The organism is Mycobacteriales bacterium (genome assembly GCA_035533475.1).
In the GTDB taxonomy this organism is placed as follows: Bacteria; Actinomycetota; Actinomycetes; order DATLTS01; family DATLTS01; genus DATLTS01.
Window position 1 is genome coordinate 1 of record DATLTS010000022.1, and the last position, 53,151, is coordinate 53,151.

48 protein-coding genes and 1 pseudogene are annotated in these 53,151 nt (G+C 67.8%); 34 read left to right on the top strand and 15 right to left on the bottom strand.

Going from position 1 to position 53,151, the window contains the following annotated elements; genetic code table 11:
* Window positions 1–270: 270 nt before the first annotated feature.
* Window positions 271–597: a helix-turn-helix transcriptional regulator gene (locus tag VNG13_04560; GenBank protein ID HVA59792.1), complete on the top strand. Its 327-nt coding sequence runs from the start codon at window positions 271–273 to the stop codon at window positions 595–597.
* A 374-nt stretch (window positions 598–971) separates the two neighbouring features.
* Entirely contained in the window at window positions 972–2,273 is a 1,302-nt protein-coding gene (locus VNG13_04565; GenBank protein ID HVA59793.1) for a DUF4143 domain-containing protein, read from the top strand.
* Between the two features lie 493 nt (window positions 2,274–2,766).
* On the opposite strand, the gene VNG13_04570 is transcribed toward VNG13_04565, so the two are convergent.
* Window positions 2,767–4,419 (bottom strand): AarF/UbiB family protein, encoded by a 1,653-nt coding sequence (locus VNG13_04570; GenBank protein HVA59794.1) that lies wholly within the window; start codon window positions 4,417–4,419, stop codon window positions 2,767–2,769.
* 42 nt (window positions 4,420–4,461) lie between these two features.
* On the opposite strand from VNG13_04570, the gene VNG13_04575 reads away from it, so the two are divergent.
* From VNG13_04575 to VNG13_04595, 5 genes are all read left to right on the top strand, one after another.
* Window positions 4,462–5,583 carry a glycosyltransferase gene (locus VNG13_04575; GenBank protein ID HVA59795.1) on the top strand — a complete coding sequence of 374 codons (1,122 nt, stop codon included), beginning with the start codon at window positions 4,462–4,464 and terminating at the stop codon, window positions 5,581–5,583.
* A 4-nt stretch (window positions 5,584–5,587) separates the two neighbouring features.
* A complete protein-coding gene (locus tag VNG13_04580) occupies window positions 5,588–6,718 on the top strand; it encodes a glycosyltransferase (GenBank protein HVA59796.1) in 1,131 nt (376 codons plus the stop codon).
* 75 nt (window positions 6,719–6,793) lie between these two features.
* On the top strand, window positions 6,794–7,042 hold the full coding sequence (locus VNG13_04585) for a hypothetical protein (GenBank protein HVA59797.1): 249 nt from the start codon (window positions 6,794–6,796) through the stop codon (window positions 7,040–7,042).
* Window positions 7,043–7,142: 100 nt separating this feature from the next.
* On the top strand, window positions 7,143–8,147 hold the full coding sequence (locus VNG13_04590; protein ID HVA59798.1) for a GDP-mannose 4,6-dehydratase: 1,005 nt from the start codon (window positions 7,143–7,145) through the stop codon (window positions 8,145–8,147).
* 13 nt (window positions 8,148–8,160) lie between these two features.
* Entirely contained in the window at window positions 8,161–10,203 is a 2,043-nt protein-coding gene (locus tag VNG13_04595) for a glycosyltransferase (GenBank protein HVA59799.1), read from the top strand.
* Here VNG13_04595 and VNG13_04600 read toward each other — a convergent pair.
* Both VNG13_04600 and VNG13_04605 read right to left on the bottom strand, forming a co-directional pair.
* Window positions 10,184–11,155, bottom strand: coding sequence for a glycosyltransferase (locus VNG13_04600; GenBank protein HVA59800.1), 972 nt, complete (start codon window positions 11,153–11,155; stop codon window positions 10,184–10,186). The genes VNG13_04595 and VNG13_04600 overlap by 20 nt on opposite strands.
* Entirely contained in the window at window positions 11,155–11,961 is an 807-nt protein-coding gene (locus tag VNG13_04605; protein ID HVA59801.1) for a WecB/TagA/CpsF family glycosyltransferase, read from the bottom strand. The genes VNG13_04600 and VNG13_04605 overlap by 1 nt, the downstream gene beginning before the upstream one ends.
* Window positions 11,962–12,120: 159 nt before the next feature.
* Here VNG13_04605 and wecB point away from each other — a divergent pair, with 159 nt between their 5' ends.
* From wecB to VNG13_04620, 3 genes are read left to right on the top strand one after another with little or no spacing between them, the layout of a single operon-like run.
* Window positions 12,121–13,245 (top strand): UDP-N-acetylglucosamine 2-epimerase (non-hydrolyzing), encoded by a 1,125-nt coding sequence (wecB, locus tag VNG13_04610; GenBank protein ID HVA59802.1) that lies wholly within the window; start codon window positions 12,121–12,123, stop codon window positions 13,243–13,245.
* Window positions 13,246–13,280: 35 nt separating this feature from the next.
* Complete coding sequence (gene cysC / locus VNG13_04615) at window positions 13,281–14,549, top strand: adenylyl-sulfate kinase (GenBank protein HVA59803.1); 1,269 nt, start codon at window positions 13,281–13,283, stop codon at window positions 14,547–14,549.
* A 2-nt stretch (window positions 14,550–14,551) separates the two neighbouring features.
* Complete coding sequence (locus VNG13_04620) at window positions 14,552–14,974, top strand: peptidoglycan-binding domain-containing protein (GenBank protein HVA59804.1); 423 nt, start codon at window positions 14,552–14,554, stop codon at window positions 14,972–14,974.
* Here the strand turns inward: VNG13_04620 and VNG13_04625 are convergent.
* On the bottom strand, window positions 14,971–16,434 hold the full coding sequence (locus VNG13_04625; GenBank protein HVA59805.1) for a sugar transferase: 1,464 nt from the start codon (window positions 16,432–16,434) through the stop codon (window positions 14,971–14,973). The two genes, VNG13_04620 and VNG13_04625, sit on opposite strands and share 4 nt — an antisense overlap.
* Before the next feature lie 136 nt (window positions 16,435–16,570).
* Between VNG13_04625 and VNG13_04630 the strand changes: the two genes are divergently transcribed.
* From VNG13_04630 to VNG13_04645, 4 genes and pseudogenes are all read left to right on the top strand, one after another.
* Window positions 16,571–16,948, top strand: a complete 378-nt coding sequence (locus VNG13_04630) for a DUF202 domain-containing protein (GenBank protein HVA59806.1) — start codon at window positions 16,571–16,573, stop codon at window positions 16,946–16,948.
* A 34-nt stretch (window positions 16,949–16,982) separates the two neighbouring features.
* Entirely contained in the window at window positions 16,983–17,282 is a 300-nt protein-coding gene (locus VNG13_04635; GenBank protein ID HVA59807.1) for a hypothetical protein, read from the top strand.
* A 234-nt stretch (window positions 17,283–17,516) separates the two neighbouring features.
* A pseudogene (locus VNG13_04640) lies at window positions 17,517–17,732 on the top strand (type II toxin-antitoxin system Phd/YefM family antitoxin).
* Between the two features lie 173 nt (window positions 17,733–17,905).
* Window positions 17,906–18,100 carry a type II toxin-antitoxin system RelE/ParE family toxin gene (locus tag VNG13_04645; protein HVA59808.1) on the top strand — a complete coding sequence of 65 codons (195 nt, stop codon included), beginning with the start codon at window positions 17,906–17,908 and terminating at the stop codon, window positions 18,098–18,100.
* A 115-nt stretch (window positions 18,101–18,215) separates the two neighbouring features.
* Here VNG13_04645 and VNG13_04650 read toward each other — a convergent pair whose 3' ends face one another.
* Both VNG13_04650 and VNG13_04655 read right to left on the bottom strand, forming a co-directional pair.
* Window positions 18,216–20,423, bottom strand: coding sequence for a PKD domain-containing protein (locus VNG13_04650; GenBank protein HVA59809.1), 2,208 nt, complete (start codon window positions 20,421–20,423; stop codon window positions 18,216–18,218).
* Entirely contained in the window at window positions 20,420–22,090 is a 1,671-nt protein-coding gene (locus tag VNG13_04655; GenBank protein HVA59810.1) for a hypothetical protein, read from the bottom strand. Before VNG13_04655 ends, VNG13_04650 begins: the two co-directional genes overlap by 4 nt.
* Before the next feature lie 51 nt (window positions 22,091–22,141).
* Here VNG13_04655 and VNG13_04660 point away from each other — a divergent pair, with 51 nt between their 5' ends.
* Window positions 22,142–23,626, top strand: a complete 1,485-nt coding sequence (locus VNG13_04660; GenBank protein HVA59811.1) for a helix-turn-helix domain-containing protein — start codon at window positions 22,142–22,144, stop codon at window positions 23,624–23,626.
* A 175-nt stretch (window positions 23,627–23,801) separates the two neighbouring features.
* Here the strand turns inward: VNG13_04660 and VNG13_04665 are convergent, their stop codons facing one another.
* Window positions 23,802–24,533: an enoyl-CoA hydratase-related protein gene (locus VNG13_04665; protein ID HVA59812.1), complete on the bottom strand. Its 732-nt coding sequence runs from the start codon at window positions 24,531–24,533 to the stop codon at window positions 23,802–23,804.
* A gap of 150 nt (window positions 24,534–24,683) precedes the next feature.
* Here VNG13_04665 and VNG13_04670 point away from each other — a divergent pair, with 150 nt between their 5' ends.
* From VNG13_04670 to VNG13_04685, 4 genes are read left to right on the top strand one after another with little or no spacing between them, the layout of a single operon-like run.
* Window positions 24,684–25,898: a phenylacetate--CoA ligase family protein gene (locus VNG13_04670; protein HVA59813.1), complete on the top strand. Its 1,215-nt coding sequence runs from the start codon at window positions 24,684–24,686 to the stop codon at window positions 25,896–25,898.
* Window positions 25,898–26,761 carry an ABC transporter ATP-binding protein gene (locus VNG13_04675; GenBank protein HVA59814.1) on the top strand — a complete coding sequence of 288 codons (864 nt, stop codon included), beginning with the start codon at window positions 25,898–25,900 and terminating at the stop codon, window positions 26,759–26,761. Before VNG13_04670 ends, VNG13_04675 begins: the two co-directional genes overlap by 1 nt.
* Complete coding sequence (locus VNG13_04680) at window positions 26,758–28,725, top strand: AMP-binding protein (protein ID HVA59815.1); 1,968 nt, start codon at window positions 26,758–26,760, stop codon at window positions 28,723–28,725. The genes VNG13_04675 and VNG13_04680 overlap by 4 nt, the downstream gene beginning before the upstream one ends.
* Window positions 28,722–29,567 carry an ABC transporter ATP-binding protein gene (locus VNG13_04685; GenBank protein HVA59816.1) on the top strand — a complete coding sequence of 282 codons (846 nt, stop codon included), beginning with the start codon at window positions 28,722–28,724 and terminating at the stop codon, window positions 29,565–29,567. Before VNG13_04680 ends, VNG13_04685 begins: the two co-directional genes overlap by 4 nt.
* On the opposite strand, the gene VNG13_04690 is transcribed toward VNG13_04685, so the two are convergent.
* Window positions 29,537–30,235 carry a TetR/AcrR family transcriptional regulator gene (locus tag VNG13_04690; GenBank protein HVA59817.1) on the bottom strand — a complete coding sequence of 233 codons (699 nt, stop codon included), beginning with the start codon at window positions 30,233–30,235 and terminating at the stop codon, window positions 29,537–29,539. The two genes, VNG13_04685 and VNG13_04690, sit on opposite strands and share 31 nt — an antisense overlap.
* A gap of 117 nt (window positions 30,236–30,352) precedes the next feature.
* Between VNG13_04690 and VNG13_04695 the strand changes: the two genes are divergently transcribed.
* The 3 genes from VNG13_04695 to VNG13_04705 all read left to right on the top strand — a co-directional run bounded on the left by VNG13_04695 (window position 30,353) and on the right by VNG13_04705 (window position 33,604).
* Entirely contained in the window at window positions 30,353–31,237 is an 885-nt protein-coding gene (locus tag VNG13_04695; protein ID HVA59818.1) for a branched-chain amino acid ABC transporter permease, read from the top strand.
* Window positions 31,234–32,319 (top strand): branched-chain amino acid ABC transporter permease, encoded by a 1,086-nt coding sequence (locus VNG13_04700; protein ID HVA59819.1) that lies wholly within the window; start codon window positions 31,234–31,236, stop codon window positions 32,317–32,319. The genes VNG13_04695 and VNG13_04700 overlap by 4 nt, the downstream gene beginning before the upstream one ends.
* A gap of 79 nt (window positions 32,320–32,398) precedes the next feature.
* A complete protein-coding gene (locus VNG13_04705; protein ID HVA59820.1) occupies window positions 32,399–33,604 on the top strand; it encodes an ABC transporter substrate-binding protein in 1,206 nt (401 codons plus the stop codon).
* Between the two features lie 156 nt (window positions 33,605–33,760).
* Here the strand turns inward: VNG13_04705 and VNG13_04710 are convergent, their stop codons facing one another.
* On the bottom strand, window positions 33,761–34,330 hold the full coding sequence (locus VNG13_04710; protein ID HVA59821.1) for a DUF2889 domain-containing protein: 570 nt from the start codon (window positions 34,328–34,330) through the stop codon (window positions 33,761–33,763).
* A 10-nt stretch (window positions 34,331–34,340) separates the two neighbouring features.
* Window positions 34,341–35,210 (bottom strand): cyclase family protein, encoded by an 870-nt coding sequence (locus VNG13_04715; protein ID HVA59822.1) that lies wholly within the window; start codon window positions 35,208–35,210, stop codon window positions 34,341–34,343.
* 162 nt (window positions 35,211–35,372) lie between these two features.
* On the opposite strand from VNG13_04715, the gene VNG13_04720 reads away from it, so the two are divergent.
* The 10 genes from VNG13_04720 to VNG13_04765 all read left to right on the top strand — a co-directional run bounded on the left by VNG13_04720 (window position 35,373) and on the right by VNG13_04765 (window position 45,542).
* Window positions 35,373–36,620, top strand: a complete 1,248-nt coding sequence (locus tag VNG13_04720; GenBank protein ID HVA59823.1) for a cytochrome P450 — start codon at window positions 35,373–35,375, stop codon at window positions 36,618–36,620.
* Between the two features lie 32 nt (window positions 36,621–36,652).
* Window positions 36,653–36,844, top strand: a complete 192-nt coding sequence (locus VNG13_04725; GenBank protein ID HVA59824.1) for a ferredoxin — start codon at window positions 36,653–36,655, stop codon at window positions 36,842–36,844.
* A 59-nt stretch (window positions 36,845–36,903) separates the two neighbouring features.
* Window positions 36,904–37,902 (top strand): MBL fold metallo-hydrolase, encoded by a 999-nt coding sequence (locus VNG13_04730; GenBank protein HVA59825.1) that lies wholly within the window; start codon window positions 36,904–36,906, stop codon window positions 37,900–37,902.
* Entirely contained in the window at window positions 37,899–39,011 is a 1,113-nt protein-coding gene (locus tag VNG13_04735) for an acyl-CoA dehydrogenase family protein (GenBank protein HVA59826.1), read from the top strand. Before VNG13_04730 ends, VNG13_04735 begins: the two co-directional genes overlap by 4 nt.
* Window positions 39,008–40,084 (top strand): acyl-CoA dehydrogenase family protein, encoded by a 1,077-nt coding sequence (locus tag VNG13_04740; protein ID HVA59827.1) that lies wholly within the window; start codon window positions 39,008–39,010, stop codon window positions 40,082–40,084. Before VNG13_04735 ends, VNG13_04740 begins: the two co-directional genes overlap by 4 nt.
* A 38-nt stretch (window positions 40,085–40,122) precedes the next feature.
* Window positions 40,123–41,151, top strand: coding sequence for a hypothetical protein (locus VNG13_04745; protein HVA59828.1), 1,029 nt, complete (start codon window positions 40,123–40,125; stop codon window positions 41,149–41,151).
* Between the two features lie 57 nt (window positions 41,152–41,208).
* Window positions 41,209–41,691, top strand: a complete 483-nt coding sequence (locus VNG13_04750) for a zinc ribbon domain-containing protein (GenBank protein HVA59829.1) — start codon at window positions 41,209–41,211, stop codon at window positions 41,689–41,691.
* Window positions 41,692–41,717: 26 nt separating this feature from the next.
* Complete coding sequence (locus tag VNG13_04755) at window positions 41,718–42,437, top strand: SDR family NAD(P)-dependent oxidoreductase (GenBank protein HVA59830.1); 720 nt, start codon at window positions 41,718–41,720, stop codon at window positions 42,435–42,437.
* A 47-nt stretch (window positions 42,438–42,484) separates the two neighbouring features.
* The gene (locus VNG13_04760) at window positions 42,485–43,657 is read left to right on the top strand and encodes a thiolase family protein (protein ID HVA59831.1); all 1,173 of its coding nucleotides are present in this window, start codon (window positions 42,485–42,487) and stop codon (window positions 43,655–43,657) included.
* A gap of 97 nt (window positions 43,658–43,754) precedes the next feature.
* Window positions 43,755–45,542, top strand: coding sequence for an NAD(P)/FAD-dependent oxidoreductase (locus VNG13_04765; GenBank protein HVA59832.1), 1,788 nt, complete (start codon window positions 43,755–43,757; stop codon window positions 45,540–45,542).
* A 38-nt stretch (window positions 45,543–45,580) separates the two neighbouring features.
* Here VNG13_04765 and VNG13_04770 read toward each other — a convergent pair whose 3' ends face one another.
* From VNG13_04770 to VNG13_04785, 4 genes are read right to left on the bottom strand one after another with little or no spacing between them, the layout of a single operon-like run.
* A complete protein-coding gene (locus VNG13_04770) occupies window positions 45,581–47,236 on the bottom strand; it encodes an AMP-binding protein (protein ID HVA59833.1) in 1,656 nt (551 codons plus the stop codon).
* 42 nt (window positions 47,237–47,278) lie between these two features.
* Window positions 47,279–48,478 carry a CaiB/BaiF CoA-transferase family protein gene (locus VNG13_04775; protein ID HVA59834.1) on the bottom strand — a complete coding sequence of 400 codons (1,200 nt, stop codon included), beginning with the start codon at window positions 48,476–48,478 and terminating at the stop codon, window positions 47,279–47,281.
* Window positions 48,475–49,233 (bottom strand): enoyl-CoA hydratase/isomerase family protein, encoded by a 759-nt coding sequence (locus tag VNG13_04780; GenBank protein ID HVA59835.1) that lies wholly within the window; start codon window positions 49,231–49,233, stop codon window positions 48,475–48,477. The genes VNG13_04775 and VNG13_04780 overlap by 4 nt, the downstream gene beginning before the upstream one ends.
* Window positions 49,233–50,216 carry a hypothetical protein gene (locus VNG13_04785; GenBank protein HVA59836.1) on the bottom strand — a complete coding sequence of 328 codons (984 nt, stop codon included), beginning with the start codon at window positions 50,214–50,216 and terminating at the stop codon, window positions 49,233–49,235. The genes VNG13_04780 and VNG13_04785 overlap by 1 nt, the downstream gene beginning before the upstream one ends.
* Window positions 50,217–50,384: 168 nt before the next feature.
* Here VNG13_04785 and VNG13_04790 point away from each other — a divergent pair, with 168 nt between their 5' ends.
* On the top strand, window positions 50,385–51,554 hold the full coding sequence (locus VNG13_04790; GenBank protein HVA59837.1) for an acyl-CoA dehydrogenase family protein: 1,170 nt from the start codon (window positions 50,385–50,387) through the stop codon (window positions 51,552–51,554).
* Window positions 51,555–51,602: 48 nt separating this feature from the next.
* Here VNG13_04790 and VNG13_04795 read toward each other — a convergent pair whose 3' ends face one another.
* Complete coding sequence (locus VNG13_04795; GenBank protein ID HVA59838.1) at window positions 51,603–51,992, bottom strand: enoyl-CoA hydratase-related protein; 390 nt, start codon at window positions 51,990–51,992, stop codon at window positions 51,603–51,605.
* 161 nt (window positions 51,993–52,153) lie between these two features.
* Here VNG13_04795 and VNG13_04800 point away from each other — a divergent pair, with 161 nt between their 5' ends.
* On the top strand, window positions 52,154–53,014 hold the full coding sequence (locus VNG13_04800; GenBank protein HVA59839.1) for an AMP-binding protein: 861 nt from the start codon (window positions 52,154–52,156) through the stop codon (window positions 53,012–53,014).
* Window positions 53,015–53,151: the final 137 nt, after the last annotated feature.

A 53,151-nucleotide genomic window follows, 5' to 3' on the forward strand; every position in this document is an offset into this window, starting at 1 on the left:
TCCCGGGAAAGCAGGGCGCGGTGGCGGTGGGGATTCCACGGTTGGTTGCGACTGAAGCCGTCCCGGATGGCCCGTCGCGTTGGGGGTGTTGACCCGGCCGTAGCGCCTGCGATCGGCACCAGGGAGGTCCGCGACACCGGACGGGACGTTTCGCCCGCTCTATAACGGCGCGCTCTCGTGCACCGACAGCTTGATCCACTCAGAGTGCCGGCGTGATTATCCGGCGCTCGCGTTCGATAGCGAATGCGCTATCATACAGTCGTGGCGGAGATGGGTCCCAGCCGGCTGGAGGCGAGTCAGCGGTTAGCCGGCAACTTGCTGCGGCTGGCCCGGCTGCGCCGCGGATTGACCCAGCGGCAGCTCGCGGATCTCGCCAGCGTGCCGCAGTCCACGATCGGGCGGATCGAGACCTACCGGCAGCAGCCGACCCTGCCGTTGCTGGCCAAGTTGTTGGCGGCGGCGGATCTGGAGTTGCGGACCCGGATCGAGGACTACGACCGCCACGACGACGTGTTGGACGCGGAGCTGGCCCGGATGAGCGAGGCGCAGCGTCGTCGGCTGCGTCGGGCGCAGGACCGGTTCGCCGCGGCCCGGTAGTGGTCAACGAGTTGGATCCGGAGCGGCTGCTCGCGGTCTTGGTCGACGAGGGAGTCGAGTTTGTGTTCGTGGGCGGCTACGCCGCGCTGGTGCATGGGTCGAGCCAGCCGACTCAGGACGTCGACATCACGCCGTCCAGCACGGCGAACAATCTGAGCCGGCTCACGCGGGGCTGCTCCACACGGTGCCGACCCAGGCGGAGCCCGACACCGTGCTACCGCTAACCGCTAATGGTAGCGTTGAGATACCGCTCACTGGAGCTTTAGCTATCCGCTATCAGTAGCGTACTATTCCCTTGAAACGTAGCGTCCAGGGGTCCATGCCTGATTGCTGGGGCTTGCGCCCTGGCCTGACCGCGATGAAGGAGCTCCCCGGTGACCCACCCGCAGCTGCCTCCAGCTGATTTCACCTCCGGGTACGTGCCCCGCGTTATCGACGACGAGCTGGACGAGCTGCTCCCGCAGCTGCCTGCAGTACTCCTCGACGGGCCCAAGGCCGTGGGCAAGACCGCCACCGCGTCCCAACGTGCTCGCACCGTCTGGCGGCTGGACCGGCCGGAGGAACGCGAGATCGCCGAGGCAGACAGTGAACTGGTCTTGACGGGCGACCGACCCGTGCTCATCGACGAGTGGCAACGGGTGCCCGCGGTCTGGGAGGCGGTCAGGCGCGCGGTCGACGCGTCCCCGCTCGGTGGGCAGTACCTCCTCACCGGTTCCGCTCCGTCCGGCGGCACGCACTCTGGCGCCGGGCGGATCAGCGCACTGCGACTCCGCCCGCTCACGCTCCCCGAGCGCGGTGTGGTGCGACCGTCGGTGAGCTTGCGGACGCTGCTCGCCGGTGAGGTCGCCGAGGTAGCCGGCGCCTCGGCCGTGCGCGTGGCGAACTACACAGACCTCATACTCGGCTCGGGCTTTCCCGGCTTCCAGGGCCTGGCCGGTCGGGCGCTGACAGCGCAGCTCGACGGCTACGTGGACCGCATCGTGGATACGGACTTGGAGGAGGCCGGACTGAAGGTTCGCCGGCCCACCACCGTCCGGGCATGGCTGCGTGCCTACGCCGCCGCGACCGCGACCACCAGCTCATGGGAGACGATCCGCAACGCGGCAACCGGTGGGATGCACGACAAGCCCGCGAGAACGACGACGCTTCCGTATATCGACGCGTTGACCCGGCTTCGCATCCTCGACGAGGTGGACCCGTGGCTGCCCGGGAACAACCGCTTCAAGCGCTTGGCGCAGGCGGCCAAGCACCACCTCGCCGACCCTGCGCTTGCCTGCCGGCTCGCGGACGTCAGCCGAGCCGACTTGCTCCGCGGGCGGGGCGGGGCAGTCGCGATCCCGCGGAACGGAACGTTCCTTGGCGCCTTGTTCGAGTCGCTGACCGCCCTGTCGGTGCGGGTCTTCGCCCAGGCAGCAGATGCTCGCGTCGCGCACCTGCGGACCCGCGACGGTGATCACGAGGTAGACCTGATCGTCGAACGCAACGACGGCCGGGTGCTAGCCATCGAGACGAAGCTGTCCGCGACGGTGAGCGACCGGGACGTCCGACACCTCCGCTGGCTCCGAAACGTCATCGGTGACCAACTCCTCGACGCCGCAGTCGTCACGACGGGCTCGCACGCCTACCGCCGCTCCGACGGGATAGCGGTCCTGCCCCTCGGCGTGCTCGGCCCCTGACAACCCTGCCGGCAGGGCCAACGTCCCTGCGGGTCCACCTCGCCCGCCGGCGCTACCTCCCGCACTCCCGATACGACGACGCCCCCAGGTGGGGCGGATTCGGCAAGGAGCAGCACCGCAGAAGTGGGGGGCCAAAACGTGATCGTCTTTGCGGGTCTGCTCGAAAGCTACCTTCAAGATCACATAACGCTCAGCCGGCCTCCGGTTCGAGGATGCTGTCGACCCGGGGAGCGCTCCGATCAACGGCGCGGTCGTTTACTCACACCTGCCGTTCCCAAGCTGGCGGATGGGCCGACACCCCCGGACCCGCCCCTCCCCGTGCCCCCTTCCGCGCGGTGAGTGGGCGTTCGTGCCGGGGCAAACCGCCCACTCGGAGCCTGGGCGATCAGCCGATTCGCCCACTCGGCGTCCGGCGTCCGCCCCACTCGGCGTCCGGCGTCCGCCCCGCCCCGCCCGGCCCGGCCCAGCCCGGCCCGACCCGGGGACTGCCCCCTCAACGCCGCCGACTCGGCCGCACGTTGCGGCTGGAGAGCACGACCCGGGCGATCAGCGCCAGCCCGCACAACGCGGCCCCGATGAACACGCCGAGCGCGATGCTCGAGGTCCGCCCGCCGGTGGTCCGGGCGAGCACCGCCGTCCCCAGGATGATCGCGGCGAGCACCAGCCCGGCGGCCGCGACGTTCGCCAGCTTGTGCAGCCCCTTGAGGAACTCGACCTCGTCGAACGCCTGCACCCGCAGCTCGAAGTGCCCGCTGCCGAGGGCGTCCATCGCCCGGTTGACCCGGCCGGGGAGGGCCTCGGCGAACTCCCGGGTCTCGAGCAGGCCGCCGAGCAGGCGGCTCGGGGTGGTCTTCATCCCCTGGGTGAGGATCTCGGCGGTGTGCTTGCGCAGCGCCACCTCCGGCGCGAAGTCCGGGTCGAGGGTGACCGCGACCTGGTCGAGGTTCAGCAGCACCTTCCCGAGCATGGACAGCTCCGGGGCCGGTCGCAACCCGGCCTCCGCGGAGGCCCGGGCCAGCTCGAGGACCGCGGTGCCGGCCGGAAGCGACGGGCCCCCGGACACGGCGACGCGCGCCACGATGTCCGCAACCGCCCGGCCGAACGCCGCCTCGTCGTAGTCGTCCAGCTCGGTGCCGAGCTGCGCGAGCATCCGGGCCACCTCGTCGGAGCGGCCGTCGGCGAGCCCGACGAACATCTTGACCAGCCGCTCCCGCAGCCCGGGGGCGATCCGCGCCACCTGCCCGAGGTCGATGAGGGCGAGCCGGCCGTCGGTGGTGACCAGCACGTTCCCGGGGTGCGGGTCGGCATGGAAGACGCCCGCGGCGAGCACCTGGGTGAGGTACCCGCGAAACAGCGCATCCGCGAGCCCGGCGCCGTCGAGGTCGAGCCGGCCGAGCGGGGAGATGTCGGTGACCTTCCGGCCGTCGATGTAGTCCATCGTCAGCACCCGTCCGGTCGACAGGTCGTCGTAGGAGCGCGGCACGACGAGCCGGGGATGCTCGGCGAGGATCTCGCCGATCGAGGCGAGGTTCGCCGCCTCCCGCCGGTAGTCCAGCTCCCCGAGCATCGCCACCCGGAAGTGGGTGACCAGTTCGGCAAGGGCATAACGTCGACCGCGGTCGGTGTGCTCGTCGAGGAAAGTCGCGATCTGCTCCACCGCTTCGAGATCTTCAACGACCTGGCGGCGGATCCCGGGGCGCTGCACCTTCACCGCGACCAGCCGGTTCCCGCGCAGCGTCGCGCGGTGCACCTGACCGAGGGAGGCCGCCGCCAGCGGCTGCGGGTCGAAGTCCTCGAAGACCCGGGACAGCCGGACCGCGAGCTCCGTCTCGATGATCTCCTCGACCTCGGCGAAGCCGAACGGGGCGACGTCGTCCTGGAGCCGGGCCAGCGCATCGATGTAGGTGCCCGGCAGCAGGTCGACCCGGGACGCGAGCAGCTGCCCGAGCTTGACGAAGGTCGGCCCCATCGCCTCCAGCTCGTTGGCGAGCGCCTCCGCGTCGGCCTGCTGCCCCGGCGCGTCGGTCTCGTCGAGGATCTGGTCGAGACCCTGCGCGCGGACCAGTCCAGGACGGGCGTGGCGGAGCAGCAGCCCGGCGATCTGCCGGTAGCGGCGCAGGTGGGCGGGGTGCAAAGCGAGGGCCATGCTCGGTCTATGCCCCGCCCGGCGGCAGGCTACCGTCGCCGGGTGAACGACCGGCTCGATGTCGTCGTCCTGCACGGGGCGATCTGGGCGGAGCTGGAGACGGCCGCACTGCGCTGGCGGTTCGTCGCCCCCCGCCTGCTTTCGCTCGGCCTCGCCGAGCGGGTCACCGTCGTCGACTTCCCGCACTTCCGGCGCCGGGCGATGCTCGACCCGAGGTTCCCGCTGGTCCGGGAGCTGGGTCGGGACGCCACCGGGTTCCGGGTGCTCGACGCCACCGTCCCGGGTGGCGACCGGCCCAGGCCGGTCGATCGGGTCGGCTGGGCGAGGGTCGGCCGAGCCATCGCCGCGGCGCTCGGCCCGGCGGCGGGTCGGCGGATCGCCATCTCGGCGAGCCCGCTGTGGGTGCCGGTGCTGGCCCATCTCGACGTCGACCGGCGCGGCTTCGACGCCGAAGACGACTGGCGCTGCTACGACGGGGTGGCCCACCTGGCCGGCCGGGTCGGCGACGGTTACCGGCGGGCCGCCGGCCTCGATGCGGTGACCGCGAACTCGGGAGAGCTGGTCGCGCGGCTGTGGGCCGACTTCGGCCTGGCCGTCACCCACGTCGGCAACGGGGTCGACCGCGGCGCGTTCGCCCACCCCGGCCCGCCCCCCGCCGGGCTGCCGGACCGCCCGTTCGCGGTCTACGTCGGAACGATCCAGTCCCGGGTCGATCTGGGGATGCTGGAGGCCGCCGCCCGCCGGCTCGGCGCGGAGCTGCCGGTCGTGCTCGCCGGTCCGGCCGGACCGGAGTTCACCGCCCGGCTCGACGCCGGACCGTGGACCTGGCTGGGCCCGGTGCCGCACGAGCAGGTCCCCGGACTGCTCGCCGCCGCCGCGGTCGGGTTGCTCCCGCACCGGCGGAACGCGTTCACCGACAGCATGGAGCCGCTCAAGCTGCTCGAGTACCTGGCCGCCGGCCTGCCGGTGGTGGCTTCCCGGGTGGCCGGCGTGAACGGATGGGGGCCGGCGGTGACCGTCGTCGACAGCGGCACGGAGATGGCCGACGCGGTGCGCGCCGCGGCGCAGGCCCCGCCCGACCCGGCCAGGTCCCGCCAGCTGGTCGCGGACCGCGATTGGGACGACGTCACCCGCCGGCTGCTCGCCCGGCACGCGGGGGGATGACCGGGTGCGGCCGGTCGTCTGGGTGACCTCCGAGGCGAGCCCCCAACCCCGCTCCGGCGGGACGATCCGCACCCAGCGGCTGCTCGCCGCGCTGGCCTCCGCGACCCCGGTCGACCTCGTCGTGATCGGCGACGAGGTCGACGCCGACGCCCTCGCCGCAGCCACCGGCGCCGCCTCGGTCCGCTGGTTCCCGACCCTGCGGGCCCCGGTCAACCGCCCGGTCGCCGCGCGACACGGCTGGCCCGTGCCGACCGCCCGCTGCTGGCACCCGGCCGCGGTCCGCCTGGTCCGCGGGCTTCAGGCCGGCCGGCTCACCGTCGTCGAGCACTCCGCGCTGGCCCCCTACCGGCCGCTGCTCGGTCCCTACGTCTTCCACCTACAGAACGCCGAGGCCGCCCGGCTGGCCAGCCTGCCGGCGCCGGCCGGCCGGTGGCGGCGGGTCGAGCGGCGCTGGGACATCGCCCGGATGCGCCGGCTCGAACGGGCCGCCGCCGGCGACCCGCGGGCCCGCACCGTCGTGGTCAGCGAGATCGACGCGGCACTGGTCGGGGCCGGGGCCGCCACGGTGATCGCGAACGGCACCGACCTTCCGGCGAACCCGCCGCCCCCGCCGCCGGGAGCGGATCCGCTGTTCGTCGGCAGCCTCGACTACCCGCCGAACCGCGACGGGCTGGCCTGGTTCGCCGAGGCGGTCTGGCCGCTGCTCGGGCCCGACCGGCGGCCGGTCACCGTCGTCGGCCGGGGCGGCCCGGCGGCCCTCGGCTCGCTGGCCCGCCATCCCGCGCTGCGGGTCGTCGGCGAGGTCCCCGACGTCGGGCCGCACCTCGCCGGCGCCGGGTGCGTCGTCGTGCCCCTGCACGCCGGTTCCGGCAGCCGGCTCAAGGTGCTCGAGGCGCTGGCCTGGGCCCGTCCGGTCGTGTCGACCACGAAGGGCGTCGAGGGGATCCCCGACGCCGAGGGGGTGCTGCTCGCCGACCGGCCGGTCGACTTCGCGGCGGCGCTGACCCGGCTGCGCGCCGACCCGGGGCTCGCCGGTGCGCTCGGCTCGGGGGGCCGGCGGGTCGCCGAACGCTACGCGTGGCCGAGCCTGGCCGCGCGCTTCGTCGGGGTGTGCGCCGAGCTGCCCGGCGGGTGACCCGCGCGCCCCGGTTGCCGATGAGTTCACCCAATGTTTGCCTGCCGCAGCCCGGGGAGCTGGTATGCCTGGGGCATGGCTACTTCCCCCCAGACCGCCCTCCGCCGCTCCAGCCGGCTCGCCCTGCGGGTCGGGGCCGCCTCCGGCGTCGCCACCATGGGCTACCTCGGGGTGGCCCTGAGCTGGGTCGAAAGCCGACGCTGGACCTGGCGCTACGCCCGCGCGACCAGCGCCGCCCCGGCCTACCCCGCGGACCCCACCCACGCCCGCCGGACGCGCGGCAAGGCGGCGGCGAACCGGGCGGCCCGGCCGACCGGGCGCTGACCCCGGCGGGCCGCTAGCGTGTCGTGACCGCCCGCGCCGTCGGGCACGGAAGACCGGGAGTCCGTCGTGTGCGGGTGTGCTGGGCCTCGGCCGGCCGCGGATGCCTAGGGCGCTGGTCACCGGGATCACCGGGCAGGACGGGCTGTACCTCGCGGAGCTCCTCGTCGCGAAGGGCTACGACGTGTTCGGCCTGGTCCGCGGGCAGGGCAACCCGAAGCTCGCGAACGTCGAGCGGCTGGTCCCGCAGGTCCGGCTCGTCGAGGGGGATCTGCGCGACCTGCCGAGCCTGATCGGCGCGATGGAGGTCGCCCAGCCCGACGAGGTGTACAACCTCGGGGCGGTGAGCTTCGTCGGAACCTCGTGGCGGCGGGCGGAGCTGATCGGCGACGTCACCGGGATGGGAGCCCTGCGGGTCCTCGAGGCGGTTCGCGTGGTCTTCGGGAACGACCCCGGCCGGGTCCGGTGCTACCAGGCGTCCAGCTCGGAGATGTTCGGGAAGGCCCGCGAAGTGCCGCAGGTCGAGACGACGCCGTTCCACCCGCGGTCCCCGTACGGGGTGGCCAAGACCTACGGGCATTACATGGCCCTGAACTACCGCGAGTCCTACGGGATGTTCGCCTCCTGCGGGATCCTGTTCAACCACGAGAGCCCGCGGCGCCCGACCGAGTTCGTCACCCGCAAGGTGAGCCGCGGGGTGGCCCGGATCGCCCTCGGTCTGGACTCGACGATCAGTCTGGGGAACCTCGACGGCCGCCGGGACTGGGGGTTCGCCGGCGACTACGTCGCCGCGATGTGGTCGATGCTCCAGCAACCCGCCCCCGGGGATTTCGTCGTGGCCACCGGTGTCACCCACTCGATCCGCGATCTCATCGACGTCGCGTTCGCCCGGGTCGGCATCGAGGACTGGGGCCCGTTCGTCCGCCAGGACCCGTGCCTGTTCCGTCCCGCCGAGGTCGAGCTGCTCGTCGGGGACGCCGGGAAGGCCCGGGCGGAGCTGGGATGGGAACCGACGGTGGCTTTCCGCGAGCTCATCGCGATGATGGTCGACGCGGACCTGGCGGCCGAGCGCGCGCTGCTCGCCACGTCGCCGCGACTCGTCGAGTAGCTGCGGAGACGTCGTGGCAGGCAGTCCCACCGGCCCGGAGCGGGCGAGCGACGGGCTGGCCGGGGTGGGCGTCGTCGTCGTCGCGTACGCCTCGGCCGCCACGCTGCCGGCCTGCCTGCGGGCGTTGCCGGTCGGCCGGTTGCACGGTGTCGTCGTCGTCGACAACGCCTCCCCCGACGACACCGCCGCGGCCGTCGCCGGGTGCGGCGGGGTGCGGGTCGTGCGGCTGGCCCGCAACGTCGGCTTCGGCGCCGGCGCGATGGCCGGCGCGGCGGCGCTGCCGGACGCCCGGCTGCTGTGCTTGCTCAACCCGGACGCCCGGATCGACGCCGCCAACCTCGAAGCGCTGGTGCGCTACCTCGACCGGCGCGACGGCACCGGGCTGGTCGCGCCCCGCCTGTTCGCCCCGGACGGGACCCCCCTGACCTCCTCCGGCGAGCGGGCCACGCTGGCCAGCGAGCTGCGTTACGCGCTGCCGCGCCGGCTGGCCCGGTTCACCCCGGACCGCCGCCACCCGCCGGGGCGGGCCGCCTCCGGTCCGGTCGGCTACGTCGAGGGGGCGTGCCTGCTCGTCCGGGCCGACGCGTTCCGCGCGGTCGGCGGCTTCGACCCGGGGTTCTTCCTGTTCTTCGAGGAGCTCGACCTGGCCGAGCGGCTGCGCGCGGCCGGGCACGGCGTCGAGCTGTGCGCCGGCGCCCGGGCGGTGCATTCGGAAGGCGCCAGCCGGGCGGCCCTGCCCGGCGCCGGTCGGGTGCACTACGTCGCCTCCACCGTCCGCTATCTGCGCCGGCACCGGGGACGGCCCGCCGCGCTCGCCTACCGGCGCATCGCCGGCGGCTGGTGGTATCTCGCCGGGCTGACCGGTCGGCTCGACCGGGCGGAGACCCGGGCCTGGCGGGCGGCGCTGCACCTCGCGCCCCCCGCCCCGGCCCGCCCTGGTCACCCCCGGGTGCTGCTCGTCGCCGTCGAAGCACCCTGGCCGGCCCGGACCGGAGCCCAGCGCCGGCTCGGCGCCCTCAGCCGCCAGCTCGCCGGACGCGCCGACCTGGCGGTGCTCGCCGCGGTGCGCGACCCCGCCGCGCTGGACCCGCCGGGCGGATTCCCGGTGTGGGCGGTCCGCCGCTCGCCGAGCCGCTGGCGCTCCGCGCTGGCGATCGCCGCGGCGCTGCCGGGGCGCCGGCCGCTGTTCGCCGGGTTCTACCGGCGACGCAACGTGCGGACCGCGCTGCGCCGGGCCCTGGCGCTGCACCAGCCGCGGGTCGTGCTCACCCACGAGATCGGCGGCACCGCGGTGTGCCGCGGCGTGGTCGGACCGGCAATGACCGTGCTCGACCTGCACAACGCCGAGCACGACCTGTTCGCCGACCTGCCCGGCCTGCGCTGGCGGGTCGACGCCGGGCGGCTGCGCGGCTGGGCCCGCCGCGAGCTGCCCGGCTACGCCGCCGCGGCGGTGGTCTCCGCGGCCGACGCGGACAGCTACCGCCGGCTCGCCCCGGCCGCCCGGCTGGTGCTCGCGCCGAACGGCGCCGACCTGCCGGAGCGCGCGCGACCGGACCCGGGGGGCGCCCGGCTGCTGCTCCTCGGGGATCTCGGCTACCCGCCGAACGCGGAGGGGCTCGCCTGGCTGCTGCGTAACGTGGTCCCGCTGCTCCGCCAGCCGGTGACGATCCGCCACGTCGGCGGCGGCAAGCCGCCGCCCGGTTCGGGTGTCGAGGCGGCCGGTGTCGTCGACGACCTCACCCCGGAGTGGGCGCAGGCGGCGATGCTGCTGGTGCCGCTGCGCACCGGGGGCGGCACCCGGCTCAAGGTGCTCGAGGCGTTCGCGGCCGGCGTGCCGGTGGTCTCGACGAGCGTCGGCGTCGCCGGGCTCGACGGCGCGGCGGCCAGGGTGGCCGACGAGCCGGCCGCTTTCGCCGCGGCCGTCGACGCCCTGCTCGACGAGCCGGGGACCCGGGCGGCGCTCGCCGACGCCGGCCGCCGGCTGGTCGAAGACCGCTACACCTGGGACCGGACGCTGCGCCCGCTGGTCGACACCGTCACCGATCTCGCCCGCTGAGCGCCGCGGTCAGCGCCGCGAGCTCCCCCGGCCAGGCAGCCAGACGTTCGGCGTGCAGCGCGGCCATCGCCGCGGACAGCTCCGCCGGCCGGCGAAGCGCCTCGGTGACCGCGGCGGCGATCCCGGCGCCGTCGGCGGTGGTGTAGACGGCGGCCGGCCCGAAGAAGTCGCGGAGCACCGCGGTGTCGCTGGTCACCAGCGGCCGGTGGCAGTCCAGCGCCTCGTAGCCGCCGCGCTGCATGGTGAGTTCCCGGGTGGTCAGGGCGACGACGACGTCGGCGCCGGCGATCTGCGCCAGGTAGTCGGGCTCGGCGAGCCAGCCGGTGAGCTCGACCAGGCCGGCGAGGGCGTCCCGCGCGGCCGGGGGCGGGGCGCCGGTGACCAGGATCCGGATCCCGTCGAGCCGCCGGGCGGCGTCGGCGAGCGCGGCGACCGGCTCGTCGTTGTTCCAGCCGGCGGCGACCACGACGGTGGGCCGGGCGTGCGCGCGCCCCGCCGGGGTCGCGGCGAGCGGCGGGTCGTGCACGGCCGACACCCGGATGCCCTGGGCCCGCAGGTGCTCGGCGAGCCGCTCGGTGGTGACCACGGTGAGCCGGGCCCGGCGGGCGACGGCCCGGACCGCCGGCCACGACCAGGTCCACTTCGGGTCGTTGACCGCCCCGGTGTGCAGGTCGAGGACCAGCGGGATCCCCCGGCGCCGGGCCAGCAGCCAGCCGGTGACCGCCGCCGGGGTCGGCGGCACCATGACGATGAGGCTGGCGGGTGCCGACCGGCGGACCGCCCGCCAGGTACGCCAGGTCGAGCGCAGGTAGCGCAGCGGGGAGCTGACCGGGCGCAGGATCGCGTCGGCGACGAACAGGATCTCGGCGTCGAGGGCGGCGGCCAGGGCGGTGCTGCGCGCGTGGCCGCGGGTCCAGCACACGAACAGCGGCCGGCCGGCCGGGCCGGGCATCAGCCGGTGCGGCGACGGACCAGGACCTCGCGGGCGGCCAGGGCGACGAACCGCGGGTTGCCGACCAGGTATCGGCCGGCCATCCGGCGCGGCTCCTGCCACAGCCGGTAGCTCCATTCCAGCCCGGCGCGTTGCATCCACACCGGGGCCCGGCGCCGCACCCCGGAGAGCACGTCGAAGGACCCGCCGACCCCAACGATGAGCGGCGCGCCGAGCGCCTCCCGCTGGCGGACGGCGAACAGCTCCTTGGTCGGGCTCGGCATGCCGAGGAACACGACGGTGGGCTCGGTCGCCGCGATCTCGGCGACCACGTCGTCGGCGTCGGCCGGCGCGAAGTAGCCGTCCCGCCAGCCGGCGACCCGCAACGCCGGGTGCCGGGCGGTCACGGTCTCGGCCAGTTGGTCCACGATGGGGGCGGTGCCGCCGAGGAAGTACACCGACCAGCCGGCGGTCTCGGCGTGGCCGAGCAGCGCCGACATGATGTCGATCCCGGCCACCCGACCGGGCACGTCGAGGCCGAGCCGGCGGGCCGTCCACACGCACGACATCCCGTCCAGGCTGCACATCGTCGCGGCCTTCAGCGCGGCCCGCAGCTCGGTGTCCTCGCGAATCATGAGCACGGTGTGCGCGTTGAGCCCGAGGTGCACATGCGAGCCGCCGGAGCGGACCAGCGTGTCGAGCCGGTCCAGCGTGTCCGGCAGGTCGAGCAGGTCAAGCGGCACGTCGAACAGCTGCGGCCGGCCGTCGAGGGTGGCGACGGCCGGGGTGACGATCGGGGAGGCGCTGACCGCTACGTAGCTCGCCATCCCACCTCCGCGGCGCCGTCCACAGTCGCCCCTCGTGTTCCCGAGACATCCGTAAGCTTCTCGCGTTTACGCTGTGTACGCGCGCCCGCCATGCGGATCCAGCCTAGCCTCCCGTCCGAACCGGACGGGATCGGACATTTCACAACGGAGGGAGCTGCCGTGCCGGCCCCCGACGTCGCCGTGGTCTTCGGTACCCGCCCGGAAATCGTCAAACTCGCCGGCATCGTGCGCCGGCTGGGCTCCCGATCGTGGACGCTGCACACCGGACAGCATTACGACGACGCCCTGGCCGGGACCTTCCTGTCCGACCTGGGTTTCGGGCGACCGTCGGTGACCTTGGGGATCGGCGGCCTGAGCCGCGGCGCGCAGATCGGCGCCGCCACCGCCGCGCTCGCCGAGCGGCTCGCCGCCGAACGGCCGGGCGCGGTCGTCGTCCAGGGCGACACGAACTCCACGCTGGCCGGGGCGCTGGCCGCCAACGCGGCCGGGGTTCCGCTGGTGCACGTCGAGGCCGGCCTGCGCAGCTTCGACCGCAGCATGCCCGAGGAGCACAACCGGCGGCTCGCGGACCATCTCGCCGACCTGTGCCTCGCCCCGTCGGAGACCGCGGTCGGCAACCTGCTCGCCGAAGGCATCCCCGCCGAGCGGGTCGTGCTCACCGGCAACACCGTCGTCGAGGTCACCACCGACCTGATGCCGAGCTCGCGGCAACGGGCCGCCCACCTGGACCGGCACGGGCTGGTCGCCGAGAACTACATCCTCGCGACCTTCCACCGCCCGGAGAACGTCGACGGGCCGACGCTGGAGATCATCCTCGACGAGCTGGCGTCGCTGCCGCTGCCGGTGGTGCTGCCGCTGCACCCGCGGACCCGGGCCCAGGTGGCCCGCCGCGGGCTGGAGGACCGGCTGCGGGCGCTGCGGGTGCTGGAGCCGCTGCCCTACCCGACATTTCTCGGCCTGGTCGCCGACGCCGCCCTGCTCGTGTCCGACTCCGGCGGCATCCAGGAGGAGGCCAGCGTGCTCGGGCGACCGGTCGTCGTCGTCCGCAACGCCACCGAGCGGCCCGAGGTCCTCGGCGGGGTGGCGACCCTCGTGCGAGCCGAGCCGGGCGCGATCGGCGGCGGCGCGCGGGCCATCCTCGACGACCTCGACGCGACCCTGGCGCGGCTGGCCAAGCTGCCCTGCCCGTACGGCGACGGGACTGCGTCGAAGCGGTCGGTCGAGGCGATCGAGCTGCTGCTGGAGGGCCGGCTGCCCGCGCCGGCAGCCCCGGCCGCCCGCTAGCGTGCTCGCCCGGACCACCCCGGCGAAGGCCACCGATGCCGGCCGCTGAGCGCCCGACGGTCGGCTGCGACGAGCGGCTCGCGGCGATCGTCGCGCTGCTCGGGGCGCGCGCCTGGGGTCCGATCGACGGTTTCCTCGCCGGACCGGACGTGGCCGCGGTGTCCGCCGGCTTCCGGCTGCGCGACGGCACGCCCTGCCCGGTGCCACCGACCTGCGAGGTCCCCGGATCACCGGGGATCACCGCCGGGGTCACCACCGAGCTGCGGGACGGCGAAGGGCGCCTGCTGGGCACCGTCGAGGTGCGCGCCGTCGAACCGCTGCCCGACGGTCGGGTCCGGATCGCGGGCCCGGTGCGCGTGCCGGGCGCCGGGCCGCCGGCCGGGCCGGGCGCCGCGCACGTCGTCGTAGTGCCCGAGGACACCGATCCCGCCGCCGCCGCGGCCACCCGGACCGGGTCGGTCGTGCAGTTCGCCATCGGGCCGGCGCCCCTCGACGACGCCCGGGCGCACCGCCGGCTGGCCACGATCCGCCGGGCCTGCGGACCGGATCGGGTGCGCGTGCTGCGCACCCCGTGGGCCGGCCGGACCCCGGCCGAGCTCGCCCACCAGGCCCTCGCCGCGCGTTCCGCCGGCGCCACCGAGGTCAGCCTGCCCCCGCACGCGGTCGCGTTCGTCGGCGAGCTCCTCCCCGACCTGCGGCTGCGACCGGCCCCCGAGCTGGACCGCCGCGGGCCGGCGGAACCGCGCCCCGGGCTCACCTTCTTCTTCACCGGACTGTCCGGATCCGGCAAGTCGACCATCGCCCGGGCGCTGGTCGACCGGCTCCTCGACGCCGGGCGGGCGGTCACCCTCCTCGACGGCGACGTGGTGCGCACGCACCTGTCGGCCGGCCTGGGCTTCACCCGCGCCGACCGGGAGACCAACATCCGCCGGGTCGGGTTCGTCGCGGCGGAGGTGACCAAGCACGGGGGGGTCGCGGTCTGCGCACTGATCGCCCCGTACGACGGGCCGCGGCGCTCGGTGCGGGCCATGGTCGAGCGGGAGGGCAGGTTCGTCCTCGTCCACGTGGCGACCACGCTGGAGGTCTGCGAGCAGCGCGACGTCAAGGGCCTCTACGCCCGGGCCCGCCGCGGCGAGCTCACCGAGTTCACCGGCGTCTCCGACCCGTTCGAGCCGCCGGCGGACGCGGACGTGGTCGTCGACGCGGGGACCGGGTCGGTCGAGGACGCAGTCGACCGGATCCTCGCCGCGGTGCCGGTCGGGCGCGGCGACCCGTTTTCGGTACCCGGGCTCGGTACCGTCTGACGGTGCCCCTCACCGGCCCGCTCGCCGTGCTGGCACTCGTCGGTGCGTCCGCCCTGGCCGGCTACTCGCTGGAGAACGCCCCGCCGCCGGTCGCGAGCACCCTCGCGGCGGAACCCGTCGTCGTATCGCCCGCCCCGTCGGCCCCGCCGCGCCCGGTCACGGTGGTCAGCCCCACCGCCACGGCGTCGCCGACGCCGGCGCCCAACCCCGCGGCGCTGGTCGCCCCCTACCGGAAGCTGATCCTCGTTCCCGGCAGCCGGGGGCCGGCCGTCTCGGTGGTCCAGCACCTGCTCGGCATCCCGGCGACCGGCGTCTTCGACGCCGCGACGGTGACCGCGGTCAAGCAGTTCCAGGGCAGTCACGGCATCGGGCGAACCGGGAACGTGGGGCCGTACACCTGGACGGCGCTGTCCCAGCTGCGCTAGTAGGCGCCGCGACCCCTGAGCACGGCGAACAGCGTCTTCCACAGGATCAGCACCTCGAGCGCTGGTGACCAGTTCTCCACGTAGTACAGGTCGAGGCGGACGCTGTCCTCCCAGGACAGGTCCGACCTTCCCGAGACCTGCCACAGCCCGGTGATCCCGGGTTTCACGAGCAGGCGGCGCCGGACGTCGTCGGCGTAGCGTTCCACCTCGCTGGCCAGCGGCGGCCGCGGCCCGACCAGGGCCATGTCGCCCTTGACCACGTTCCACAGCTGGGGCAGCTCGTCGATGGAGAACTTGCGGAGCCACCGCCCGAGGGTGGTCACCCGGGGGTCCTGGCGGATCTTGAACAGCAGCCCGTCGGCGGCCTCGTTTCGGTGTTGGAGGGACTCCAGGTCCGATTCGGCGCCGGCCGACATCGTGCGCAGCTTGAAGAGGGTGAACGCCGCCCCGTGCTGCCCGACGCGGCGCTGGCGGAACAGCGCCGGGCCGGGGCTCGTCGCCCGGATGCCCAGCGCGAGCAGGCCGAGCACCGGCGAGCACACCAGAAGAAACAGTCCGGCGGCGACCCGCTCGACGAAACGCGTCGCGGTCGGGATCGGCCCGGAGAAGTCGGGCTCCTCGACGTACAGCAGCGGCAGGCCCGCCACCGGGCGGATGCTGATCCGCGGGCCGGCGACGTCGGTGAGCCGGGGGGCGACCACCAGGCTCGTCCCGGATCCTTCGAGCTGCCAGGACAGCCGGCGCAGCTCGAGGGAGGACACGTGCGGCCCGGCGGTGACCGCCACCGTGTCGGCGTGGACCGCCGCGACGGCGGCCCGCACGTTCGCCAGCGAACCGACGATCGGAATCCCAAGGCCGTCGAGCAGGTCGGACGCGGCGTCGGGCACGCAGGCCGCCACGATCACGAACCCGGCGTAGGGCTCCCGCTGGACCTGGCGGTACAGCTCGAGGACGGAGGGCGGATCGCCGACCGCCACGACCCGGTGCACGCACCGGCCGACCGCCCGGTAGCGGTGCAGCACCCGCCGCGCGAGGTAGCGGTCGAGGAGGAGCAGCAGGACACCCAGCGGTAGCGCGTAGGCCAGGTAGCCGCGGGCGATGTAGAACTTGAGGGCGAACGCGACCCCGGCGATCAGGGCCACCATCCGCACCGAGGCGTTGATCACCCGCTTGAACTCGACCGACCCGGTCCCGAGGTGGCGCACGTCGTAGGCGCCGCTCAGCGCCAGCATGGCCACCCACACCGGAGCGAGCGCGCAGGACACCCCGAGGTAGGGGATGCCTTTCACCGAAACGTGAGCCTGCAGCCCGAACCGGGCCCCGATAGCGACGGCCGCAGCCGCGAGCACCACCAGCAGGTCCGCCGCGACGAGCGCCGCCCGGTACCGACGGCCCCACCGGGACGGTCGGGTGGCCCCGCCCGGCTCGACGTCGGACGTGGGCCTGCCGCGCGTGGCCACGAACTGTGTCGTCGGCACTGGCACCCTGCCCAACCGCGTGACGTCGGCTTACCCGCAGATCGTACGGAACGCGGGGCAGGCTGGGAACCGAGGTGAGTCTCCCGGCCACTGCCCCGCGACTCGTAGGCTGCCCACCGTGGGCGACGGCGACGAGCACCTCAGCGACCGGCTGGCCAACGACCGCACCTACCTGGCGTGGCTGCGGACCGGCATCGCGCTCGCCGGGCTGGGCTTCGTTGTGGCGAAGTTCGGGGTGTTCCTGCGCGAGTTCGCCCGCACCGGCGTGCCGCACAGCGGTCTTTCCGGGGTGGTCGGGATCCTGCTCGTCGCGGCCGGCGCCGCGCTGATGGTCGTCGGCTATCTGGAGCATCGCCGGGTCGCCGGGCACATCGACCGCCGCACGGGATCCGCGAACCGGCCGGTTCCCGCGTGGCCGGTGGGGGTCTCGGTCGGCGCGTGCCTCGGTGCGAGCGCGGTGCTGGTGGTGCTCCTCGCCGTCACCGGCTCAGCGTGAGCGCGGCCTCGCCCGAGGAGCCGGAAGCCGATCCGTGACGGCGGCCAGCCGATTCGCGCCGGGCTTGCCGGACCTCATGGGCCGACTCTCGACCGAAGCCATGGGATCAGACCTCCGCTATGCCGTAACGGGCACGCTCGCCGCAAAGCGATGGGCGCCGTATGCTCCGGCGCGCAACGCGATGATCTACGCGAATGATCCGCCCGCGTTCGCCGAGCGCCTGGGCCTGCGCGAAGTCGATGCGGGCGCGAACGTCCTGCTTGCCAAGAACGCCTATCGGCTTCTCGTGCCGTGGACACGGCCGTCCTCGGCGCGTCTCTCACCGGACTGCTAGACGATGATCTTGCCGGTGCCGTTACCGAGTCGGCGTCGATCTATTCGCGCGACTTGTTTGCCGCCGGGCCCGATGCGCTGGGGTCGACCATGGCCGGCCGAGTCGAGGAGGGCGTGGGAGAACCCCCTACCGTTGCGACGGCCTGCGCTGCTCTGGCATCGGACCTGCTACAGATTGTGAGCCGGAGCGAGCTGATGGTCTAACTTTCAACCTATCTGGACTAGGACGCAGCCGATGAGCGCAGCATCTACGCCGGTCCCGCTGTCCGAGGCGAAGACCCACCTGTCCGAGCTCACTCGGCGGGTTCGCCAGCAACACGAGCGGATAACCCTGACCCGCAACGGCGAACCGGAAGCGGTCCTGCTCTCGGTCGATGACCTCGACGGTCTCGAGATGACCCTGGAGATCCTGGGCGATACCGAGGCGGTCGCGCGCGTGTCCGAAAGCCTCAGCGCGCTCGAGCGGGGCGAACCCGGCGTGGACTTGGCCACCGTCCGGCGGGAACTCGCCCGTCGGCGCCACCGGCGCGTGACCCGAGCGTCCGACGATCGCTACGACCTCCGATTCCAGCCTGCCGCTCGGCGAACAATCTCGAGCCGGCTACCGGAACCGTCGCCGCCGCGGTGCTCGAGTTCTGCGACGGCGCACTGGCAGTCAGCCCGCACCGCATCGGCAATCCGTTGTTTGGTCCGCTCGCCGGCTGCCACGGCGCCCGCCGCGGCACCTATCGGATCATCTACCGCATCGACGAGACCAGCAGAATCGTGCACAACCTCGATATCGACCACCGTGCCGACATCTACCGGCCCAAGCGTTAGGACCTCCGGAAGCTGATCCGCACGACCGGTCGATCCAGACGGCCCGCTGCGGGGAACCCGCCGGGAGTTGTTGCGTCCCCGCGGGCCGCGACTCGTCGGACCCCGCCGGGATGGGTCACGACGTGGCGGAGTCGGGCAGGCCGTGCCGGGATTCCCCCCAGCCGCTGCACCCGGGCGCGGCGTCACCCGCGTGGGCCGGATCGCACCCGTGGGTGGCGCCCGGGAAAGCATTGATCGTGGTCGTGATAGTCGCGACGTCACCGGTGCCGTCGACAACGGTGAGGGTGACCGTTCCGCTTGACGGCGCCTGCACGGTCGGTCCCCACGCCGAGGTCCCGTCCGGCATCGTCCACTGGTAGAACAAGACCCGGCCGCTGCCGCCCGTCACCCGTGCGGTCAGCGTGTCGCCGTTGCTGGTGATCGAGGGCTGCACGGCGGGATACACCGTTACGGGCAGCGTTTCGCTGTCCTGCTGCCCGCGGCTGTCCGTGGCGGTGGCGGTGACCCAGTACACGCCGGGCCGGTGGTAGGTGTGGGTGAAGTAGTCGTTGCTGGCGTGTCCACTGGTACCGGTGGTCCCGTCGCCGAAGGTCCAGCTGATCGCGCCCATCGTCGTCGGGCTGGGGCCGAAGCGGGCCGCGGTCGCGAAACCCTGGAGCGTGGTGGTGAAGTTCCCGGAACTGTCCAGATCGCCACTTTGCGGGAAGGGAATCAGCTGGACCCCTGGCCGGAGGATGCGGGTGTAGTCGTTGTCGAGGGCCGTCACCTCGGCGTTGCTGGTGTAGTCGACCTGGAAGCCGAGCGCCTGCGCGTCCTGCTCGCCCGCCGTCACCACCTGGTCCCCCAGCGTGAGGCTGGGATTGAACAGTTGCTCGTCCGCCGACCATTGGGTCGAGGGATACGCATACGCGGGATAGTTGTAGCCAAGCTGATCTTGGCCCATCCCGATTGCGACCACGTCGGCCGCACCCTTGATCCCGGCGTCCCACGCCTGGTGGATGCTCGGGAAGAACTCACCCGGTTCGGAGAGCAGCAGGACGTCTCCGAGCCGAATCCCGGTGACCCAGGTGCCGACCGCGTCGCCGACGGCGTAGGGCGGTGACGAAGAACGGTCGACCGGGTAGGCGAGCTGGTCGCCGAGCCCGGCCTGGTCCCAGGGCTGTCCGCCGTCGACCGGCGCCACGAACAGCAGGGCGATCAGCGCGGGGTTGTACACCGGGGTCAGCACGTACTGTTCGGCCGCCGCCACGACCGGGCTGGTCAGGTAGTGGCCCGAGGCCAACGCCTCGCTGATCAGGTTGCCTTCGACGATGCCCATGTGAATGGCATCGTCGAAGGCGGTCGCCTGCTGGCAGCTGACCGGGGAGCCGTTCACCGTAACCGTCTGCGGCGGCAGGTCCTTGCTGATCGAGGTGTCGTCCTGCATCGGACCCGGCTGGCTCCCGAGCGTCCCGTCGGCCACCATGGCCACCCCGCCCAGGCGGGCCTCCAGGTAATTCTGGGTGTAACTGGGGAAGTCGGTGCTGAGCACCGCCGCGGCTACTCCCCCCGGGCAGACCAGGTCGTTGGGGCCCTTGACGATGTTGGGGTAGCCCGGCTGGACGACGTACGTGGCGATGGTGGCCCCGGTGCTGGCGTCCCGGGCCCACAGCGTGAACAGCGAGCCGTCCGGCGGCCAGCCCTCCTGGGTATTGCCCCGCGCGATCACGGTGGAGGCCAGCCATGGGGCGTCCCCCCTGCCCCAGGTGATGGTGGCGCGGCGCTCGGCCAGGAAAGCCTGCTCAAGGGCCTGCCGCGTGGCGGCCGCGACCTGCTCGAGGTAAGGCAGTGCGGGAGCGGGCGGAGCCCAGACCCCCATGATGGTCGGCGTCGCATGCTCGTGCAGGGTCGAGACGATGATGTTGGCCTCGGTTGCCCCGGGAACGCCGTGCGTCTGCAGGAAACTGGCCGCGGCCTGGCGCGTGTCGCTGATGCCGTAGGGACCCTCTTCGTATCCGGCGAACCAACCCTGGGAATCGACTCGCGCGAGCTCCACGACACCGGTCGCGGACTGGATCGAGATCGCGCGCACCGTCAGGTCCTCGGGCTGCCCGGTCAGCGGGTTGGTGTGCCGGGTCATCGTCCCGCTGGCGGGACCGGGGCCGTATCCACCCATGGCAAGGGGGTAGCCGGGATCGATCGTGACGCTCGCGGCGCCGACCCGAAAGATCGCCGGCGCAGAACCGTCCGGATGGGTCGGTCGGTCGGCCCCGGCGAGCGCGGGCAGCACCGGTCCGGCCGTCGCCAGCAGGGCGGCAACCGCAAGCAGGGCACGGTGTCTCACCGGTCGCTCCCCTCTCCTGGATCCGATCCCGGCGGGCACTGCGGCGCCGGGCCCGCCTGGTCCTGGTAGGGAGGGGCGGGGGTGTCCTGGTTCGGCGGCGGTAGGACCGGACCGGCGGTGGCGCCGTTGTAGTCCGGCCCGGTGCTGAAGCCCAACCGGCGGGCATTGGCGAGTTGGGCGTTGATGTTGTCGTCCCCGATGTTGGGGTTCAGCGTGAAGATGCCCTCGTCCCCGGTGTAGTCGAGGGCGACGGCGTACTCGTCCAGGGTGGGGGTGTAGCCGATCTGATCGTTGGTGAGGCTGAGCGCGAACACGTGCATCGGGTCGCCGCAGACGTCCCCGCCGGGCGGGGTGACCCGGGCTTGCAGCTCCGCCTGGATCTCGGGGTAGGCCTCGCCGGGGGCGCCACCCAGGAACAGGTCCCCGACCCGGAACGCGTTGAGGTCGGTGGTGACCGCAGCCCCCAAGGAGTACGGCGGAAGGTCGCTGCGCATCAGCCCGCCGACGACGCCGGGGACGGCGGTCTTGGTGTAGAACAGCGGCAGCATGACCGGGTTGGTGATCGGCTGCACCCATCTCGCGCCCACCGCGGCAACGGTGGGGTCGATCACCGGACGCACCCGGTTCAGCGCGGCATCCACGCGACCCACGACCAGCTGGGCGTAGTCCGCGAGGACGGTCTGCCAGGTCGAACCCGCCGGCGGCGGTGGCATGGTGGGCCAGGTGCGGCCCAGCGCCCCGGGCGCGACGATCGTGGTGCCGGCGCCATAGCGCGCATCCAGGTCCTGGGCCACCTCGCCGGGCCAGTCGGGGGTCAGCGTGGTGATTTGGCCGACCACGGTCGGGTGGACTGCGTAGTTCACCAGGGTGGCCACCACCCGGCCTTCCTGGTCGCGGGCCTGCAGCACCCGGACCATCCGGTCCATCGGGTAGGTAGCGGGGTTCCCCCGGACCTGCCCGACGGTGTCTTGGTATAGGCGACCGTCGGCCCGGCCGACCACCAGGGTCGCCCGGCGACGGCTGCTGAGCGCCTCCTCGATCGACTTGATGGCACCGGCTCGCACGACCGCCAGGTACGCCTCGTTGCGGGGATCGTCGCCGCCGCCCCAGATGCCGATGGTGTCCGGCGAGTCATGGGTGTGGGTCGTGCCCACAATCACATGCTCGGGATCGAGTCCGGTGTCCTGCTGCACCTGGGCCCGGATGCCGTCCGTCCCGAAATATCCCGGCTGCCCGAGCGGATCCTCCTTGTAGGCGATGAAGTAGCCCTGAAGGTCGAGCTCGGTCAGCACCACCGTGTGGGCCATCGACCCGTCGGCGGAGGAGATGGCGATCGAGCGGGCCATCAGCGGGTGGCCCGGCTGGGAGCCGGTGCTAACCCGGTAGGTCCCGTAGGCGGCCATCGTGACCGGCGTGGTCGGCATGATGTCCACCGCCCCGGTTCCGACCAGGAACCAGGTTCGACGACCGTCCGCCACCAGCGGCAACGAGAGCCCTTCCGGTGCTGAAGCGTCCCGACCGGCCCGGCTGATCGCGGGATGCCCGGCCGCGTGTGCGGGAACCAGGCCCAGCGGCGAGATCATCACCGCCGACGCGACGACCAGCAGCAGCCATCTGCGCCGAGCGGGCCGGGGCCAGTCGTTCGCCATTACCACCGACTCATCCACGTTGCTCGTCGACCTTCCTTCCGCGGCTTGGACTCGGCTTGGTTGCAGTTCGTGCTCGGCCACATCGGGCCGGGTGCAGGCGCAGGGCAACCCGCCGGCGCCTCCTCACGAGCGGGCCGACAAACTCGTGCGGCCGGGACCCGTGCACCGCTGAAGCCGGAAACCGCATCAGCGTCACTCTCCTTATCGGCGCGCGTGTGCAGTAGGATTCGCCAAGCCGGCCGGACCTCCTTTGGGGGGAGATCCATGGCTGCGGAGGTTTCGTTGTCTGACCCAACAACGGAGCCGGTCGAAAGCTGGGCGGCGATTCGGCAGGCCACCGGTTCCCTGGGCGAGCGCGTCTGGGATCATGCGACGCAGATCGCCGATGTTCTGCAGGCTCGACTACCCGAATACGCGGGTCTCACCGTCGCCGAGTTGACCCCGGGCGTCTCGGCCAGCATCAGCGCCGGCATGTCCGCGCTCGGCGAGCGCCGGGGGCCGCTGCCCGCGGAGCTGGAAAGAGTCCGGGAAGTCGCGGAGACCCGCGCCCACCAGGGCGTCCCCCTGTCGGCGATGATCAGCGCTTACCAAGTCGGCGCGGAGGAGATCTGGCGGCAGGTCCGCGAGACGGCCGGCGGCCTCGGTGCGCCGACCACGATCCTGCTCGAGGCGGCCGAACTGCTCTGGCATTGGACCGACGCGGTGACCACTGAGGCTGCCGAGGCGCACCAGCGCGCCGGCATGCAGCTCGTGCGGCACGACCAGCAGAAGCGAACCGATTTCCTGCGGGCGCTGCTGTTTGGTTCCGTCAGCTCAACCGAGCTGCGCGCGCAGGCGGGGGCCTACCGGCTGGTGACCGACCGCCCATATCGCGCCTTTCAAGCCGAGTTTTCGGCCGATCTGGATTTGTACACCGCCGAGAAGCTTGTCGCGGCCGGAGGCTCCCTGCCCGGGCAGCCTGCGCTGGTTGGCCTGATCGAGGGTGGTCTCGCCGGCGTGGTCGCCCGGGTGCCGGAGCTTCCGGCGCCGCAACTCACCATCGGCCTTGGGCCCGCCGTGCCATTGAGCGAAGCCGGCAAGTCCTACCAGCTCGCCGGTCGGGCACTGACCGCGGCCTGGGGCTTCGGTCTAGTAGGCGCATTCCCGTTCGATGCCCTGTCACTTCAGATCGCCGTCGCCACAGACCACGAAGTCGGCGAGCAACTGGTCGGTCGGTACCTGCAGTCGCTTCCGACGTTGCGCGGCCTGGCAGCGGAGATCGAGGACTCCTTGCGCGTGTTCTTGCGGGCCGGGATGCGCGTGGAGACCGCCGCGCGCGAGCTGTTCATCCATCCCAACACGCTTCGACACCGGCTACGGCGCTTCGAAGCGGCAACCCACTGCGATTTGAGCAACATCGAAGATCTGTTCGGCATTTGGTGGGCCCTGGAACGGCGAAGCTTCGACGCGCGCGGCCGGCGCGGGACCCACCGCGGCTCACTGTCCACCTCAGTCGGCCGAGCCCCTGCCGCGGCCGCGCGGCACCAGGTGACACCCGACGAAATCCTGACCTAAAGGGCTAACCTCACCGCGCCAAACTGATAATCGACATCTGTTGCGCGCGGATGGGAATGTCCGACATTGGCCCGGCGACCAGGCGGTCGCCATTGTCATGACGCGCCGGCTGGAGCGCGTGTCGCCTACCGCCCTCGCATTCCACGGCAAACGTTGCAGCCCTACTTTCCTACTGTCACCCAGGGGCGCGGACAAACGATAGCCACTGCCCCGCCTGTTCGGCGCGAATGGCCGCCCACATAGGCATTCTGCCGATCTCAGACTGGGCGCGAAAGGTCGCCACGGCGTCCCGGATCAGTTCCGGTGCCGAGGCCCGGGCGGCCAGCTCAAGAGCGCGAGATTCGACGGCCTCATCCTCCAGGGTCTCCCAGGCGAGCCCGAGTTCGACCATTCTCCTACCGTCGATTTCTTCGCCGAGGAGAGTCATCGCGACCGTCGCTTGGGCGCCGCCCGCGCGTTCCAACAGCCGGAAATGGCCGCCTCCGGGGTGCAGGCCAATTCGCAGGAAACCGGAAATGATCCTGGCGTCGCGCGCGACGACGCGGACGTCCGCTGCGAGAGCAAGGTTCAAACCGGCCCCAACAGCTGCCCCGCGAATAGCAGCGATCGTAGGCACGCGCAGGGTTGCAAGACGCTGAAAGGACTCGTATATCGCGGCCAACGCTCCGATTACCTCAGGATCGTTGGGCCGCTCACGCGCCGCCGCAAGCAGACCTCGGTCCGCGCCGGAGCAGAATTGCCCGTCCGCGCCACGGACCACCAGGGCGCCGACATCCTGGTGAGCGTCGACCTCGTCGAGGCAGGCGAGGAGTTCCCGTGCGGCATCGCCCGTCAAGGCGTTCCGGGTGGTGGGTGGGCCGATGGTGATGATGGCGACCGAATTGGTCACTGTGAGCGTCGCTCCCATGCAGCTCACTTCCCTGAGGCTGGGCGGCATCCGCCAGCGTTCGCCTGTCAACGTGATCGTTGACAGGCTCGGTGGAAGCGCCTAGCCTACGCGGACAGGAAGAAAAGCAGTCTTGGCCCAATCGGGGGCCAGCCTCAGGAGCGTTCCGCCATGGACCCCGTTCGCCTTGCCGAGCAGACGGTAGATAGGGCCCAGCTCCAGGCCCTGATCGCCCGTGCGCTCGAGACGCCGGCTTATGCGAGTGAATGGGAAGGCGTCGATCTTGACGACTGGGAGAGTTTGCCGCTCCTAACGAAAGAGCGTCTTGTAGAGGCGTCCTCCGGTGCCGACCCTTTTGGCGGACGCCTGGCCGTGGACCCGGCCGAGCTGGCCTACGTGTTCGTTGCGGCGGGTCCGCTGTACATGCCATTCACCGCGGCGGACCTAACCGCGATGGCCAAGTCTTACGCGCATGCGTTCACGAATGCCGGGCTGACCGACGCGGATCTCGTCGATCAGACCACGATGTACAACTGGGTGATCGCGGCAACGGTGATCACCGAAGGCCTTCGAATGGTCGGCTGCGGCGTCGTGCCCGGCGGAGTAGGCCGGACGGAGCTGCATCTAGACACCATCCGCGCCCTCGGCGTAACGGGCATAGTGGCCTTTCCGACCTTTCTGGAACACCTGCTCCGGCAAGCCGACGCGGCCGGCATCGAGTTACCGCTCCGCAAGGCCGTGCTGATGGGGGAGCTCAGCAACCCGAACCTCGAGCGCCACTTCGAAGACGCCTACGGACTAGTCGCCCGCGAGTTCTACGGAACAGCCGACGTGGGGGTGGTCGCGTCAGAATGTGCAGCCGGTCAGGGTATGCACCTGCGCTCGGACCTAGTGATCGAATTCATCGATCCGGCGACGGCGGTGGCCGCCCTGCCTGAACCTGGCCACCCGATGGAACTTGTGGTCAGTGATCTTTCGCGTCGCGCCATGCCAATCGTCCGGCTCCGCACCGGCGACCTCGTCGACTCGGTCTTTCGGGATGCGTGCCGGTGCGGTGACGATCAGCCCCGCATCGCACGCATCGTCGGGCGCTCCACGGAAATCACCAAGATCAAAGGAATGTTCCTCGTCCCCTCCACCATCACCCGGGCGCTCGCGAGCGCGAGTCTCGACTGCGCCTTTCAGGTGATTATTCAGCGACGACCTGGCGGGCAGGACGATCCGCGCTTAGCCCTGGCGTCACCCAAGCCTGCGAATGCCCTCGCCATCGAGGAAGCCATCGAACGGGCTGCTCGCATGAAGATTCCGCTCGAGTGGGACGCCGTGATAGCCGAGAACTCGCCGCTGGTTCTCGACCTGCGCGACGAGGCCGTGGGCTCCCGCTGATGGGCACCCTCTACGCATCACCGACGCCCCGCTTCTTCGAGCCGGGAACCGGCTCCGAGCCGGGAACCGGCTCCGAGCCGGTTCTGAGCGTCGAGAAGCTAGGTCTTTCATTCGGTGGTGTCGTGGCCATCGACGATCTAACCCTCGACGCGCGCGCCGGAGAGGTTTTGGGGATCGTCGGCCCCAACGGGGCCGGGAAGAGTTCTCTGCTCAACTGCATCAGCGCCTACTACCGACCGACATCGGGACGGATTCTTGTCCAGGGGCACGATGTGAGCCGCCTCTCACCTCACCAAGTCGCGCGCAGAGGAGTCGGCCGGACGTTTCAAAATGCCCGGCTCTTTCTGGGTCTATCGGTGCTCGACAACCTCATGGTTGCGGCCGCGTCCGCACAGGGCTGGCTGGTGGCGGCCGCGGTCATCAGGCCCTGGGGACTACGCCGGGAAGCTAAACTCCGGCGGGGAGTAGAGGAGATTCTCGATTTTCTCGACCTGTCAGCCTATCGAGACCAGGCCTCAGGGCTGCTGGGATACGGACTGCGCAAACGCGTGGACCTGGGCCGCGCCATCGCCCGCAACCCACACCTTCTGCTGCTCGACGAGCCGATGGCCGGGATGAACCAAGACGAGAAGGCAGACATGGCCCGCTTCATCATCGAGCTCAATCGTGATGCGGGCCTGCCGGTAGTTCTCGTGGAGCACGACATGGCCGTGGTCAGTGATCTTTGCGATCGAGTCGTCGTGCTGGACTGGGGAAAGCTGCTCGCCGAGGGACGCCCCGACGAAGTCCTTCAGCGCCCCGATGTCGTCGCGGCATACATCGGCACCGGCCCGGTGGTCAGCGGTGGAACGGACACCAATTGACCGACGATGAGCTCACCCTCCCCCGGCTGATTCGGCGGAACGCCGAAATCCGCGGCGAGCAAATAGCGATGCGTTACAAGCGATTCGGGATCTGGCACACCTATACCTGGGGAACCGTCTGGGGGCAGGCGTCCGCCCTGGCGGCGGGGCTGGAGCTGCGCCTGCCCGCGAACGACTCATGCCTAGCGATCATCGGGGACAACGAACCCGAGCTGTTCTGGGCGGAATACGCGGCGCTCTGCTTGGGTCGGCCCGTGATGTGCCTCTTCCCGGACATCTCTGCAACCGAACTCGCCGAGTTGCTCCAAAGATACGCGATCACTGCAGTCATATGCGAAGACCAAGAACAGTGCGACAAGGTTCTAGACGCAGCTGAGTCTACCGACGTAGGAATGCTCGCGTACTGGGATGAGCGCGGCATGCGCACATACGACGACAAGCGGTTGGTCAGCTTCACTGAACTTATCGCCGATGGTCAGGCCCGCTTGAGCGCCGATCCGCATCTGATCGACGCCCGCGTCGACCGTGTCGGACTAGACGACCTGGCGGTCGTCATCCTCACCTCGGGAACGAGCTCAGAACCCAAGGGCGTGATGGGAACCCATCGCTACCTGATCGACTGCGCGTCGAGATGGCGGGACGTCCTCGATGCAAAAGCGCAGGCTGACTATGTGAGCTACATATCTCCTGCCTGGGCCACCGAGCAATACCTCGGCGTCACGCTCGGCGCCATGCTTCCGCTGGTCGTCAATTTCGTCGAGGAACCAGAGACGGTCGAGCGAGACATTCGGGAGATCGGAGCCCACTACGTCTTCTTTGGCCCGCGCCAGTGGGAGGGAATCGCATCGTCGATAGACCTCCAGATCCGCGACGCCGGCCGCCTGGTCCGCGCGATTTACCGTTGGTCGATCCAGATCCTGCACGGAGACGCAGGGGGCGGCGCGTCCCGGCTGCTACCGCTGAAGCGCCTGCTCGCCTGGCAGCTGATCGGACGCCCGGTCCGTGATCGACTGGGCTTCTCGAGACTGCGAACCGCGATCAACTCTGGTGGTGCGCTCGGACCTGAGCTGTTCGAACTGCTGCAGGCACTTGGGGTGTCCGTTCGCAACGTGTACGGATTCACCGAGGTCGGCATCATTACTTCCACCGCGGACGGACAGCGTTTCGAGACGGTAGGTCAGCGTCTAGCCAGTAAATACGGCGACCCGATCGAGATACGCATCCATGAGGGCGAGATTCAGGTGCGCGGCGGCGTTCCATTCGTTGGCTACTATCTCGAGGAGGGCGTTGCGGCATCGGGCAAACTGACGCCCGATGGCTGGATCCGAAGCGGCGACGGCGGGTACCTCACCGATGACGAGTACCTGGTCTACCTCGACCGACTCGAGGACATGATCACAACCGCCGATGGGGAAATCCTCGCGCCCGGCTTTTTCGAGACGAGGCTCCGATTGAGCCCATACATCCGGGATGTCGCGGTGGTAGCCCCGGACGGCGCCTCGCTCGTTGCCCTGGTCGAGGTCGACGAGGGCGTGGTTGGCAACTGGGGTGAGCAGCGGCACGTAGCCCTCGGTGACTTTGCCACCATGAGCCAGCACCCTGGGGTGATCGAGCTCGTGCGCGAGGAGATCGCAGGCGTTAACCGCCTGGCCGCGGAAGGTGCGAGAGTTCAGCGGTTCGCCAACCTCTACAAGAAACTCGACGCTGATGACGGTGAGATGACGCGGAGTCGCAAACTGCGCCGCAGCGTGGTGACCCGAAAGTACGCCGAACTGCTAAGCGCGCTCGCTAGAGGGGACGCCGAGGTAGACAGCGTCTCGGAAGTGCGGCTGACCAACGGCGCGACAACGTCCGTGCGCGCGCGTGTGTGTCTCAACGACGTCTTGGAGTGCCCGCGCAGCGGAGATGGGCCGGGACCGGCCGGAACATACGTCAAGCAGCGCAAGGCCGGAGTGCGACTATGACGGCCACGGAGGCCGCCACAAGTGCGCTAGACGGTCCCGCGCGGCCGTTGCTGGAGCTGAATAACGTCGAGGTCCGGTACCAGGGCACGATCCTCGCGCTCAAGGGGATCTCGTTGCAGATCCGCAGCGGGGAAGTCCTCGGGCTGCTCGGCCCCAACGGGGCAGGCAAGACGACGCTCCTCCGAGCTATCTCCAACCTCCTTGCTCCGCAGAAGGGGCGCGTGTCGGAAGGCACCATTACCTTCAATGGCTCCTCGATTGTCGGTTGCACTCCGACGGAGACCGTCAACCGAGGTGTGGTACAGGTCCTTGAAGGCCGGCGGGTGCTCGAGCATCTAACCGTCGAACAAAACCTGCGCGCTGCCGCGGCCGCGGTCAAACTCCGCCGCTCCGAGACCGCAGACGCGATCTCGGACACCTACTCCTTGTTCCCCAAGCTTGCGGTACTGCGAACGCGAAGCGCGGGGTATCTGTCGGGCGGGGAACAGCAGATGCTTGTTCTCGGTAGAGCCTTGATAACCCGCCCCAAGCTGCTGCTCCTAGATGAGCCGTCGCTGGGGCTCTCGCCCGTTATGACCGACTTCGTCTTCGAAACCATCCGTGTCCTCAACACCCGGGGGCTCACCATCCTCGTCGTCGAGCAAAACGCACACCACACCCTCGCGATCTCGGATCGCGGACATGTGCTCGATACCGGGCGGATAGTACTGAGCGGAACCAGCGAGGAGCTCCGGCGGAATCCTGACCTGCAGGAGTTTTACCTCGGCCTGAACCGGGATGGCGCTCGCCGGGACTTGCGGGAAACGAAGAATTACAAGCGGCGTCGACGCTGGCTGGGCTGAACAGCAGGCTCGCGTCCATGTCTCGGCGCTGGCGCAGCGGAAATGCCATGGAGGATCATCTCCATGAAGACCCGCGCTATCTCCTCGCCGGTAGGACCCTTATCGGGCTTGAACCAGCGATGGGTCCAGTTCACGGCGCCTAGCACGCCGAACGAGATCAGCTCCGGGTCCAACCCCGGTTTGAACTCGCCGGAGACCAGGCCGGCACGGATTATCCGCTCGACAGCCGTGTTGTAGCGCCGGTGCAGATCGCGTAGCTTCCGTGAAGAACGTCGATCGTCATGCGCGAGCTTGGTCATGTCCTCCTGGACGTAGACGAACAGGTACGGGTAATGGCGCTCGTAAGATCGCAACAAAGCGCTTACAAGGTCCGTGAGCATCTCGGCGGCGGTGAGATCACTCGCCGCGATGGCCTCTGCGGTTAGCACGTTGCGCTCGACCGCGTCGACGATGACCTCGTGAAAGACGTCGCGCTTGTCAGCAAAGTAGTAGTAAACCGTCGCTCTGTCAGTCCCCGCGGCTGCCGCTATTTCGTTGATGCTCGCGCCGTCGTAGCCGCGATCCCGGAAGACGCCCGCAGCCGCATCCACCAGTGCCGCGCGCTTTTCGACATATTCGCGACTGGGCTCCGCCTGCGCCTGCTGGCGACGTTCGTTGATCCGACTCATCTCGTCCCTCCGGATGCAGGTCTAGCACGTAGCCGCACGCAGCCGCTTTCAACACTACCGTTGACAAGCGCGCATACGTAGGTTAAAAAGTTGCAAGGGCTTCTGGGTGGAGGTTGAGTGGCAACTCTGCTGCAGATCCTCGTTGTCGGCATGCCCATCGGGGTTGCCTACGCAGCCGTCGCGCTGGGCTTCAACGTCATCTACAGGTCCGGGCGCGTATTCAACATCGCTCTCGGCGAGATGTTCGCCCTGGCGGCGTTCTTCATCATGTGGCTCCTCAACCGGGGCGTGCCGGCGTGGCCCGCGGTCGGCATCACGGGGCTCCTCATGATCGCGGTCGGGTTGCTCATCCAGCGACTCGCTCTGCGACCGCTGCTCGGTCAATCGGCACTCAGTCTATTTATGGCGACGCTGGGCGTCTTGCTCCTCCTCAACGGGGCCGACACCCTGGTGCTTAACACGCCAACCGGGACCTTTCCCCAGCTCTTCGGGGCCGGCGCCATCAGGCTGCCCTATGCGGTCCAACTGCCAGTAGCATCAGTGGTGGGCGTGGCGGTCGTCGTCATCATCGTCCTGGGCTTTGTCGCATTCTTCTCCCGTACGCAAACCGGGATCGCCATGACCGCGGTGGCCGAGGACCACGAAGTGGCTCAGTCGCTCGGCATCAATATCGAGCGGAGCCTGGCCCTCTCCTGGGCTATGTGCGGTCTGCTCAGCACGGTGGCCGCCGTCGTCTACCTTGCCGGGCAACAAGTTACCTCTGACATCGGCTCTGTCGCATTTCTGGCGTTGCCGGTAGTGCTCCTGGGTGGCCTGGAATCCATCGGCGGGGTAATCCTTGCGGGGCTGGTGGTTGGCCTTGGGCAGACCTCGGCAGCCGAATGGCTGGACCCGCACTTCCACGGAGGTGCAAGCGAGGTCTTCCCCTACCTGCTCATGTTGCTGATCCTCCTGGTTCGGCCCGAGGGATTCTTCGGGTGGAAGAGGGTGGAGCGGGTATGAGCGTCGCGCGATCCTGCGGTGACTTTTCGCAGAGCTACGTGGCCGACCGACGGCTTCTCCGTACCCCGCCGCAGCGGGTGATGCTCGGCGTGCTGGCGCTGGTCCTGATCGCTTACCCGTCCATGACCAACGGCGAATGGCTGCGCTTCGGAACGGTGACGGCCACTACCCTCATCGCCGTAGTCGGCTTGCAGCTCCTGGTGGGGCTCACCGGACTCGTTAGCGTCGGCCAGTCGGCATTCATGGGCGTTGGCGCTTACTTCGCTGGAGTAGCTGCAAACTCACTACACCAGAGCCTACCCGTATGCGTCGTCATAGGGGCTGTTGGCTCGATGATGGTCGGCCTCGCATTCGGACTCCCGGCGGCCCGGATCAAGGGCTTTTACCTTGCGCTCACGACCCTCGCCGCGCAATACGTCTTCGCGTTCGTGATCGTGCGCCTCCCGCAGCAAGAGTTTGGCGGCGATGCCGGTTTGACGATGCCCACGCCATCGCTTTTCGGCCTCAATTTATCGAGTCCGTGGCGCCTTTACTATCTCACGATTGCACTCGCGATCATCCTCGTCACAGCCGCCCTGTTCATCCAGGAAAGCGTGGCCGGGCACCTCTTCGTGGCGGTGCGCGACGACGATCTCGCTGCCTCTATGACCGGGGTCGCGGTAACGCGGTACCGAGTGCTCGCCTTCGGCATCTCGGCCCTGTACGCGGGGGTCGCTGGTGCACTGCTTGCCTACCAGGATGGCTTCGTAAACGCCCAGGCCTTTAGCGTCTTCGACTCCGTGTTCTTCCTCGGGATGATCATCATCGGCGGGATGGGGACCGTCCTTGGAGCGATCCTCGGAACCCTGATGCTTAGCTTCATTCAGGAGGCGGTGAACCTCTGGGGTGGATCTGTCGCCGGCGTTTTCGGATACCACTTGAACGGGCAGACCGGGCCGGTAGTGAACATCGTCACCGGCCTTGCGATCTGTCTGATGCTCATCTACGAACCCCGTGGGCTCGCTTTTCTATACCGAAGATCCGAAAGCTTCTTCCGACTATGGCCATTCCCCTATGCGCTTACCAGAGCAAGGACGACATGAGGCAGGCCAACCCGGGTTGCCGCGACACGAACAAGGTGGAAGCATGAATATCCGATCCAACAGACGAACCTTCGTAGGAGTGCTCGCCGCCGCGGCCGTCGTCGGCGTCAGCGCCTGCGGAGGGTCCAGCACACCCCCCTCGGGATCGAAGAGTTCCGCGCCGAGTGGTGGGGGCTCTGCGAGCACCGCCACCTACACGATCCCGAGCCTGCTTGATTTCTCGGGCCCATTCGCGAGCCGCGGCAAGCCGGTCCTTGGCATGCAGCAGACGCTCGTCAACTGGTTCAATGCGAACGCCGGTGCCGCCGATCACATCAAGCTGGTGATCAAGCCATATGACACCGGCTTTGATGTGAACAAGACATTGACGGCTTACAACCAGGCCATCAGCGACAGCAACAACGTCCTAGCCATGCTTCTGTTTGGAGACCCGAACGTCTTCGCCCTCGCCGGCAAGTTGCCCGGCGCGAAGATCCCTGCAGCCTACGGAGGGCCAACCGACGCGGCTATCAAGTCTGGGTCATGGGTCTTCTCGCCGCTCGGAGACTTCGGCGACTACTACGCCGCCGTGGTGAAGTGGCGGTTGTCGACTTGGACTCAGAGCCGTCAGCTCAGAGTGGCGTTCGCCTCGTTCGACGGGATCCCGGCTCAGGGCTGGATTGCGACGCTGAAGAAGGACTTGCAAGGAACGAACGCGACGATCGTCGATGAGGAGTACCCGTCGCCAACCGCGACCTCCGTGACGGTAAACGTCAACCGGATCGTCGCTTCCAAGCCGGACGTGGTGATCGTCGCGGGGACGGACGGCTCGCAACCTCTCTACCTAGCGGGACTGCACGCGCAAGGCATTCCGGCACAGGACATCGTGAACTCGCAGCATGAGGGCTTCGGCTTGATGCAGGCTCTAAAAGTCAGCCCGGACCTCCTCAACGGTACCTACGAGGTAACGACCGAGCGGTACCAGGACCACACCACCCAGGCGTATCAGATCTATTCCCAGTACTCCGCTGGCCAGAACACCAGGTGGGCGGAAGACACCCTGCTGCACTTCCCATCGGTAAGCATCATGCTTCAGGCGATCGATCGCGCCGCCAAAGCCAAGGGCAGCAATCAGATCACCGGACAGGATGTTTACAACCAGCTGACGAACGGAACGTTTGACGGCTACGGCCTACTGTCACAGCTGACCTACCACAACAGCCTGGGCGGGCCTACATCCGTGTACGTGCTCAAGGACGAGAATGGCACGCTGACCCAAGTTGCGACGCTGCCGCTCGGCGGCTGACCTGGCTGAGAGGGCCGCGCCACCTGCGATGGGTGGCGCGGCCCTCTTTCGATGAGGTTGCTCCTGCACCGGGCAGCGTCGGCAGACTTCGATTTGGGCTGTCCGCGGACTCAGCGACCCAGGCCCCGGACTGCCGAGGACATCTGCCCAGGAGACTCAGTCGCTGGCCTCGGGTGAGAGCCGGCCCAGAACAGGGCCGCCCTTGCGCAGGGAGAAGCACGCGTCGGCAAGCTGCGGGGCGAATTTCAGACCAGCGCCTAGCCAGCTGCCGTCGGCGCGATTCTGCGCGGTGAACGGCACCGATTCGTTCATTTTGAGGAAGAAGATGAGCGGCTGTACCTCGCTCAGCCCGAGGACAAGAGTGTTCACGTGCGTGCAACCACGGACGCCACCAGCGAAGGCCAGCACGCGTTTGCGCCAGCCGGACCCGAGGCGCGTGCCAACGAGCTCTTGGGCGACGTCCAGCACGAAGGGGCAGGAGTCATAGGGATGAGTAACCGCATGTGCCTGTAGCCGGACGACTTCGAGCGTGGACCCCATGAGCGCCCCCTCGAGACCAAAGTCATGGATGACGACGGAGGAGGCATTGTCGTCTCCGTACGCACCCCCGAAGGACTCGTCGATAAGGCGGGCGGTGAAGCCGAACTCGTCGTGGCCGAGTGGTGTGATCTCCATCGTCTTGATGCGCCGGACCCTAGGCTTGGCCGGCTCCCCCTGATCATCCACGGCGGTCACTTTAGATAATCGCCACTGGGGCGACAGGACTGCCGACGCCGCCTCGAATTGCCAGCGGAGAGACTACGAGAAGGAAGGAGGATTGCCCGGTAGCGGCCAGGGCGGCCAAGTCGAGGAGCTCACAGAAGTACACCCCGTAACCGCGAATCAAGGCAACATGAAGAGGGATCTGGCACCCTTCATCAGTGGACGGAAAGGCCTCCACGCCGAGGTTGTCGGCCCCGATCAGGGCCACCTGTCGCTCGACGAGAAGTTCGGAACAGTCCGCACCGAGGCCGGGCCACGCTGTCGCGTCCGCTTCCCCGGCCATCCACGCCTGCATCCATCCGGTCCGTACCAGCAGCGCGTCCCCCGGCTCGAGCGTCACTTCCCCCCTGCCGAGCTCGCGCTCGAGACTGGCTGCGTCGATGACATGATCGGACGGCAGCCAGTCCTTGCCTGCCGGTACCAAGTCCGCGATCACCCCCCGGGTCACGATGGGGCCTGCCTTGTCGATTCCGCATCTCGCTGCGCCACGGCTGGTCACGGTGTCGGCCGAAAACCCGTTGTACATCGTCCCGTTCTGCCAGACGTGTGCGAGTGCGTCGATATGGCTGACAGCATGCGTCGGCAGTGACAAGTAGTCGTCCGCGAAGCCGAAGCCAGCACGCTCCTCCAGTCCCGCCGCATAGTCTCCACCGTCCCGGAGCATGAAATGCTGTGGCGCCGGCCGACCCACGACACCCGGACCACGATTGGAGACGATGGGCGCGCCCAGGCCGATGGCCTGCATCTGCGTTACCGCTCGAAGGCCCCGCTCGACGGCTCGCTCATCGATGAGGTTCGCAGCCCCGCGCTCGTCCGTACTACCCCACTGTCCCCAGTTGTCCACCCTTGGCTCCTCACCGCGTTCGGATCATTCGGGCGAAGACGTCAGTCCCTTATGTCACATGCGCCGGGCCTAGTCAACAATACCGTTGACGTCAACGATGGCGTTGACAGACGGCTGGATGCGCCTCTAGAGTCGGCGATACCCTTACCGGACGGTGATGTAATGACGAAAGCGCCTGTCGCGGACGGACGGGCAGATTTAGATGACCTCCTGAGCAGAGAGGCGGTCGATCGTCCGGCCGCTTACTACGCCAAGCTCCGCGACATCCACCCTGTCTATTGGAACCAGCGGTGGAACGGCTGGGTGGTAACGGGTTACGACGAGGTCCTCAGCGGCTTCCGGGATCACCACAGGCTCTCCTCTGACCGCTTCGCCGGGCCATTCGGCGAGGAGTTACAGCGGGCTGCTCACTCCGGGACCGACCAGCTGATCAGCTTCCTCTCGAAATTCTTCGTCTGGAAGGACCAGCCCTACCACACCAGAGTTCGAGCCCTTGTCAACAAGGCGTTCACGCCGCGGAGCGTGGAGCAGCTGAGACCACGCGTGCAGAATCTGGTGCGAGAGCTGCTCGAGAGCTTGCGGAGCCAAAACGTAACGGATTTCCTCGCTGATTTCGCGTTCCAAGTGCCCGTCATCGTCATCGCCGAATACATCGGCATCCCTGCCGAAGCGCGACAGCAGGTGCGGGCCTGGTCGGATGATCTCGGTGGGGTGATATTCGTTCGTGGCGACGACGCCGAGCGCATGCGTCGCGGCGAAGCCGCGATGAACGATCTCGTGGAATTCCTGCGCCCGATCGTCCGATCTCGACGCCAGCACCCTCAGGACGACCTCCTCACCGGCATGGTCCAGTCGGAAGAACGCGGTGACTTCCTTTCGGAGGATGAAGTCATCGCCAATGTGATTCTCATGGTCTTTGCCGGCCACGAGACGACCATGAACCTGATCGCCAACTCGATGATCGCTTTCGCAGACTGGCCGGACGAGTGGGCGCGACTCCAGCGTGGTCCGGAGTTGGTGGCGACCGCCACCGAAGAGGTACTGAGATATGACGGCCCGATTCGCGCGATGGCCCGATGGGCTACCGAACCGTTCGAACTGTCCGGCCAGAGCGTGCAGCGCGGCGATCGTGTCCTGCTGGCGCAGCATGCCGCCAACCGGGACCCCGCCGCGTTCAAGGATCCAGACCGGCTGGACATCGCCAGATGGCCGAATCGGCATGTGGCATTCGGCCAAGGGATCCACACCTGTCTCGGTGCTCCACTGGCTCGCCTGGAGACGCAGGAGGTCCTGCAATCCTTGACGTCCGAGCTGCGTGGCGTGGAGATCTTGGAAGAAGAACTGCACTACAACCCCAATATGGTCTCTCGAAGCCTTCAGCAATTACATGTGCGATTCCATAACCGATGATGGCTAGCGCAGCGCGAAGGATCTCCGCGGTCGTGAATCACGATCTCTGCGCGGGGGTGGCGATGTGCACCCAGCACGCCCCCGGCCTGTTCCACCTGGACGAAAACGGCCAATCGATTTTTGACGTGGGGGGGACAGGCGACTCGGAACAGATCCTGGAAGCCATCGATGCCTGTCCGATGACAGCCATTCGCGAAGTCGACGACGCCGATGAGGCTCGGTGACCGGGTATGCAACGGGGGCCGCGACCCCGATGGGGTGGGAGGACTCCGGACCTGAGCAGGTGGCAGCCGCCGTCTACCGCATACCGTTGCCCATGCGCGATGACGGATTGCGCGCAGTCAACGTCTATGCGATAGAGGCAGACGTTGGGCTTGTCCTCATCGATGCGGGCTGGGCATTGATCGAATCCCGGAAAAGACTCGAGCTCTCCCTCGGGACTCTGGGTTACCCGATCAGGACGGTTCGCCGCATCTTGGTAACCCATGCGCACCGCGATCATTACACGCTCGGAGTTGTGCTTCGCCGCGAGTTCGGCTGCCGGCTCGAGTTAGGTGAAGGCGAACGCCCCGCTATCGAGCGGCTGCTCGCGACCCCAACTCGCCTGGTCGAGCAGGTGGACCAGTTGCGCCGAGCCGGGGCAGAGGCTCTGGCTGATGCAATAGCCGCCAAGGCTCGTTCAACGGTCGAGTCCGACGAGTGGGAGCGCCCGGACGCCTGGTTGAAAGCCGGTTACGTCGACCTGGGATCTCGAGTATTACAGGTTCTCCACACCCCCGGGCACACGCAGGGCCACATGGTCTTCATCGACGCGGCAGCCGGCTTGATGTTCTCCGGAGACCACATCCTTCCCCACATCACTCCGTCGATCGGTTTCGAACCGGGCCCGACGAGGAACCCATTAGCGGACTACCTAGCCTCGCTCGATGCCGTCCGGCAGCTGCCGGACATGCGCATGCTCCCTGCGCACGGTCCCGTTCGGGAAAGCGTTCATGCGCGAGTCGATGAGCTGGTTATGCATCACGATGCCCGTCTTGCGGACACGATGCGCATCGTAGGTGAATCCGGCTCGATCACCGCCCTTGGCGTCGCCCGCCAGCTAACCTGGACACGCCGCTCCCGCCGGCTGGCAGAGCTGGACGAGTTCAACCAGATGCTGGCCATCATCGAGACGGCGGCTCACCTAGACCTCCTCGTGTCGACCGGTCGACTACTTGGATCCGCTGACGAGATCGCCCACTACGCCCTGGCGGCCGCTGCGAAGCGGGGCTCCGGCGAATGACCCACCCAACTACCCTCGAGGACCCCCGGCGCGAGGTCCGAATATTTCTGGCCGAGCAGCTTGCGCTGGGCGCCTTCAGGCCAAGCTGCGACAGCTGGCTGTCTGGATTCTCGGCGGAGTTCAGCCGGTCACTCGCCGAACGTGGCTGGCTTGGCATGACCTGGCCCTCACGCTACGGAGGTCATGAGCGCAGCGAGGTCGAACGGTTTGCCGTCACTGAGGAGTTACTTGCGGCGGGAGCACCGGTGGCCGCGCATTGGTTCGCTGACCGTCAGGTCGGGCCCGCCTTGCTGAAGCACGGGACCGAAGATCAGCGGCAGTCACTGCTTCCGGCGATGGCGCGTGGGGAATGTTTTGTGGCGATCGGGTTGTCCGAACCTGACAGCGGGTCGGATCTCGCGTCTGTGCGGACGACTGCCGCCCCCGTGGCCGGTGGCTGGAATGTGAATGGCACGAAGGTCTGGACAAGTCATGCTCAGCACTGTCAGTACATGCTGACATTGCTCAGGACCGCGCCGCACGACAATCTCGACCGGCACACTGGTCTCAGCCAGGTCCTGATCGACCTGACATCACCGGGCGTCAGCGTTCGCCCGATTCCACTTCTCGACGGGCATCCGCACTTCAACGAGGTGTCGCTGACCGATGTCTTCGTGCCTCACGAGCATCTTCTCGGGAAGGAGGGCGCCGGTTGGCAGCAGGTGATCTCCGAGCTTGCATACGAGCGCAGCGGCCCCGAACGCATCCTCTCGACTTTCCCCCTACTCGCGGAAGTCTTCCAGCGGGAGCATCACGCCGATGAGTTCATCGGCCCGCTCCTTGCCGAACTCATGACGTTGCGCCACATGTCTGTCGGGATCGCCCGACAAATCGAGCGCGGCTCGGCGCCCCCGGTGGAAGCGGCACTTGTTAAGGACCTCGGCACCCAATTCGAGAACCGCGTCATCGAGGTGAGCCGACTGATCGCAGCGGTGGAACCCGACGTGCGCTCCCCCGACACACTCGTTCGACTGCTGGCCGAGGCTGTCTTGCACGCGCCGGCATTCACCTTACGCGGAGGCACCAGCGAAGTTCTTCGCGGCATCGTCGCAAAATCGGTGGTCAGGTGAACACCGGCGCGATCGATGAGGCCGTTCGGCGCTCGGTCGGCACGGTGGACTCCCGCTCTGAAGAGGAGGCCCGCGACGCGTACGGGCGTCTGGTCGACGGCGGGTGGTCTCAGGTCGGGGTACCCGAGTCATTTGGCGGCGGTGGCGGCACCATCGCTGATGCGGCAGAGGTGACCGCAGCGGTGGCGCGATCGGGGATAGGGATGCCCATCGCGGAGTCCACCATGATTATGGGTTGGTTTGCCGAGGTCGCCGGTTTGGCGCTGCCCAGCACTGCTCGCTGCGTCATCCCGGTCGTGCCCTCTTCCGTTTTCTCGCGAGCATCAGACGGGCTGCTGACCGGCAGGGCGCCCCGCGTCGCCTGGGCCAGCTGGGCAACTCACCTGATGGTCCCGCTCCCCGCTGGGAACCAGCGGCTCATGATCGCGTGCGTGGAAGCATCGCAGGTGCGCCTGTGCGCGGGGACAAACCTCGCTGGAGAACCACGCGAGGACGTGTGGATCGACAGCGTCCAACCGTCCACCGTGAAGGTCCTCGACATTGAATACGCGAACTTCGTGGACGAACTTCTCGCCGTCGCCGCGCTGGCACGCTGCGTGCAGATGGCGGCAGTCATTCCAGAGCTCCTCACCATGTCGGCTCGATACGGCGCCGAACGCGAGCAATTCGGTAGACCGATCGCGGCCTTCCAGGCTGTCCAGCAGATGCTGTCCACGCTGGCCGCGGAGTCGGCCGCAGCGGCAGCCTCGGTCGATCTCGCCATCGCCGCATGGCGCGGCGGACCCCAGATGACCGCCGTAGCCGTTGCCAAGGCGAGATGCTCGAGTGCCGCTGGTGTTGCCGCCCGGGTGGCGCACCAAATCCACGGCGCGATCGGGCTCACCGAGGAGCATCATCTGCAGCGTTACACCCGAGCCCTGTGGGCATGGCGTGAGGAATATGGCGCGGAGCAGTTCTGGGCGCGGCGGCTGGCGGAGGCCTTCCGGCAAGAGAGCGGCACTCCATGGGAGCGGATCCTCGCCTTGACTGACCGCCGAGCACGTCTTGTCGCGCCGCGAGGGAGCGACGTCTGATGACTCGACCCGGCAAAAAGACCTTCACCGGAGGGCACATGAACCCCGTGTATGTGCATGGCACTGCGGTGCACAAGTCGTGGGCAGATGAGTCCGCGAGCCTCTCCGACCTGATTTACCGGGCGACGCAGGATGCGCTGACGGCGGCGGCCACAGATATAGACCAGATCGATTCGGTTGTTCTCTCGGCACACGACCTTGTCGATGGTCGATCGCTGTCGAGCATGGTGACCGCGCCGGCGGCCGGCGCCTATCTCAAGGACGAGGTCCGGCTCGGTGATGACGGAGCGATGGCCTTCGTCGTGGGCGCTGCTCGTATCCGGTGCGGGGAATCGCGGCGCTCGCTCATTGCCGCGTATGGACGTGCGAGCGAGGGTGACCAGGATCGAATCTCGAATGCACTCTTTGATCCGTTCTTCATGCGCCCACTCGCGCTGACCGAGCTCTCGGTGGCCGCGTTGCGGGCCGGAAGCGCGCTGGGCAACTATGCGGAGTACAGCATGTGGCGTGATCGTGCTTCGAGCCTTCGGGTTGCTCAAGCTGGTGGCCAGCCCGGCGCGCGGTCAGCTGCGCCATACCCGCTACTCGATGGGGAATTGCCCACCTGGTGCGACCTAGTGGCCGTCGCGGTACTTTCGGCAGACCCTGCCCCGGTGCGACTACGGGGGGTGGGAATGTCGACCGAGCCCTACCAAATCGGGGATCGCGACCTGCTCGCCCTTCCGGCACTTCGGCGGGCAAGCCGTCAAGCATTCGAAGCCGGCGAGCTAACCATCGAGGACGTGGACGTTCTCGAGGTCGACGGACTAACCTTGTTCGACGAGGCGCTGGCTCTCGAGGCCGTCGGAGCCGCAGCCACCGGCGCGGGCATGCGCGCGCTGGCCGAGCGTCGGGACGTGAACCCCGATGGCGGCTTCGCTGCTGGTTACTGCGCTCCCGCCATGGGCCTGGTTCGCATTTGCTCCGCGGCGACACGTCTCATGAGCTCAGGCGCGGTTGCGCTCGCGACGGGTAGTTCAGTCGTCGCGGCGCAGTCACAGACCGCCGTTGTTTTGGCGTCAGCGTGATGGCCCGGAAGACAACGCCTACCAGGCACCACCCACTCTCGAACGGAGCTGGTTGAAGTGACGAGCGGCACGCAAGATCAACCGGTGACCGGGCTGATGATCCCCGGACACTGGGATTTCCGGTACAACTACTTCGCCGGAGACGCCGCCAGCCGCTTCTTCCACGAGCTGGGGAATCGGCGCCTGATGGGCACGCGCTGCCCATCGTGTCAACGTGTACTTGTCCCAGCCCGCAGCTTTTGCGATGCGTGCTTCGTCGACACCACGGAATGGGTAGAAGTAGGCCAGCGGGGTCGCCTGGAAACTTTCACGATTCTCGCAACGAAATTCCCTGGACTTCCAGATCCACCGGTGGTTATCGGCTACGTCACGCCGGAAGGCGCCAGTACGGCCTTGCTCAACTTTGTCCTGGGCATAGATCTCGGCGATATCGATGCCGCAGCTGAGAAACTTCTGGGGCGGCCCTGGGTGAATGTTCGATTCCGCGATCAACTGGAAGGGAGAATCACCGACTTCTTCTTCGAGGTGGAGCAAGAGTGAACAGGCCAGCGGGTGCCGCGGCGATCGTGACTGGGGCGGCAGGTGGACTCGGGATGGCGATCGTGCGCCGTCTTGTCGAAGACGGGTTCGGGGTCTGCGCGGTGGATATCGATGAGCCAGGGTTGAGCCGCGTCGTCGAGCTCGCCCCATCCGGCGGCGTGTATCCGGTGACGGCGGACGTCACGGATGCTGCGGCGGTGGTGCGTGCCGTTCGCGAGACGGCTCGCTCTCTCGGACCGCCGCTGGTTCTCGTCAACAACGCAGGGATAACCGACAAGGCATCCAGGCTTCCCGCGTTGACAGACGAGCTGTGGCAGCAGGAGTTGGATGTTCACGCGACAGCCGCCTTCAGGTGGACGCGTGAGTGTTTTGCGGGCATGTGCGATGCGCGATGGGGTCGGATCGTCAACGTTTCCTCGGTCGCGGCCAGCCGGGGCGACTTTGCGCACGCCGCATACTCATCCGCGAAGGCGGCCCTGCTAGGCCTTACACGATCAACTGCTCTCGAGGGTGCCCGGTTCGGGGTGACCGCAAATTCTGTCCTCCCCGGAATGATCCGCACACCCGCATACGACCGCATCAGGCCCGACATCCGGTCGCGGGTCGAGGCACGTACCGCAATGAAACGCCCAGGTGAACCGGATGAGGTCGCGTCGGTCATCGCGTTCCTTGCTTCCGGGTCCGCTTCGTTCCTAACCGGGGAAGCGATCACGGTCGACGGGGGGCTGGGCCTTTTTGTTTTCTGACGTGATCTCTGAGCGCCGGTCCGGTTCAACCAGGGAGGCTTCCGCCCGTGAGTTTGCATGAGCTCGGCATTATTGGAGTCGGCCAGACGCCATACCGGCGTCGTCATGAAGCCTCGACCCCAGACTTGGTCCACCAGGCCGTTACCGAAGCGCTCCTCGACGCACGGATCGAGATGCGCGACGTCGATCTCGTTATTGGTGGTTTCGCGCCCGATGGACTAGCGGGTGAAAACTGTCCGGACAAGAGCTTTTTGCCAGCGGCGGGAGCCGTCGGACGCTGGAGCATGCGGATCAACACGGGCGGGACAACTGGAATAGCAGCCGCATATACCGCTATGGATCTGCTCGAGGGCGGCTTCGGGGATATCGCGTTGGCGGTCGGGGTCGAACGGATGGCACAGGCGGTCGACGTGCCGGCGGTGTTCAACTCCATCTTCGACCCGATCTACGAGCGAGACACCGGCTTGTCCACTATCTCGATGGGCGCGCTCCGGGCGTCGCGGATGATGATGCGTTGGGGGTACACCCAAGAGCAGTGGGCGCAGGTGGCGGTACGAAATTTCGAGCACGCAACTCGCAATCCATTGGCGCAGATCAACCGGCGAATCACCGTCGACGACGTGCTGGGTTCTCGACTGCTGTCCTGGCCGATCCGGCAGCTCGACGCCTGCCCTATCTCGGAAGGCGTCTGCGTGATCGTCTTGGCACGCTCGGAGGTTATCCAGGCAACGGGTCCTCCAGTTGCATGGGTACGCGGCCGAGGCTCGACCACGGATACCTACGCGATGGGGGATCGCTTCAACCGACCAGACGCTGACCTCGTGGACCTGCTCAGCCTGAGAACATCTGCTGCACGCGCCTTCGCGGCAGCCGGGATCAGCTCCGCCGCCCAGGCGGACGTGATCGAGATCCACGCGCCTTTCACCCATGCCGAGACCATGGCTTACGCACCACTGCGACTATGCGAGGCCAGCGAGGGCCCTGACCTGGTCGCCTCGGGCTTCGGAAGAGGTCCGACCGGCACCATCATCAACCCTTCAGGCGGTCCCCAAGCCGCGAACCCGGTCGGCGCCACCGCGCTAGTTCGGCTAGCCGAGTGCGCGCTTCAGGTGCGCGGAACAGCCGATGAGCGCCAAGTCGGCCCGGTCTCCATGGCGGTTGCCACCGGTCAAGGAGGTGCGAGTCAGTTCTCGACGTGCACGGTGCTGACGTCCACGTAACTCTGACCGCCGAGTGTCGGCGGGTGCATCAACGCTAGCGTTGACAGGCTCGCCCATCCGGCATTCAATATCTGGTGACGCGCTCGAGAGGATTTGCATGACCATCCTTCAGTCCCCACTCACCACGGCGACCGCGGTTTTCTCGGCATGGTTGGAGAGATTCGGTACCGCCCTCGAGGGCGGGGATACCGCGGGCGCCGGCAACTGTTTCGTTGCGGATGGGTACTGGCGCGACATCCTTGCCTTCACCTGGTCCTACCGAACCTTCGCTGGGCCGGCCGGGATCGCGCAGGCGCTCGGGAACGTCCTTGCCGATGTCCAGCCGCACTCGTTTCGCGTGTCACCTGACCGGCTTGCCCCAAGACGCATGCGCCGTTCGGCTCGCGAGGTCGTCGAGGGTTACTTCGACTTCGAAACGAAACTGGGCCGTGGGGCCGGCTTTGTGAGGCTCGTTCTCAACGAGACGACGCCGGAGGATTCCAAAGCCTGGCTATTCCTGACCACCATGCAGGAACTGCGTGGCCACGAAGAAGCCGTCGGTGATCATCGTCCAACCGGTGTCGAGCATTCGACGAACTTCGCAGGACCGAACTGGCTTGACCAGCGGATCGAGAGCAGCAAATTCAGTGATCGCGACCGTCCAGTCCTCATCGTCGGCGGCGGTCAGTCCGGCCTCGCACTCGGCGCAAGACTCCGTGCGTTCGGTGTTGATGCTCTGATCGTGGAAAAGAACGACCGCATCGGCGACAACTGGCGGAATCGGTACCATTCCCTTACTCTGCACAATGAAGTTTGGGCTAATGGCCTTCCATACATGCCGTTCCCTCCGACGTGGCCCACGTTCCTCCCGAAGGACAAGCTTGCCGGGTGGTTGGAGGGCTACGCGGAGGCCATGGAACTCAACGTATGGACCGGGACGGAACTGATAGGAGCCGCGTTCGATCAGGAAGCCCAGACCTGGACGGTCCAACTAAAGCAGTCCGACGGAGCGCAGCGAGAGCTACGCGTCCGGCATGTGGTGCTCGCGACCGGAGGGGTCAGCGGAGTACCCAATCTGCCCTCGCTGCCGGGCCTCGACATATTCGACGGCGAAGTCATCCATTCCGGCGGCTTCGGCAGCGGAATCCCGTACCAGGGCAAACGTGCGATCGTTATCGGCACTGGAAACAGTGGGCACGATGTTGCTCAGGACTTGCACGACAATGGCGCCGCCGACGTAACTATCGTCCAGCGCAGTCCGACCTGTGTCGTGAGTCTTGTACCTAGCGGGACCATGGTCTATGCCGTCTACTCGGAGGGCCCCGCGGAAGACATCGACCTGATCACCGCAGCGATCCCGTATCCGGTGCTGCAGGAGACCTATCAGTGGCTGACCAAGAAGACGTGCTCGCTCGACCGGGACCTTCTCGACAGACTTGAAGCCGTTGGGTTCGAGATCGACATGGGGCCGGACGACACAGGCTTCCATATGAAATACCTCCGGCAAGGTGGGGGGTATTACATCAACGTGGGTTGTTCCGACCTCATTGCCGAAGGCAAGGTCCACCTTCTCCACGCCCGAGATATCGCCGAGTTCACCCCCGGCGGATTGCGCCTCGCGGACGGCCGGATCATCGCTAGCGACCTTGTAGTGCTTGCCACTGGATACGAGAACCTACAAGAGGGCATACGTCGGATATTCGGTAGCGACGTAGCGGACAAGGTGGGCCCCGTGTGGGGTTTTGATAGCGACGGGTTCCTAAAGAACATGTGGACGCGGACCCCTCAGCCTTCCTTCTGGATCATGGGTGGTGCCCTCATGGAATGCCGCCTATGGTCCAGATTCCTTGCCCTGCAGATCAAGGCGGATCTAGAAGGGATCGCCACGACCCCCTGCTTGAATTAGGGAGAAGACCCCAGCCGCCTGAGGTCGAGCAGCAGGGGTCAACCGTGCGGTCGTAGGGCCTCTCCTAAAGCCTCGCGGGTTAGGCCCTCGCGCTTCACCCTCCAGCCATGCGCCTCCCGATCCCAAGTGGCGGGAGTCAGTCCCTCGGCGCGAAGCTTGTATTTCTCGACCTTCGCCGTCGGAGTGCGGGGCAGGTCGTCCACAATGTCGATATAGCGCGGGACCATGAAGTACGGCATTGTTGTTGAGCAGTGCTGCAGAAGCTCCTCCGGGGTCATGCTTTCCCCCTCACGGAGAATGACCAGCACCCGCACTTCGTCTTCACCGATCCCGGACGGAGCCGCCACGGCGACCGCCTCGGAAACAGCCGGATGCTGTGTCACGAGGGATTCCACCTCGAACGAGGAAATGTTTTCGCCGCGACGGCGCAGCGTGTCCGTCGCGCGGTCTTCGAAATAGAAGTGGCCGTCCGTGTCCACCCGACCGCGGTCCCCCGTGTGGAGCCACAGGTTCCGCCAAGCACGGATCGTTTGCTCCGGCATACCTACGTACCCAGACCCGACGAGGAACGGAAGCTTTGGGCGGACAACGAACTGCCCCGACTCGCCAGCTGGGACTTCGTTGTCGTAGTCATCGACCACTCGGACCTCGTAATACGGGCTGGCCCGGCCACAAGATCCGGCCCGGTAGGCGTCAGTCACCCCTCGCCAGATGGGCAGCCCCGCCTCGGTCGAGCCGTACACGGTCGTCACCCGGCAGCTAAATCGCTGCTCGAGCTCATCATGACTTTCCGCCGGATCGGGCACCGCATAGACGGTGCGAATCGAGGCTTTCGCGTCATCTTCTCGCGCGGGTTTTGAGAGCAGCATGTTGCATATACCACCGACTCCGACGAAGTTAGTGATCCCGTGGGCGCGCACTTCGTCGGCAAATGTCGAGATCGAGAGCCTCGGCGCCAAGCGCATCATTCCACCGCAAACAAGCGTGGCTATCGTGAGGAATTTCGCGCCCATATGGAAGAAGGGCATGAAGTTGAACACGACGTCGTCGCTCGCAAGCCCGTTGACCTCGGCGTACATGTAGCCATACGCGGCTAGATAATGGTGACTGAGGAGCACCCCTTTGGACGGTCCGGTGGTTCCTGACGTAAAAATGATGCCAGCGGTAGTGTGGTGCGCTGGCCGGCTCGAGGGGGCGAACGCGGGGCCGTCGCTCAGCAGCGAGGAGAAGTCGTGCCTGCGTAGCGAGCCGGCGCCGATCTCGGCCGGCCCCCTGACAACCAGCGTCTCGAGCATGGTGGCGTCGGCTTCTATGGCCGTTATCCTGCTGGCATATGCGGCATCAACGACGGCGACGGTCGCCCCACTTGTAGTGAGCTGATGCCGCAATAGGTCCCCGAGGTAGGCAGTGTTGATCGGAACTTCCACCGCGCCCAGCTTTGCCAGCGCGAACCACAGAGTCAGGTAATCCGGTGAGGTGTCCATGAGAACGGCGACGTGGGTGCCGGTCGAGATACCGAAGGCCTGCAGGTTCCCTGCCATACGATCGACGGCTTCGTCGAATGTGCCGAGCGCATAGCGCTCCTCGCCCCACGTGAAGAAAGTTCTAGCGGCATCCTCGGCGGCTCGCGATTCCAGCAACGCGACCATGCTGACGCTTTCGGGCGCCACGTCCCGCAGGTAAATCGTCGTCACGACCAACCTCCAGAAGGTCCCTTCGGCACCGCTAGCGGCCGATCAACCGTCGCTTCCATTGGCCGTGTCCTTGCCTTTTGGATCGCGGAAAGCGATAGATCCGGCATCCACCAGACGCGCAATCTCAGCAGCAGTCCGTCCGAGCTCACGTAGGATCTCCTCGGTATGTGCGCCCGACACAGGGGGCGGTGCGAGGCGAGCAGGAGGCCCGCCGTCGAATCGCGGAGCTACCGCCGGCTGAGTAACCCCACCGATATCGATGTGCAGACCCCGTGCGCGGTTATGGGGGTGTTCCCGAGCCTCAGCGAAGGTGAGGACGGGAGTCAGACAAGCATCGCTATCCGCGAAGCGCCGTTCCCAGTAAGCCCGGTCCTGGGTGGCGAAGATGCGCTCCAGCTCCGGCCCGAGTGCGCGGACGGTCGAAGGCTTATCTCGATCGTGAGTTGCTGGATCGAGATTCAGGCCTCTGAGAAGGGCCGCATAAAACTTGGGCTCCAGAGCTCCTACGGCGACGTATTGCCCGTCCCGTGTCTCGTACGTCCGGTACCACGGCAGGCTGCCATCGAACGCATTGGTGCCTCGCGCGCCCCAGTCACCGCTGGCGATCATTCCCCACGTCGCGGCGGTCAAGGAAGTCACGCCATCAATAATCGCCGCATCCACGATCCTGCCGCACCCGGACTGGCTCCGCTCAACTAGGGCCGCCAGGACCCCAAGCACCAGGAACAGGCCTCCGCCGGCATAATCTCCCAGCAGATTCAGGGGGACAGGGGGTGGCTGGGTGGGCACCCCCATCGCATGCAAGGCGCCGGTGAGACCCACGTAGTTGATGTCATGGCCGGCGGTTGCCGCGAGGGGGCCCTCCTGGCCCCATCCGGTCATCCGGGCGTAGATGAGCCGCGGATTCAGTCGGCGGTATCTGTCCGGACCAATGTCCAGGCGCTCGGCGACGCCCGGCCGCATGCCTTCTATCAGCACGTCGGACTCGGACACCAGGTCATCGAGTACTTTTCGTGCGGACTCCTGCGTCAAGTCCAGCCGGATACTGCGCTGACCACGACGGCGCGGATCCCGGTCAGGCGGTACAGAGGTCCACGACGGCACGGTCCGATCCACGACAATGACCTTGCACCCGAGATCAGCGAGCAACATGGCCGCATAGGGTCCGGGTCCGAGCGATGCCAGGTGCAGAACGCGGGTCCCAGCGAGCGGCGGGGGGGAAGAGGAGGCCTGCGGGCTCACGACGTGTCGCCGCTCCGATCGGCGAACGCGCGGAAGGCTTCCAGAGCCTCGGGGCGGCGGTAACTTGCTGCCGTCACCTCCGCCTCCCAGGCGAAAGCTTCGGCGAGCGGCAGATGTTGACCTTCGTAGACCAGCCGCTTCGTCATGGACACCGCCCATGGGTCGAAGCTGGCGATGGTCCGAGCCCAGTCCATCGCGGTCGGGATAACGCCGGAGTCTTCGACCACGGCCTGCACCAGCCCCATCGCAGCAGCTTCTTCCCCAGTGACGTACTTCGAAAGCAACAGGAGCTCGAGCGCCTTGCTCGCGCCGATCAGCCTCGACAGCCGCTGGCTCTGCTGCGCACCCTGAACCACATTGCGACGCAGCCCCGAGGGCCCCATTGTCGCGCCTCGCCCGGCAACCCGAAGGTCGCATGCGAGGGCGAGCGCGAAACCCCCGCCGACCGCGTACCCGGAGATTGCGGCAATGAACGGCTTCCAGATCGGCCATGGCCGAGGGACAGGCGGCGGTCCCGTCCCGTCGGGGCCAAAGGCATTTCCGGCGATATACCCATCGATCGAGCCGCCTGCCGAGAACGCCCCGGCACCCTCCCCGGTGATGACCGCGACGCGAATCTCGTCATCGTGTTCGACTCTGGAGTAGGCATCGGTCAGTTGCTCCCGCATCGCTGCGTCCACGGCGTTACGCTTTGCCGCATTGGCGAGCGTGATGGTGGCCACGTGATCAACCACGGCGAAGTCGATTCTGCCCATCAGCTCTCCTGACCGACCGGGGTCGGGGGGCTCGTGCGCTGGAGCTTGCTGTGCAACTGCACGCCAAGGATCAGTTCCGCGAGGGCGCCCGCGTCGATCAGGGCAGGAAGATCGACTCCGGTCGCGATCTCCATCCGTTGGAGGATGGCCACCAGATCCTCGGTGACAACATTGCCCCCCTCGCCGACGAAACCCTGATCGACGCTCGCGGGCTCGCCACCCACCCCTCCGAGACTCGCGTCGACGGTGCCAGCTCCGAAGGCGATGGCCGTGAGCGCATTGGCGATGCCGCAACCGCGGTTGTCATGGAAATGCGCCACAAACCGCAGGTCCGGCCATGTGGTCGTCGCCTCGTGAAACAGACTCGCCACAGATCTCGGATCGGCAACCCCTGTCGTGTCCCCGAGCATGATCCGACCTATCCCGATCGAACGACCCCACTCCACCAGGGACAGAACGACGTCGCGGTCCACGGCCCCTTCGATTGGACAGCCGAATGCCGTTGCCACTCCGAGCAATGGCTGGATCCCAGCGGCGTTCAGTGTATCGGCCATGCGCGCCACTTCGACTCGGTGAGCGGAATGGTCCTTGTGCAGGTTGACCAGATTATGGGACTCGCTCGCGGAAAAGGGTATGCCGCAGATATCTATCGGGCGCAACCGGTTGTGGGCATCGACTGCACGATCGGCCCCCCGGGCATTGGCGGCCAGCACCCGTACCCGGACGGGTTCAGCTATCGACGCCAGCACGTCTTCCGCATCCGCGAACTGTGGCGTCACCCGTGGCGATACGAGCGACGTCACATCGATCTCTCGCACCCCCGCGCGCACCACAGCCTCGAGAACCCTGAGCTTTTCACCGAGTGCCAACACCGTCGGCCATCCTTGAAGACCGTCCCGGAACCAGGTCTCGCAAACCTCCACCGCCATCGTTCTGCGCGTAGCCCGCGGCCAGTCACTTAGCACAGGTCGGCTGTCGTCCATTAGGTCTGGACGCTCCTTGGTTTCGAGCAGCGCTTCCACTTCCCTGAGCTAGCGTCCAAGGTTATCAACATGGGCGTTGACGGTCAACGCTTAGTCAACGCATACGTTGACGCGCTGCAAAGGGAAGGGTACGGTGGGTTGGGCTTCTAGACCGCTCCCTGGAGAGCTGTGTTCGATCTCGACTTAACCGATGCGCAGCGCGACCTGGTCTCCGCCGTAGAGTCGGCGTGCGGGGGCTTCGCCGACGACTACTGGACAGCGCACGATCAAGGCCACCTGTTCCCGCACGAGTTCTTTGCGGCCATGGTCGAGCTCGGCATCGTCGGCATGCTGGCTCAGCCGGAATACGGTGGGGGCGGCGGATCCATCGAGGATGCTGCCTTGGCGCTGCAGGCTATTGCGGCGAGCGGTGCCGGGATCAATGGGTGCTCCGCGATTCACCTGTCCATGTTCGGCTTCCATCCTGTTGTGCGTTGGGGAAGTCCCGCGCTTCAAAAGAAGTACCTCCCTCGGGTGGCAGCCGGAGAGATCCACGTCTCTTTCAGCATCACCGAACCAGATGCGGGTAGCGACACTGGGCGCATTTCGACCCGGGCGGAACGCACTACGGACGGCTGGCTGATTCGCGGCAGAAAGGTCTGGATGACGAAGGGGCTGGAGTCTTCGGCGGCCTTGGTGCTCGCGCGGACGAGCGGGATCGGTGAAACCCCACGGCCGATCGACGGGTTGTCACTGTTCGTCGTAGATCTTGATCCGAATTACGTGCAAATACGGCCTATCGACAAGATGGGTCGTAACGCCGTCGCGAGCTGCGAAGTTGTGTTCGACGGCCTCCCTGTTCCAAGTGAGAATCTTGTCGGTGAAGTCGGGAAGGGCTTCTACCATCTGCTCGACGGCCTTAACCCTGAACGTATCCTGGTCGCGGCAGAGGCCGTGGGCTTGGGCCGGGCGGCTCTCGCAAGAGCGAGCAGCTACGCGAGAGATCGGGTGGTCTTCAACCGTCCGATCGGGCAGAACCAGGGAATCCAGCATCCATTGGCCGATGCCCACATGCAACTGCTCTCGGCTGGGGCGATGGTCCGGGTGGCGGCGCGCCTCTATGACAAGGGGGCATCCTGTGCGGCCGAAGCAAATACCGCCAAGTTTCTGGCCGGACGGGCGGCGTTTTTTGCCTGTGATCGAGCCCTTCAGACCCACGGCGGCATGGGGTACGCCGTCGAATTCCAGGTAGAGCGCTTCTTTCGCGAGTCCCGCTTGCTGCGGATCGCCCCTGTCAGTGAGGAGCAGATTCTGAATTACATCGCTGAACGGGAGTTGAGACTGCCCAGATCCTACTGACCTCCATCATCTGCCCTCCCATCGGCACCATCGGTGTCTAGTCGGTCGTCAGACGTCTTGAGCAATACAGTCAACATGGCCTGCAGCATCTGCAGGCGACACTCGAGATTTTGGTGCAAGGTGGCCAGAGAAGGCAGCCCGAGCGAGCGCCACTGCTTGGGGCGAGGCTGCGGTCAGTTCTTCAAGCAATCGTTGCACGGCCTTTCCCAATTCGGCGTGCGGCGACACCTCTGTAACGAGCCCTGCGTGCAACGCCTCGTCCGCCCCAAGTCGCTTGCCCGTGAGCATCATCTGGAGCGCCATTTTTGCTGGGATTGAGTTGAGCAGCGGGATGGTGATCATGTACGGCCAAGGCCAACCCTCGCTTCCGGAAGGTTCCGAGCGGTTGATCGTGAGCCTTCCGGCAGATCCCTGACGGTTGGTGACGACAGCGTCCACTGCGCCGCCTCTCTGGAGACGGACCCTGCTACAGTCAGTTATCAACGTCCACGTTGACTAGTGACCTGTGATCGAGGCGGCCAGCAGTGAGCGTGCAGCGGGGGGATGAACTGTGGGCTCCGCCGGCGCAAAGACGGCGAGAGGCTCGGATCACAGACTTCATGCGGTGGCTCGCCGACCGACACGGCGTGCATACCGCGGAGTATGAGGATGTTTGGCGTTGGTCGGTCGGCGACCTCGAACAATTCTGGTCGTCATTCGCCGAGTGGGCTCGAGTACGGTGGCATACCGAACCCGGATCAGCGCTAACCGATCGAACGATGCCCGGCGCTCGATGGTTTCCCGGTGCTCGCCTGAACTATGCCGAGCATCTCCTCTTCCCCCCGGGTGCGGACGCCCCCGGCGACCTCGCGGTGATCTTTGCGCGCGAAGACGGCCTGAACCGGGAGCTATCACGGCGGGAGCTTCGCGATGAGGTGGCCGCGGTGGCGGGTTGGTTGCGAGCTCAGGGCGTATGCCCCGGAGACCGGGTCGCCGGGTTGCTACCCAACTGCCCGGAAGCCCTAATCGCCATGATCGCGACCACCGCCATAGGTGCCATCTGGTCATCGTGCTCCCCAGACTTCGGCCCGCGAGCGGTGGTCGACCGCTTCGCGCAGATCCAGCCAACGATCCTGATCGCCGTGGACGGGTACCGATACGGCGGCCGGTCATTCACGATCCTCGACCGGATCCAAGCGCTTTGCGACGAGCTGCCGTCGTTGCAGGCCACGGTACTGCTACCCTACCCGGACGCCAATGCGGCCCTGCCGGGCGCCACCACGTGGGCTGATTTGCTTACCTCGCCAGCCTCAATTGCTTTCGAATCGATGCCTTTTGACGCGCCCCTTTGGATCCTCTATTCCTCGGGGACCACCGGGCTTCCAAAGCCGATCGTGCACAGCCACGGCGGCATCCTCCTCGAGCACATGAAGCAACTCGCTCTGCACCTGGATATCGGGCCGACCGATCGCTTCTTGTAACTACTCAGCCGCCCGCTCAGGCGATGGCGGGGATCCAGGGCCCACTGTCGTGGAGCATGCGTAGGACGGCCAGAGCTGGTTGGCCTTGTTTGCGGGCGGTGTCGAGGTAGGAGCGCAGCCGGCAGAAGGCTTTCGCG

Bases quoted from the DNA above. Each gene is read 5' to 3' on its own strand.
- VNG13_04800 (HVA59839.1), top strand. From the start codon at position 52,154: ATGCGGTGGCTCGCCGACCGACACGGCGTGCATACCGCGGAGTATGAG.
- VNG13_04690 (HVA59817.1), bottom strand. From the start codon at position 30,235: ATGAGTCGGATCAACGAACGTCGCCAGCAGGCGCAGGCGGAGCCCAGT.
- VNG13_04675 (HVA59814.1), top strand. From the start codon at position 25,898: ATGGGCACCCTCTACGCATCACCGACGCCCCGCTTCTTCGAGCCGGGA.
- VNG13_04570 (HVA59794.1), bottom strand. From the start codon at position 4,419: ATGGCCCTCGCTTTGCACCCCGCCCACCTGCGCCGCTACCGGCAGATC.
- VNG13_04600 (HVA59800.1), bottom strand. From the start codon at position 11,155: ATGCCCGGCCCGGCCGGCCGGCCGCTGTTCGTGTGCTGGACCCGCGGC.
- VNG13_04720 (HVA59823.1), top strand. From the start codon at position 35,373: ATGACGAAAGCGCCTGTCGCGGACGGACGGGCAGATTTAGATGACCTC.
- VNG13_04700 (HVA59819.1), top strand. From the start codon at position 31,234: ATGAGCGTCGCGCGATCCTGCGGTGACTTTTCGCAGAGCTACGTGGCC.
- VNG13_04735 (HVA59826.1), top strand. From the start codon at position 37,899: ATGACCCACCCAACTACCCTCGAGGACCCCCGGCGCGAGGTCCGAATA.
- VNG13_04585 (HVA59797.1), top strand. From the start codon at position 6,794: ATGGCTACTTCCCCCCAGACCGCCCTCCGCCGCTCCAGCCGGCTCGCC.
- VNG13_04765 (HVA59832.1), top strand. From the start codon at position 43,755: ATGACCATCCTTCAGTCCCCACTCACCACGGCGACCGCGGTTTTCTCG.
- VNG13_04745 (HVA59828.1), top strand. From the start codon at position 40,123: ATGAACCCCGTGTATGTGCATGGCACTGCGGTGCACAAGTCGTGGGCA.
- cysC (HVA59803.1), top strand. From the start codon at position 13,281: ATGCCGGCCGCTGAGCGCCCGACGGTCGGCTGCGACGAGCGGCTCGCG.
- VNG13_04605 (HVA59801.1), bottom strand. From the start codon at position 11,961: ATGGCGAGCTACGTAGCGGTCAGCGCCTCCCCGATCGTCACCCCGGCC.
- VNG13_04590 (HVA59798.1), top strand. From the start codon at position 7,143: ATGCCTAGGGCGCTGGTCACCGGGATCACCGGGCAGGACGGGCTGTAC.
- VNG13_04780 (HVA59835.1), bottom strand. From the start codon at position 49,233: ATGGGCAGAATCGACTTCGCCGTGGTTGATCACGTGGCCACCATCACG.
- VNG13_04560 (HVA59792.1), top strand. From the start codon at position 271: ATGGGTCCCAGCCGGCTGGAGGCGAGTCAGCGGTTAGCCGGCAACTTG.
- VNG13_04785 (HVA59836.1), bottom strand. From the start codon at position 50,216: ATGGACGACAGCCGACCTGTGCTAAGTGACTGGCCGCGGGCTACGCGC.
- VNG13_04670 (HVA59813.1), top strand. From the start codon at position 24,684: ATGGACCCCGTTCGCCTTGCCGAGCAGACGGTAGATAGGGCCCAGCTC.
- VNG13_04685 (HVA59816.1), top strand. From the start codon at position 28,722: ATGACGGCCACGGAGGCCGCCACAAGTGCGCTAGACGGTCCCGCGCGG.
- VNG13_04665 (HVA59812.1), bottom strand. From the start codon at position 24,533: ATGGGAGCGACGCTCACAGTGACCAATTCGGTCGCCATCATCACCATC.